Below are 57,132 nucleotides of genomic sequence, written 5' to 3'. Positions count from 1 at the left end.
CGTCACCTTCTCCTGGCAGAAGGCTCTGGGTGGCGAGGCTGCCCATGGCGTCTTGATCCTCTCGCCCCGCGCCGTCGAGCGGCTTGAAACTTACAAGCCCGACCGCCCGCTGCCGAAAATCTTCCGCATGACCAAGGGCGGCAAGCTGATCGAGGGCATCTTCAAGGCCGAAACCATCAACACCGTCTCCATGCTCTGCATCGAAGACGCGGTGGATGCCATGCAATGGGGTATCGAGATCGGTGGTCTCAAGGCCATGCAGGCCCGCGCCGACGCAAACGCCAAGGTGCTGGCCGACTGGGTTGCCAAGACCGATTGGGTCGATTTCCTCGCCAAGAAGGAAGATGAGCGCTCCAATACCTCGGTGTGCTTGGTGATCGCCGACCCCGAGGTCAATGCGCTGGACGCCGACGCTCAGGCCGCCTTTGCCAAGGCCATCGTCTCGCGTCTCGAAAAGGAAGGCGTGGCCTATGACATCGGCGGCTATCGCGACGCGCCGACGGGCCTGCGCATCTGGACCGGTTCGACTGTCGAATCCGCCGATCTCGAAAAGCTGACCCCGTGGCTCGACTGGGCCTACGCTCAGGAAAAAGCTGCTCTCAAGGCTGCTGCGTGAGGCGGAGCGAATAGGGAGGTAGCGAGTAGCGAATAGTCGCACCGCTGCTTCCCCGCCCCTCTTGCCTACCCGCCGTTCCCCATTCGCTATTCGCTTATCCCGAAGGGATGCCCTAATGCCCAAAGTTCTCGTTTCCGACAAGCTGAGCCCCACCGCCGTCCAGATCTTCAAGGACAATGGCGTCGAGGTCGACTACCTGCCCGATCTGGGCAAGGACAAGGACAAGCTGTTCGAAGTCATCGGCCAATATGATGGCCTGGCCATCCGCTCGGCCACCAAGGTCACCGAAAAGATCCTTTCGGCCGCCACCAATCTCAAGGTCATCGGTCGCGCCGGTATCGGTGTCGACAATGTCGATATCCCTGCCGCCACCAAGAAGGGCATCATTGTGATGAACACGCCCTTCGGCAATTCCATCACCACCGCCGAACATGCCATTGCCATGATGATGGCCCTGGCCCGCCAGCTGCCGGAGGCTGACGCCTCGACCCGCGCCAGCAAGTGGGAAAAGAACCGCTTCATGGGTGTCGAAGTCACCCACAAGACGCTGGGTCTGATCGGGGCGGGCAATATCGGCTCGATCGTTGCCGACCGCGCCCAGGGTCTCAAGATGAAGGTCATCGCCTATGACCCGTTCCTCACCCCGGAACGCGCCGTGGAACTGGGCGTGGAAAAGGTCGAGCTGAACGATCTGCTGGCCCGGGCCGACTTCATCACCCTGCACACCCCGCTGATCGACGCCACCCGCAATATCCTCAATGCGGAAACCCTGGCCAAGACCAAGAAGGGTGTTCGCATCATCAATTGCGCCCGCGGCGGCCTGATCGATGAAGCCGCGCTCTACGAAGCGCTCAAGTCCGGTCAGGTTGCCGGTGCGGCACTCGACGTGTTCCTTGAGGAACCGGCCCAGAACAACCCGCTGTTCGAGCTGCCCAACGTGATCTGCACCCCCCACCTGGGCGCTTCGACCACAGAAGCGCAGGAGAATGTGGCACTGCAGGTGGCAGAGCAGATTTCGGCCTATCTCATGACCGGCGAGATTACCAATGCGCTCAACTTCCCGTCCATCTCGGCCGAGGAAGCCCCGATCATCACCCCCTGGGTCAAGCTTGCCGAGGCCCTGGGTTCCTTTGCCGGCCAGCTGACGGAGACCGCCATTTCGGGCATCAAGCTCGAATTCGAAGGCACTCCGGCCGGCCTCAACACCCGCCCCATGGTGGCCGCCGCCATCAATGGTGTCTTGAAGCCCTCGCTGGGCGACATCAACATGGTTTCGGCGCCCCAGATCGCCAAGGATCGCGGCATCGTCGTCGAGACCACCAATCGCGACCAGCAGGGCGCCTATGAGGGCTATATCCGTCTGACGGTGACGACGGAGCGCCAGACCCGCGGCGTGGCCGGCACACTGTTCGCCAATGGCAAGCCGCGCATCATCCAGGTCAAGGACATCAACATGGAAGCGGAGATCACCCCGCACATGCTCTATGTCACCAATGAAGACAAGCCAGGCCATATCGGCCGCCTCGGCACCATTCTGGGCACGCTGGGCATCAACATCGCCAACTTCAACCTCGGCCGCGCCGAAGTGGGCGGCGATGCCATTGCCCTGGTTTCCATCGACGGCACCCTGACCGGCGACCAGCTTGGGCAGATCGCCGGCCTCGAAGGCGTCAAGCAGGCCAAAGCGCTCAGCTTCTAGGGCCGCGGTGGTCTCTCAAATGCACACCTATTGGGCGTCCCGCCATTCATATCGCGGGGCGCCCAACTTATCCTTGTAGCTATCACGAAGGCGCCGCGCCTCTTCGAGGACCTCTGCTGGCTGCTGCACCTTGGCCTCCTCACCGTCAAAGACGATGCCCCCGGTTATCCGAGCATAGCTGCCTGCTGCCGCAAGGACCGAAATGAGCTCTCGAGAATCTCCGCCGAAATAGAACGACATGGCATACTGCCAGGGTCCGCCAACGTCCCAACCTTCCTCGCCGAGTTCGCTGACAAGGGCGGCACAATCTTCGTGGAAGACTTCAAATCCGGTCCCCGCCCCATCCAGTCGAACGGGCAGGAAACCGCTCAACTCCTCGAAAACTGCCGATTGGTAGAGCAGCAGGTCAAAGCCGTCCGCATCAAGGCCGGCCTGCCACTCGCGCATGCTCGCAGTCCGATTGGAAAACACAATTATCATCATCGACATAAGCAATCTCCCTTCGAACAAAGAAGGAACACAGCGACATGCCAATGGCAATTACGGAGAACTGCGTAGAGCGCTGCGACGCGCCGCCCACTCCGCCAGCAGGATGCCGCTGAAGATGATAGCGGCGGCGATGAAATGATAGGCTTCGAGCGTTTCGCCAAGGATGATCACCGAGCCCAGCGTCCCGAAGACCGGGATGAGGTTGTGGCTGGGCGCAGCGCGGTTGGCGCCGACCAGCTCGACGCCGCGCGCATAGGCGACCTGGCTGAACATCGACGGAAAGATCGCCACATAGGCGATGACGGCCCAGACCACCGGCGGCGCCGAACCCAGCGTTGCCACCTGCCCCAGCCCACCCGGCGAGAAGGCCAGCATGATCACCGCGGTAATCGCCGCACCGGAAAAGCTCACCGCCATGAAGCTCAAGATATGCATCTTGGGGCGGAAGCGCAGCGCCAGGGTGTAGCTGGTGTATGCCAGGCAGGCGAGCATGACAAAACCGTCGCCGATATTGATGTCGAGCGTCACGATCCGCCCCAGATCACCATGGGTTGCCGTAAGAGCCACCCCGGTTATGGCCAGCAATACGCCGAGGATCTGGATCAGCTTGGCCCGTACCCGGAAGATGATGAAATTGGCGCCCAAAATGAGCATGGGCAGCGAGCCCTGCTCGATCGCCGAGTTGACCGCCGTGGTGGTTTGCAGCCCCAGATAGAGAAAACCGTTGAACAGCGCGTAGCCGACCGCGCCATAGGCCATCAGCACCAGCCAATGCCGGCGCACCACATCCCAATCCCCTTTCAGATGGGGCCAGGCGAAGGGCAGGATGAAGCTGGTCGCCAGAACGCAACGGCTGGCCAGCAGCAAAAATGGGTCGATTTGCCCAACGGTGAGCTTGGCGGCCACCACATTGCCGCCCCAGAACAACGGCGCCAGCACCAGTAGCAGATAAGGCTGTTCCAGAACGCGGGCGAAAAAGCCGCTACTTTGCTCATGTTGCGGCTTTGTCATCGTCGCCCGGGTGATGTAAGGACAATCGGACTTATCAGTTATTCGGCCGCAATCAAACCCGACAAAGCCGGCCGGGGGGACCTAACGTCCGATCATCGTGGACCTGCTTTGCGCCGGTCCTTTTCGTGTGCCTTGTTTGGGGAAGACTGAAATATGGCGAATGTGGTTGTCGTCGGCTCGCAATGGGGCGACGAGGGCAAGGGCAAGATCGTGGACTGGCTTTCGGAGCGCGCCGACGTGGTGGTGCGGTTCCATGGTGGCCACAATGCCGGCCACACGCTGGTCATCGACGGCGTCAGCTACAAGCTGGCCCTGCTGCCGTCAGGCCTGGTCCAGGGCAAGCTCTCGGTGATCGGCAATGGCGTGGTCGTCGACCCGCACCACTTTGTCCAGGAGATGGAAAAGCTGCGCGGCCAGGGCGTCAATATCACGCCCGAAGTGCTGCGCATCGCCGACAACGCGCCGCTGATTCTGTCGCTGCACCGCGAACTGGATGGCATTCGGGAAGACGCCAATTCCGGCCTCAAGATCGGCACCACCCGCCGCGGCATCGGCCCGGCCTATGAGGACAAGGTCGGTCGTCGCGCCATCCGCCTGGTCGACCTTTCCGAACCCGATACGCTGATGCCCAAGATCGAGCGGCTGTTGACCCACCACAATGCGCTCCGCCGCGGCATGGGCCTGACCGAAATTTCGGCCGACACCATTCACACCGAGCTGAGCACCATTGCCGCCGAAATTCTGCCCTTCATGGATCAGGTCTGGCGCGTGCTCGACCAGAAGCGCCGCGAGGGCGCCCGCATTCTGTTCGAAGGGGCCCAGGGGGCCCTGCTCGACAATGACCACGGCACCTATCCCTTCGTGACCTCCTCCAATACCGTCGCCGGTCAGGCCGCGGCCGGGTCGGGACTTGGCCCCACGGCCATTGATTATGTGCTGGGTATCACCAAAGCTTACACGACCCGCGTAGGCGAAGGCCCCTTCCCCTGCGAACTGGATGACGAGATCGGCAAGCACCTCGCAGTTGTCGGCCGTGAAGTCGGCGTCAACACCGGCCGTCCGCGCCGTTGCGGGTGGTTCGACGCCGTGCTGGTGCGCCAGACCGTCCGGACATCGGGCATTACCGGCATCGCCCTGACCAAGCTCGACGTTCTCGATGGCCTCAAGGAGATCAAGGTCTGCGTCGGCTATGAGCTGGATGGATCACGCATTGATTATTTGCCTGCCTCAATGGGGGCACAGGCACGGGTTAAGCCCATCTACGAGACGCTCGAAGGTTGGTCGGAAACCACCGCGGGCGCCCGTTCCTGGGCCGAACTGCCGGCTCAGGCGGTCAAATATGTCCGCTATATCGAGGAGCTGATCGGGGCGCCGGTGGCTCTGCTGTCGACCAGCCCGGAGCGCGCGGATACCATCCTTGTGGTAGACCCATTCCAAGATTAGGAAATTTTGATACAAGACTGCGCTGCAAGAGTGAGTACCAAGTAGCCGATGGCGGATTACAAGGAGCTGTTGCGTCGGGCGATCTCGGCGCTTCCGGAGAATAACGGGGCCGCGCGGCGCGCGGTCTATGAAAAGGCGCGTTCGGCCCTGGTCGGCCAGTTGCGCGCCATTCAGCCTCCTCTGCCCGCACGCGACATCACCCAGCATCGCCTGCAGCTCGAAGACTGCATTCGCCAGGTCGAACAGGAAGCCAGTGAAGCGGTGATCAGCCTGGGACGGGAAGGTCCGCTGAGCGCGCGTGCTGCGCCGGCGGCCGTTCCACCGCGCTCCGAACCGACACCGCCCCCCTCGCCCGCTCCGGCCGCTCCGCCCCCCGCAGAGGACGAAAGCGACGCAGCGCCCGACACCGCAATCGGGCCCGAGCCGGCAATATCCGACGAACCCGAGGCGGACTCCGAAGCGGTCAAATCCGATGCCGTGCAACCCTTGCCGCCGGTGTCCGATACCGCCGCATCAGAGGAGCGAGCGCCCGACACGCAGGATGCTGAGGCAAAGACTGCCTCCAGCGCGCCAACCTCTATCGAAGACATCATTGCCCAGGCCGCAGAGACCAGCGGCGCCAAAGTCACCGCCAATGAGGATGTGAGCGAAGCCGGGGCGCCCGGGCACGCCGCAACCAAGGCGGCTGAAGCACCGGTGGAACCGCCCCGTCCGGCACGGGGCTTCCCTTTCATGTCCCGCGGCCCGGCAGCAGAACAGACGGTCAAGCCGGCAGCTTCGGTCACCCCGGTCTCCCTGGCACCGCGCGTCGAGCCTGTCATGGGCAGCACGGCGCTGGCCAGCCAGGCCATCAGCACCGAGCCGGTGCTGATCGATCCGCCCATTCCGGTGGACCCGGCCCTTTCCGCGGTGCGCGAAGTCGAGGTGGAGCAGGATGATGCGCGGGCGGCCGAAGGGGCTATCGAACGCGCCATAGAAACGCTGGATCGCGAGGCCCGGGGCGAACCGACCGAGCCCCTGCCGGATCATGCCGAACCTGACGCCACCGCCACGCCCGACCCCGAGGCCGACGCCAGTTTCGATCCCGCGGGCGCCGAACGGCGTTCGGGCGCCGGCTTGACCATTTTCCTGATCGTTTTTGCGCTGCTGCTGGCGGGTGTCGGTGGCGCCGGGTTCTGGGCCTGGCGTGAAGGTTATGTCGATCTCGACCAGATGTTCGGCCGCAGCCAGACCGCCGTGGTGCAACCGCAAACGGTGGAACAGCCGGCCGTTCCCACCATGGATAGTACGCCGACCGCGCCGCAAACGGGCGAAGAAGCCGCTTCCGGTCCCGGCAATACGGCGACCACCACCGCCACCGAACCGACGAGCGCGCTCGAAGCGACCAGCGAAGATCGCCTTGAGCCGACACCTGAGCCGGTGACCCCCACGGGCACCGAGACCGTGCTGCCTTCGATTGGCACCGGCGAGGTCAAAACTGAAGAGCGCCTGTCGGGCGAGGACACCTCGATTGCTGCAACCAGCGATCCGGCAGCCAGCGTCGATCCGGTCGATCTGGCCGGCAATCAATCCCTGTTGCTGGAGGCCTCGACCGGCGGCCAGGCGAGCACAGTTCCCTTCTCGGGCACAGTGGAATGGACCGAGGGCACCGACGAGATCGGACAACCCACCCTGCAGGCCAATGCGAGCATCCCGGCGCGCAATATGAGCGTCTCCATCCTCATCCGGAAGAATATCGACCCCAGCCTGCCGGCCAGCCATCTGATGGAAATCAGCTTCAATGTGTCTGACACCTTCATCGGCGGATCGATTTCGAGCTTGGCCGGTGTGCTGCTCAAGGACGAAGAACTGGTTCCCGGCACGGCTCTGGCCGGTGCATCGGCGCGGATCGTGGGCAATACTTTCCTGTTCGCCCTTAGCGCCTCGCCGGACGATTTGGCCGCCAATACCGAGCTGCTCGACACGCGCCGCTGGATGGACCTGGCAATTGTCTATGGCACCGGACGCAACGCCATTCTCACCCTGGAAAAGGATGAGGATGCACAGGCCCTGTTTGATCGCGTCCTGACCGCCTGGGCCCAGTAGGACCAGTAGCGAGGGAGGATTGAGGGGCTAGACGCGCTCCAGCTTCCCCTCGACGATCCGATAGTGACGGCTGGCCAGAGCGGCAATGTCGTCGGCGTGGTGGCTCACCAGCACCGTGTGCCAACCGTGACGACGCGTCAGCTCGCCGACCAGGTCACGAGTGGTCCGGCGGGTTTCGTCGTCCAGCGCCGAGAACGGCTCATCGAGCAGCAGCACCGGCCGGTCGCGCAGCAAGGTCCGGGCCAGCGCCACACGCTGCTTCTGCCCGCCCGAGAGATTGGCCGCCAATTGCGTCTCAAAGCCGGACAGGCCGACCTCGGCAAGGGCCGCAGCAATCCGCTCCCGCGCCGATGCCTTGTCAATGTCGCGGGGCAGACCAAGCGCCACATTTTCCGACGCGCTCAAATGCTCAAAGAGATTATCCGCCTGCAGCAGCAGCGAGACGGGGCGACGTTCCGGCGGCAGCGGCAACAATGCCAGTCCGTCCAGGTCAAGCGATCCGCTGGCGGGTTGCAGGAAACCGGCCAGCAGATCGAGCAGGGTCGACTTGCCCGAGCCGCTGGCGCCGGACACTGCCGTCACCTCACCGGGCCGGGCCTCAAGAGTGAATCGGTAGGGCGTTCTCTGCCCTGGATGGGCAAAGACGAGATTATCGGCGCGGAGCATGGGCGATTCTTTCGACAAGGCGCGGCAGCCCGACAAAGGCAGCGATGGTGAAGATCAGCAGCAGGGCCGCGATCGCGGCGGCATCATTGGTCTTGTAAGAGCCCAGCGCACGATACATCAGCAGCGGCAGGGTCTGGAAATCCTGCGTACCGAAGAGGGCAATGACCCCCAGGTCTCCGAGCGAAAAGCAGAAGGCCAGAGCCAGCATCAGCCCGATGTCGCGCCCGAGCAGCGGATACTCGATCCGGCTGAATTGGTGCCAGCCAGACAGCCCCAGCGACCGGATCAGCTTGCCGCGCGTGCGCATGATGGCATCGAGCGGCGGGCCGAGCGTGGCGATAGCAAAAGGCAGCGACAAAAGGCTGTTGGCAATCACCACCACAATCGGCGCGGCCAGGCTTACACTGACACCCGAGGCGCGGACCAAAAGGAAGAAGCCAAGCGACAACACCACCGCCGGGACGGCAAGATAGGCATAGGCCGGGATATTCAACACCGTTCTGGCCACCCGATGCTCAACGGCGCTGCGCCCCAAAGCCAGGACCAGCGCGAGCACCAGCGTCAGAAGCGCGGAACTGGCGCCGATGCTGATGCTGGTCAGGGTCGACCACCAGAAGCTTGCCTGGCCGAGCACCCGCACCAGCCCGGCACCCAAGCCATCGTAGAGCACCGAAACAAGCGGCAGCGCGAAGCCAATCGCCCCCAAGGCCAAAGTGAACCACTGCAAGGCCCTGACCGGTGCCGCATCCCGCCACCGCGGTTGGACCGACCGGCCGAGTGCCGAAGGAATCGGAGAAAAGGCCGAGGCCACGACAATGACGAGGGAGCATACGGCAATCTGGGTCAGGGCCAGCCGCACCGCTCCGACGAGATCGAAATCGAGCCGCACGGCGGTATAGATGGCCACTTCCAATGTCTGGTTAGCCGGCCCACCGCCGAGCAGCAGGACGATCGGGAAGCTGGTGAAGGCCAAAAGGAAAATGATGGCCCCCAGCCCCGGCAGGCTGCCGCGCAAAGCCGGCCAATCAATGAGCGCAAAACGCTTCCAGGCCGACAAACCAAGCGACTGTCCCATTTTAAGCCGGCTTTGAGGAATGGCATCGAGCCGAGCCAGCAGGATGCGGGCGGCAAATGCCCCGTCCAGAACGACATGCGCCAGCAGGATACCCGATAGGCCATAGGCCGGACTGTCAAAGGTGATGCCGAATAAGGTGTCGGCGATCTGGTTGATCCAGCCATTGCGGCCCCAGATCGAGAGCAGGCCAAAGGCCACCACCATGCCCGGCGTGACGATGGCCGCGGCAAACAGGCCCACCACGAGATCGCGCCCGAAAAAGCGCAATCGGTTAAGCGCCCAGGCCAGAGCCGTGCCGACCAGCAGCGACAGCACCATGGTCAGCCCCGCCTGCAGCGCTGTCATGCGCAACAGGTGAGCGATGTCGATGCGCGATCCGCCGGATGCATCAGTGGCCGCCGCCAGGATCGCCCACAACACCGCCGCGATCAGCGCTGCGATGGCGAGCGTGAGGATCGCGGCCGACGCGACGCGGATGGGGCGGCGTGGGAGGGTCAGCATTGTCAGAATACCAGCCACCTGGCGAGGCCACCCCCACCCTTGATCCCTCCCCACGAGGGGGAGGGAGACGATGAGCGCAGGCGGCACGACCCTTCGCCTCCCTCCCCTTGATGGGCTTCGAGCCGTCCCGCAGGGCAAATCTCTCCGGTGGAGAGATTTGAGGGAAGAAGGAAAGAGGGTGGGGTGACACCAGGCATGCGATGCATGCTACTGCACCGCCGCGAGCATCTCGTCGATCCAGGCCGCCGAATTGGCCGTGATCTCGGCCTCGTCCAGCGTCAGTGTCTTGTCCGGCTGCGGCAGGCTTTCAAAGGCCGGATCGAGGTCAGCACCCAGATCCACCACCGGGAACATCCAATTGGTGGTCGGGATGACGCTCTGGCCTTCAACCGAAGTCAGATAGGCCAGGAAATCGCGCGCCAGATCCTGCTGGTCGGACGACTTGAGGATGCCGGCCACCTCGATCTGCGGGAAATGTCCCTCTTCGAACATCGCCGCCTTGATGGTGTGATCATCCGCATCGAAGATATGATAGGCTGGCGAGGTGGTGTAGGACAGCACCATGTCGGCTTCGCCATCCAGGAACAGCGAATAGCTCTCGCTCCACTCCCGCGTGATGGTGAGGATGTGCGGCTTGAGACCAGCCCAGATTTCGGGCGCACGGTCGCCATAGGCGGCCTTGACCCAGAGCAGGAGCCCGAGCCCAGGCGTTGCCGAACGCGGGTCCTGGATGGCGATCTTGATGTCGTCATCGAGCGCAATCAGCTCTTCGAACGAAGCCGGCGGCGCCTCCATGGTGTCGGTGTCCCACATGAAGGCGAAATGCGAATAGTCGAAGGGCACGAATTGCGCGTCAGTCCACTCACCCGGCAGGTCGAGATGGCTGAGCTCCAGGCCATGCTCGGCGAACAGCCCAGTTTCACGCGCTTCCCCGGCAATAGCTGTATCGAGACCCAGAATGATATCGGCCTCGGTGCTCTCGCCCTCAAGCTGCACCTTGCGCAGGGTGCCAATGGAGCTGTCGGCAGCGACCCAGTTGACCGTGCAGTTGCAAGTGGCTTCAAAGCCCTCCTTGAGGGGCACGCCTGGGCCCCATTCGGAGGCAAAGCCATCATAGGTGTAGATGGTGAGGGTCGGCTTGTCCTGAGCGAGTGCGGTGCCGGAAAGTCCGGCAAAAAGGACCGCAAACGCCAGCGAGGAGGATTTGACCATGATGGTCTCCCTTCGTTCGGTGTGCGGCCATGGGTGAAGGGATGTGTCAATGGTATAGGACGCGCGAGGGCACCCTTGCCATCTCGAACTTCCTCCGCCAGCATGACCTGGTTCAGGTTCTATGGGTAACTCTCAGCTCCGGCGGCAACCGGAACACCCCAGCGAGACGGTGCGGACCATATTGAGAGATAACCCCGAGTGCAATCCCCCATTCAGTCAACAGAACAGACCCTGCTGAGCTTTGATCGCCCGCTCGCCATCGTCGGCGGAGGCACTGCTGATTTCACGCTGCTACGCGACCTTGCGGCCCGCAATGTGGCGCTTGTCGCTGCCGATGGCGGCGCCAACGCCATTGGTGCGGCAGGTCTCGTGCCCGAGGCCATCCTGGGCGATCTTGATTCGATCGAGGACCGTGCAGCTTGGGAAGAGCGCACCCGGGTCATTCACATTCCCGAACAGATCACCACCGATTTCCAGAAGGCACTCTACTCCACCAGCGCCCCGGTGACGCTGGCCCTGGGCATGACCGGCAAACGCCTGGACCACACCCTGGCTGCGCTCAGCGCCCTGCATGAAGTGGCTCACAGGCGGCGCGTCATTCTGGTCGATGAGACGGACGTGGCGCTGGCGGTATCGGGATCGTTTGCCTTTGAGGCCACTCCCAGGGAACGCATTTCTGTGCACCCCCTGGTGCCGATTGTGTTTGAGCGAACCGAGGGCCTTTTCTACCCGATGAACGATCTGCTCCTCGACCCCGCCGGTCGGCTCGGCACCTCCAATGAGGGGACAGGCGGCCGCGTCGAGATCGTGCCGAAAGACGACACGCCCTGGCTGCTGATCCTGGGGCGGGAGCGGTTGTGGGATCTGATGGAGATTTGCACCGCGCGGGAGTGACGCGGCGGGCGCTGGTCCTAAACCGCCTCGCCCAGCCGGAACTGCAATTTGGCCAGCTCGGCATAGCGTCCGCCCTTGGCGACAAGTTCGTCATGCGTGCCCTGGTCGATGATCTTGCCGCCGTCGAGCACCAGGATAGTGTCGGCATCGCGAATGGTGGCCAGCCTATGCGCGATGACCAGCGTGGTGCGCCCGGCCATCAGATGCTCCAGCGCCAATTGCACCAATTGCTCGGATCGCGCGTCGAGCGCCGACGTCGCCTCGTCGAGCAACAGAATGGGCGCGTTCTTGAGAATGGCGCGGGCAATGGCCAGTCGCTGCTTCTGTCCACCGGAGAGCATGACGCCCCGCTCGCCCACCACCGTGTCGTAGCCCTTGGGCAGATCAGCGACGAAATCGTCCACGAGCGCCGCTTTGGCGGCCGCGACCACCTCGTCCATTCCCGCATCGGGCTTACCGAAGCGGATGTTCTCGGCAATGGTACCGGCAAAGATGATCGGCTCCTGCTCGACATAGGCAAAGCGCTGCCGCAGATCGCTGAGTTTCAGCTTGCGAATATCCACGCCATCGACCGAAACACTTCCCGCATGAACATCGTAGAAGCGCTGCAGGAGCGACAGGGTCGTCGACTTGCCCGAACCTGAGGGTCCGACCAGCGCGACTGTCTCGCCCTTGCCGACCGAGAAACTGACATTGTCGAGAACATTCTCGCCGCCTGGCCCGCTATAGGAAAAGCTGACCTGGTCGAAAGCCACGGTGCCCAGCGGCGGCTCGGGCAAAGCGACGGGAGTAACCGGATCGACAATCTCGGCATCGGTATCGAGGATTTCGGTGAGGCGTTCAGTGGCGCCGGCCACGCTTTGCAGATTGCCCAGCACTTCGGACACATTGGTGAGGGCACCCGAGGCCATGAGCGCATAAACGAGGAACTGGGCCAATTGTCCCGCCGTAACCGAGCCCTCGAAAACCGAGCGGGCGCCCCACCAGACGAGGCCCACCAGCGAAGCCGTGCCCAGGAAAATCACCAGACCCACCAGAAAGGCGCGAGCCCCCAGGCGCTTGACCTCGGCCCGATAGCTGGTTTCGCTGCTTGCATTGTAATGGACCGCCTGCACCTCTTCCTGGGTGAAGGCCTTGACCGTCCGGTTGGCCCCCAGCATTTCGGTTGCCATGGCCGACAGGTCCGCCAGCGCATCCTGCGTCCGACGCGACATGCCACGCAGGCGCCGGGCATAGACCATGACCGGAATGAGAATGGCGGGCAGCGCCACAACCACCCCCAGGGTGAGGACCGGGCTGGTCAGGATCATCATGATCAGCGCGCCGATAATGGTGACCATGGAGCGCAGGGCCAGCGAGAAGCTGGACCCGACCGCGTTGCGGATCGAGACGGTGTCGCCATTGAGGCGGCTGGTCAGTTCGCCCACCCTGTGGGTGTCGAAATAGCGGGTCTCGAGGCGCAGCAGATGGGAGAACACGGCCTGCCGGAGATCGGCCACGACCCGCTCGCCAATGACCGAGATGAAATAGAAGCGTGCGCCGCTGGCGACGGCCATGATTGCGGCGATACCGATGATCAGCCAGCCATATTGGCCCACCATGTCAATATTCTGCGCGACAAAGCCTTCGTCGATCGCACCGCCCAGAATGGCGGGAATGGCCAGCGAGGAAATGGCCGAGATCAGCAGGAAGACGACAGTCAGAGATAGCCGCACAGGATAGCGCAGCAGAAACGGCACCAAACGGCGCAGGGGCTGAAGCTGGCGCGGGGCAGCGCGGACTTCGGAGACGATCTTTTCAGGATTGGCTTGTGCCGGAACGGCCTGATCTGTCATGGCTGGAACACGCCGTTCTCACTGAGGGATCGGCCGCAGCCGCTGACCGCCCCCATATAGGGGCTGGCCCCGGAGCCCGCAACCGCGCCGAGGGGGGCAATATTGCCGCGTGGCCCATCTGAATGCACAACGCATTCTGCGCCCTTGCAGAAGCCGCGCTTCTGCTGTAACAAGCCGCCCAACACCAGATTGATGCTCTCCGGGCGCCGCGGCGCCCGTTTGATTTGAGGCAAGGCCATGAAGACCGATATCCACCCCGACTACCACACCATCAACGTGGTCATGACCGACGGCACCACCTACCAGACCCGCTCGACCTGGGGCAAGGAAGGCGACACGCTGCAGCTCGACATCGACCCCAAGACCCACCCCGCCTGGACCGGCGGCACGGGCCAGCTGATGGACCGCGGTGGCCGCGTGTCGCGCTTCAAGGAGCGCTTCAAGGGCCTCGGCATCTAAGCCGACCCGATTTCGTTTTTGTGCAGAGCCCGGCCATCGCGCCGGGCTTTGTCTTGCCTGGAGCTGGCCATGTTCATCCTGTCGCTGGCCTACACCGCGCCCTTGAGCGAAGTGGACAAGCATGTTGCCCCGCATATGGACTGGGTGGCCGGCGGCTATGACAGCGGCGTTTTTCTGGCCTCGGGCCGCAAGGAGCCTCGAGCCGGCGGCGTTATCCTGGCGCGTGGCGAGCGCTTGGCGCTCGAGGCGCTGGTGGCCTCCGATCCATTCGTGACGGCCGGGGTGGCGGTGTATGAGGTGACCGAAATCGTGCTCAGCCGCACCACTTCAGGTCTGGAAATGCTCAAGGGTTAGAAGGCTCAATCAGCCCGACCGAAGGCGGCCTTGAGGCGGGAAAGTTGATCCGCCACGCCATTGGCCTGGCCCGGTGCCATTGCCGGCAGGTCGCCCTTTTCCAGCGTATCGAGCTGCATCACCCGGTCGAACAGCCGGTCACCCTTGTCGATGAAGTCGCGCAAGGTCTGCGGGAGCTCGTCATAGCCCGGCCCGCCGCGCTGTGACGGCGTGGCGGAGAACTTGACCTTCTCCTTCTCCGAGCGGGCGTTCTCGCGGCTGATCTCGCCTTCATTGACCGCTCGCTGCAGCAGCAGCCAGGATGCCAGTTGCATCAGCCGTGTGGTCAGGCGCATGGATTCGGTGGCGTAGAGAAAACCGGCCTCGCGCGGCAGTACCCGGCTTTCGATCCGGCCTTCCGCATCGAGATAGGCGGCGACCGCCTCGATCAGGGCCATGCCTTCGCGGTAGAGCGCATCAAAGCTCCCCGACGCGACAATGCGCGGGCCCAACGATACCGCATCCCTGGTTTCACCGGTTTCGGCCACGCCGTTTCCTCCAACCGGAACATGCTAACCCCGGGCGTTCCGGTGGTCATCCATGCGGTGCCAGTATTGTTAATTTTGTGGTTGAAGCGTGGCGCCGCAACACACGGCCCAAAAAAGAAAAAGAGCCGCAGGGTTGCAGCTCTCGAAGTTAACAGGGAGGCGTCAAACAGAGGGAGAAACCACTCTGAAAAATCCAGAACAAGTCTGAATAATGAGACGTTACCGCCCAAACATTAATTTGAGCTTAACAGGACTCGATTTCTTAACCGTGCCCGTTGAACTCAGCGTAACGCTGTTGGCGGGTGATCCAGAAGGGTCCGCCCGGTCAGGGTGATGATCGGCTGGTCGCCGGCCAGTTCCACCCAGCCCTTGGCATAAAGCGGCGCGACATCGCTGCGCCGGCTCAGCGCCTCACCGCGGGCCAAGGCATTGAGACAGGCAAGTTCGGCCGCCCTGACACCTTCCAGAATTACATCATCCTGCCGCACCATCTTGGCAACTCCTCCAAAGCTTACCTCGAAATGCAGGCCGGGCCCGGGCTTTGTCTATTCGCCAAAGGTCGGATGGAAGGCTCTCGGGACCGAGCCGTCCTGCATGTCTTCCTCCACGCACCCGGCCATCCTGCCCGAGCTGCGAAGCTCTTCAAATGATAACGCCTTGTTAAACTTAACAAGCGCGGAGCCGTAACGGCACAATGGTGCCTTTGGTGCCATCACGAAATGGGTGTCTCAAAACTTGAACGCGGCTTCCGCGGCCCTGCGGGAATCGCCTTTGGCCGCCATGGCAGCCCTGAGCCGGGCGATTTCGGCTTCCAGCAGGCCAATGCGGTCCTGCAATTCTTCCACGGACAGCGCATCAAGGTTCATTCCGACCTCGTGGCTGACGGGGCGTTTGCGGTCTTCCTCTTCCATGGCGCAATCCTCACAAAACAACGGCGAACAAGTTTAGCCGAGCGATCTTGCCCGGCAAGCCGGCTTGCGCCAGCATTGGGCATGAACTTGCCAAAGACCATGACCGCCATCTGCATCGCCGGCCCAGGCGGCCCCGAGGTGCTGACCCCTTGCATCGAGCCGCTGCCGGAGATCGGCCCGCGCGACGTGCTGATCCAGGTAGCCTCCGCCGGTATCAACGGGCCGGACCTGGCGCAAAGGCGCGGGCATTACGCGCCGCCTCCTGGCGCGTCGCCCTTGCCTGGCCTGGAAGTGGCGGGGATCGTCGCGGCGCTTGGCGAGCAGGCCACGGGATTGGCCGTGGGGGACCCCGTCATGGCGCTGACCAATGGCGGCGGCTATGCCGAATATGTCTCGGTGCCCTTCGGTCAGGTGCTGCCCGTGCCGCAGGGCTGGAGCCTCGCCGAAGCGGCCGCTCTGCCCGAAACCTGGTTCACCGTCACCCAGACCCTGGTCATGCGGGCCGGCCTTGAGCCGGGCATGACCGTGCTTGTGCATGGCGGCGCCGGCGGCATCGGCGGCGCAGCCATCCAGATCTGTACCATTCTGGGTGCACGGGCCATTGCCGTCGTATCTGACGCCGACAAGGCCGATTATTGCGGGCGGCTCGGCGCCATCGCCGTGATCGATCGCACCCGGGAAAATATCGCCAACCGGGTCATGGAATTGACCGATGGGCGCGGTGCCGACCGTATTGTCGATCTGGTCGGCGGGGCGCTGGCGGCCGTCAATATCGCGGCCTCGGCCCGTGGCGGCCACATCGTCCAGGTCTCGACCCTTGAGGGCGCCAATGCCACGGTGCCCCTGCGCATGATGATGGCCAAGGACCTGACCCTGTCCGGCTCCACCTTGCGCCCGCAAAGCCCTGAGACCAAGGCGGAGATCGCCGCCCATATCCGCGCAACCTTTCTGCCCGCGCTGGCTGCTCCGGACTGGATCAAGCCCGAGATCAGAACCTTTCCGCTGGCGTCGGCGGCGCAGGCGCATGCCGAGATGGAGACACGCCGCCATCGCGGCAAGCTGGTGCTCGTCACCGATTTCGGCGCTGAACAAATGACCAGTTAGCCGTTGCGGCAAGGCGGTATTTTCCTTATATTACCGGTCAGTTCCCCTCAGCATTTGGCCAAGAGGCGGAGCGGCCCGGAGGAAGACCGGCCGCGCCAGCAGGAGAAATTTAACCATGTCCCAGTCCCTTCTGATGCCCAAGGCAACCGCCGTGTGGCTCGTGGACAACACCGCCCTGTCCTTCGACCAGATCGCTGCTTTCTGCACACTGCATCCGCTCGAAGTGCAGGGCATCGCCGACGGCGACGTGGCCAGCGGCATCATGGGCGTGAACCCCATTCAGAACGGCCAGCTGACCCGCGAAGAGATTGAAAAGGCCGAGGCCGATCCCGCCTATCGCATGAAGCTGAGCGAGCCCAAGGTTCGCGTCGCCGCCGTCAAGCGCAAGGGCCCGCGCTACACCCCGATTTCCCGCCGCAATGAGCGTCCCAACGCCATCAAGTGGCTGGTGCGCAACCACCCCGAACTCAAGGACGCACAGATCATGCGTCTGGTTGGCACCACCAAGTCGACCATTGAATCGGTGCGCGAGAACACACACTGGAACGCGGCCAATCTGACGGCCATGGACCCAGTAACCTTGGGCCTGTGCAGCCAGATCGACCTTGACCTCGAGGTCAAGCGCGCATCCAAGGACGCCCCGGCTCAGGCCGAACTTAACGAGGGCACCACCCTGCTGACCGCCGAGGAGGCCCTGGCCCGCGCCAATGCCCGCCTCTCCGAGCAGCAAGGCGGCTTCGACGCCGACGGCACCGGACATGCCGGCCAGACCTCCGACGAGGAATTGGATGCCGATTCGGTCTTTGCCAAGCTCAAGTCGATCAAGTCCGACAACGACGAATAGACGAGAGGGGCCAGCAGGGTGGAAGACAATATTCTGCTGGCCATCTTTGCCCTGCTTGCCGCCAGTGCCGCGCTCGTGCCGCTGGCCAAGGCGGCCGGCCTGGGAACGGTGCTGGGCTACCTGACCGCCGGCATCCTGATCGGTCCTTATGGCCTGGGCCTGCTGACTGACACCGAAACCATCCGTCACATCTCCGAATTCGGCATCGTGCTGATGCTCTTTCTCATCGGGCTCGATCTACAGCCTCGTGAGGTCTGGCGCATGCGCAACAAGGTGCTCGGCCTTGGCCTGCCCCAAATGCTGCTGACGGCTTTGGTCATCGCCCTGATCCTTCAGGCATTCGGCTTCGCCCTCAATACCGCGATCATCGTGGGCATGGCCTTTGCCATGAGTTCGACCGCTATTGCCATGCAGACCGCCGAGCAGCGCGACATCACCCGCACCGATGCGGGGCGGGCGAGCCTTGCCGTGCTGCTGGTGCAGGATGTGGCGGTCATCCCGATTCTCGCCATCGTGCCGTTTCTGGCCTTTGCCGGTTCCGGCACCAGTCTGGAAGCCGAGATCACCGAGGCCGTCTCGGAGGTGGAAAGCCCGGTCTTCTGGCAGACATCGGCGCTGCTACTGGCCACTTTCGCCGCCGCCATTGCCGGTGGCCGCTATGTGGTGCGCCCCCTGCTTGCCTTTGTGGCCCGCACCGCTGTGCGCGAAGCCTTCACCGTCCTGGCATTGGCGCTGGTGGTGGGCGCCGCCTTCGCCACCCAGGCCCTTGGGCTGTCGCCTGCATTGGGCGCCTTTATCGGCGGTGTACTGCTGGCCGACAGCGAATACCGCCATGAGCTCGAGAGCAACCTTCAACCCTTCAAGGGTCTGCTCCTGGGGCTGTTTTTCGTTTCGGTTGGCATGTCGATCGCCTTTGGCGAATTCCTCGAAACGCCCTGGCTGATCCTGGCGCTGGTCCTCATCGTGATCGTCGCCAAATTCGCCATCCTCTATGGCCTGTGCACCCTGTTCCGCATGAACCGGGCCGACCGGCTGCTGGTAGCGACGCTGCTCAGCCAGGCCGGCGAATTCGCCTTCGTGGTCCTGCAATTCGCCTTCAACAGGGGTGCGTTGGCGGACGATGCCTATGCGCTGTTCACCGTTGTGGTGGCTCTCTCGATGGCCACCACGCCCCTATTGCTCTTCGCTTTCGACAAGCTGATCGCGCCACGGCTGGATGCGCGCAAGGGGCGGGAGGGCCGCGACCCGGACACTGTCGAGAAACACCGCCGCATCGTCGTTCTCGGCTATGGCCGCTTCGGGCAGATCGTCACCCGCATGCTGCGCAGCCATGGCTACGACATGACCCTGATCGACGACGATGCCGCGCAGATCGAGCTGGTCCGCCGCTTCGGGGTAAAGGTCTATTATGGCGACGCCTCGCGGACCGACCTGCTGCACGCCGCCGGCGTCGGACACGCCGAACTGGTCATTATTGCCGTGGGTGGCGCCAATCGCATTCTCGATATCGCCCGCAATGTGCGCCGGCATTTTCCAGATGTCGCCATTGCCGCCCGGGCGGTCGACCGCGAACACGCCCATGCCCTGATGGAGCTGGGCGTTACCCTGTTCGAGCGCGAGACCTTCCACTCTGCCCTGCATCTGGGCCGCCGCGTCCTCGTTCATTTCGGCCATGACGAGGACGAGGCCGAGGAGCTGGCGCGCCAGTTCCACGCCCGGGACGAAGAATTGCTGCTTCGCGCCTTCCGCCTGCGCGGGGATCGCGAGGCCTATTGGGGCGCCGTTCGACAGTCCATGACCCTGCTCGACGAAGCCATGCAGGCGGACGCACCCGATACCCCAGAGGCGCCTGACAAATCCAAGGCCGGCAAACCACGGGGCAAGCTTGACAAATCACGCCTGCCAAGGTCGGGTTGAGCCCACTTCTCGCCGGACCTGCCTTTCCCATGATCGATCCAGTTTTCGTCACGGTCGCCGTGATCGCGGTGCTTGTTGTTGGCCTCTCGAAGGCCGGGCTGCTTGGTGGCCTGGGCGTCGTCGGTGTGCCGCTACTCGCTCTGGTCATGGCGCCGCGCGATGCGGCCGGCATGATGCTGCCGGTGCTGCTCTGCATGGATGCGGTGGCCATCTGGATGTACCGCAAGGAATGCGACTGGGGCCTGCTCCGCATCATGCTGCCTGGCGCCGCGATCGGCACCTTGATCGGCTGGGCCCTCTGGGCCGTGGTCAGCGACGCCGTGGTGCTCCTGATGGTCGGCATCGTGACGCTGCTCTTCGTGCTCGACGCCATCCTGCCGCTGCGCAAGAAACTCGAGGGCCTGCCACCGTCAAAACCCTGGGGCGTGTTCTGGGGTGGTGTGGCCGGCTTCACCAGCTTCATCTCGCACACCGGCGGTCCGCCGTTCCAAATCTATGTGCTGCCCCGCCGCTTGCCCCCGGCCATCTATGCGGGCACGACCGCCTTCTTCTTTGCCATCGTCAACACGGCCAAGCTGGTGCCCTATTACTTCCTCGGCCAGCTCAACGTGCAAAACCTGACACTCTCCGCCGCCCTGGCCCCGGTGGGCATTGCCGGCGTTTTCCTCGGCATCTATCTGGTGCGCCGCATTGACGCCAAGCTCTTCTACCGCATCGCCTATTGGCTGGTTTTTCTCCTGGCGCTGCAATTGATTTGGGAAGGCACGAACCGGCTGCTGACGGGCAGCTAGCGCGACGAACTACCAGGAAGCCCCCCTCACCCACCGCAAGCCGGGCCAGAGAGCTTTCACTGATCCCCGCGCCACTATCCCGCCCTTCACAGCGCGACTCCCGCTCGCTAAGGTCCCGCCCGAAACAGTTTTCGGGAGTCGCGTTGCATGTCCGCTGTCGCTCAAAAGGGCCATAACCAGTTCGGTAATCTGCCTGTCTGGGACCTCAATGACCTCTATCCCGGCAAGGACAGCCCCGAATTCAAGGCGGCGATGGACCAAGCCAAGTCCTTGGCCACCGAATTCGAAAGCAAATACAAGGGCAAGTTGGCCGAGCTGACCAAATCCGGGCAGTTGATCAAAGCCATCAAGGACAGCGAGATCCTGGGTGATCTGACCGGCCGCATCGGCTCATTCGCCTTCCTGCAATATGCGCAGAAATCCACCGATCCGGACCGCGCCAAGTTCATGGGCGACACCAATGAGGCGCTGACCAATCTCTCGACCAAAACCCTGTTCTTTGAACTGGAACTGAACCGAATTGAGGATGCGGCGCTCGACGCCGCCCTGGACAGCGACCCGGAGCTCAAGCGCTACAAGACCTGGTTCGCCGACCTCAGGAAAGCCAAACCCTACCAGCTCGACGACAAGCTTGAAGAACTGTTCCACGACAAGTCGGTCACCGCCTATTCGGCCTGGAACCGGCTGTTCGACGAGACGCTCTCCAGCCTCGAATTCGAGGTCGATGGCGAAACCCTCAATCTCGAATCCACCCTGCACCTGCTCTCCGAAAAGGATGAGAAGAAGCGCGAAGCCGCCTTCAAGGCATTGGCCAAGGTGCTGGCGGCCAATGGGCGGCTCTTCACCCACATCACCAATGTGCTGGCCAAGGACAAGGAAATCTCGGATCGGTGGCGCGGCTACCAGGACATCGCCGACAGCCGCCACATGGCCAATTCTGTGGAGCGGGAAGTCGTCGATGCGCTCCAGACCGCGGTACAGGCGGCCTATCCGCGCCTCAGCCATCGCTACTACAAGATGAAGGCGAAATGGTTCGGCAAGGACAAGCTCAATGCCTGGGACCGCAATGCGCCCCTGCCTACCAGCGATGAGCGCATCTGGGACTGGGATACGGCGGTCTCGACCGTGCTCGACGCCTATGGCCGGTTTTCGCCAGACCTGGCGGAGGTGGCAAAGCCCTTCTTCAATTCGGGCTGGATCGATGCGCCGACGGGCAATGGCAAGCTTTCGGGCGCCTTTGCGCACCCCACCGTCCCCAGCGCCCATCCCTACCTGATGCTCAACTATCTCGGGCGCACCCGCGATATCATGACGCTCGCCCATGAGCTGGGCCATGGCGTGCACCAGCGCCTCGCCGCCGCGCAAGGCCCAATCCTGGCCAACACGCCGCTGACCCTGGCAGAAACCGCCTCGGTTTTTGGCGAAATGCTGACGTTCCGAGCCCTGCTCGACAAGACCACCGACCCCAAGCAGCGCTTTGCGCTGCTGTCTTCCAAGGTGGAAGACATGCTCAATACGGTGGTCCGGCAGATCGCCTTCTACACTTTCGAGCGCAAGGTCCACACGGCCCGCCGCCAGGGCGAATTGCGGACCGAAGAGATCAACGCGCTCTGGCTCGAAGTGCAGGCAGAATCCCTGGGCGAGGGCATCATCGCCAATGAGGGCTATGAGACCTTCTGGGCCTATATCCCGCACTTCATCCACTCGCCCTTCTATGTCTATGCCTATGCCTTTGGCGACTGCCTTGTGAACTCGCTCTACGCACAGTATGAAAAGGCCAGCGAAGGCTTTGCGGAGCGCTATTTTGAACTCCTCAAGGCAGGGGGCAGCAAGCATCATTCCGAACTTCTCGCGCCGTTCGGGCTCGATGCCAAAGACCCCCAATTCTGGTCGCTCGGCCTCTCGATGATCGAGCGGCTGATCGACGAGCTGGAAGCCACGTCTCCCTGAGACGATAGACTTTCGGCTTAGCACCAATAGACGAGTATACTTTCGAGGACCTGATGGCCAAAACCCGCCCAGAACATCACGCAGCACCGGTACTGGAATCCGCGATGGATTATGCCGAACACGAAAAGACCTATAACGGCTTCATTACCGGGGTGAAGTGGTCGCTCTATGCGCTGGCAGCGCTGGTGGTGATCCTCTATTTTGTGATCAACCCCTGATCACAGGCTAACCCGCAGGCACACGAAACGCGCCTGCCCCGGGGCAGGTGGGCAGGAGAGTTTCCATGAAAATTGCCGTGTTGCGCGAACGGTTCGAGGGTGAGAGCCGCGTGGCTGCCACCCCCGAGACCGTCGCCAAATATGTCGCCCTGGGCGGCCAGGTTGTCATCGAAGCAGGCGCCGGTTCCGGCTCCCGCATCTCGGACGAACAGTATACTGAGGCCGGCGCGACGATTGGCGCGACGACAGCTGCAACGCTCAAGGGTGCGGATATCGTGCTCTGCGTGCGGCGCCCTGCGGCCAGCACGCTCAACGGCGTCAACACCGGTGCCCTGCTGATCGGCGCCCTTGACCCCTATGGTAATGACAAGGACATAGACGCCCTCGCCAAGGCGGGCGTGGCCGCGGTCTCCATGGAGTTCATGCCGCGCATCACCCGCGCCCAGGTCATGGACATTCTCTCTTCACAGGCGAACCTAGCCGGCTATCAGGCCGTCATCGAGGCCGTGGGCGTCTTCGATCGCGCCCTGCCCATGATGATGACAGCCGCTGGCACGGTGCGTCCGGCCAAGGCCTTCGTGATGGGTGCGGGCGTGGCCGGCCTTCAGGCCATCGCCACCGCCAAGCGCCTTGGCGCTGTGGTCTCGGCCACCGATGTGCGCGCCGCAGCCGGCGAACAGGTGGAATCTTTGGGCGCCAAGTTTATCATGACCGACGCCCTCAAGGACGCCTCGGGCACCGGCGGCTACGCGCGCGAACTGACCAAGGACGAACAGGCCGCCCAGGCCGAACTGGTCGCCGGGCACATTTCCAAGCAGGATATCGTCATCACCACGGCGCTCATTCCGGGCCGGCCCGCGCCCAAGCTGGTGACCAAGGCCATGGTTGAATCCATGGCGCCCGGATCGGTGATCGTCGACCTCGCGGCCGAGCGCGGCGGCAATGTCGAACTGACCCAGCCGGGCAAGGTCGTGACCCACAAGGGCGTGACCATCATCGGCTACACCAATCTGGCCGGTCATATCCCGACCACTGCCAGCCAGCTTTATGCCCGCAACCTGCTCGCCTTCATCGACACGCTGGTCGACAAGAAGGAAAAGAAGCTCGCCATCAACTGGGATGACGAACTGGTCAAGGCAACCGTGCTGACGCGCGACGGCGCTGTGGTGCATCCGAATTTTGCACCTGCCGCGGCAGCACTCGCAGACGTTGCGCATGACCCCGAGGCCAAGCCCGCTCCGGCGAAAAAGCCTGCGGCCCGGAAGGCCTCCACCAAGGCCGACTTGGCCCCCGATCCGGAAGCCAAGCCCGCTGCAGCAAAGAAGCCGGCAGCCCGCAAATCTGCCACGGCCAAACCCGCGACGGCCAAGTCTGCTGCACCAAAGAGCGCTGCCGCGCCCAAGGGCGATGTCGCGCATGACCCGGAAGCCAAGCCTGCGCGCAAGGCCCCCGCGAAAAAGCCTGCCGCCAAGGCGGCAGCCGAAGCCCATCCGCAAGCAGATGCTCCGGCCAAGGCGCCTGCAACCAAAAGACCTGCTGCCAGAAAGCCGGCAGCGAAGAAGCCTGCCGCCCCCGAGGGAGGAGACAAGTAAATGGAAACGACGGCCGAACACATCGCCGATGCCGGTGCAGCCGTGGCCCATGGGGCCATTGGCGGCGCCATCGACCCCTTCACCTTCCGCCTTGCCATTTTCGTGCTGGCGATCTTCGTTGGCTATTTCGTGGTCTGGAGCGTTACCCCGGCCCTGCACACGCCGCTGATGAGCGTCACCAACGCCATCTCCTCGGTGATCGTAGTCGGCGCCCTGCTGGCCGTGGGCGTGCATCTCGCCAATGACGCCAGCTGGGTATCGAAACTCTTCGGCTTCATCGCTCTGGTGTTCGCAAGCGTGAACATCTTCGGCGGGTTCCTGGTGACCCAGCGAATGCTGGCCATGTACAAGAAGAAGGGCTGATCGAAAAATGATCGACGCAAATATCGCCGCCCTTCTCTACCTGGTCTCGGGCGTTCTCTTCATCCTGGCCCTGCGTGGGCTGTCGCATCCCTCATCCTCGCGCCAGGGCAATCTCTTTGGCATGATCGGTATGGGGATCGCCGTGGTCACCACGCTGATGGTGGCCGCACCCAGCGACTTCATGAGCTGGCTGCTGATCATTGGCGGCCTCGCCCTCGGTGGCGGCATCGGCGCCTATATCGCCCGCTCGGTGAAGATGACCGACATGCCGCAACTGGTCGCCGCCTTCCACTCACTGGTGGGTCTGGCCGCCGTCTTTGTGGCCGCCGCCGCGCTCTATGCGCCGGAAGCGTTCGGCATCGGCACGCTGGATCACATCCACGCCCAGGCCCTGGTGGAAATGAGTATCGGTACCGCTATTGGCGCCTTCACCTTCACCGGTTCGGTCATCGCCTTTGCCAAGCTCAACGGCAATATGAGCGGCAAGCCGATCATCCTGCCCATGCGCCACTTGATCCATATCGCCATGGGCGTCGCCATTGTCGCGCTGGTCTGGATGTTCACCGTCACCGGCAATCCGTGGCTCTTCTGGCTCATCACAATCCTCGCCCTGGTGCTGGGCGGGCTGATGATCATCCCCATCGGCGGCGCCGACATGCCCGTCGTGGTCTCCATGCTCAATTCCTATTCGGGCTGGGCGGCAGCGGGTATCGGCTTTACCCTGGGCAATACGGCGCTGATCATCACCGGTGCCCTGGTCGGCTCCTCGGGCGCGATCCTCTCCTACATCATGTGCCGGGCGATGAACCGCAGCTTCATCTCGGTTATCCTGGGTGGCTTCGGGGGCGACACGTCCAGTGCCGCCTCGGGTGCCGAAGACGACCGCCCGGTCAAGCAGGGCGCCGCCGACGACGCGGCCTTCCTGATGAAGAATGCCGGCAAGGTCATTATCGTCCCCGGCTACGGCATGGCCGTGGCCCAGGCCCAGCACGCCTTGCGCGAGATGGCGGACCTGCTCAAGGCCGAAGGCGTTGAAGTCAAATATGCCATCCACCCGGTGGCCGGCCGCATGCCGGGACACATGAACGTGCTGCTGGCCGAAGCCAACGTGCCCTATGACGAAGTGTTCGAACTCGAAGACATCAACTCCGAATTCGCCCAGTCGGACGTGGCCTTCGTCATCGGCGCCAATGACGTCACCAACCCTTCGGCCAAGACCGACAAGACCTCGCCCATCTATGGCATGCCCGTCCTCAACGTCGAGGACGCCGGCACCGTGCTCTTCATCAAGCGCGGCATGGCGGCTGGCTATGCGGGTGTGCAGAACGAGTTGTTCTTCCGCGACAACACCATGATGCTGTTCGGCGACGCCAAGAAGGTGACCGAGGACATTGTGAAGGCCTTCGGCCACTAGGGTTCGTGTTGGAGCCAAGCAAAATCGGAAAAGCGCGGCCATGAGTGCCGCGCTTTTTTCATTCGCTGTAGCCAGCCTGCTGATCGAACTGACGCCAGGCCCGAATATGACCTATCTCGCCATCCTCGCGGCCGCGCGGGGACGGGCGCCGGGTCTGGCAGCCGTGGGCGGAGTTGCCTTGGGCCTGGCACTGCTTGGCCTGCTGGCAGTTTTCGGGCTAGGCGCCCTGGTGCTCGAGCAGCCCTGGCTCTACCAGAGCCTGCGCTGGTCCGGCGTTGCCTATCTGCTCTATCTGGCCTGGGAGGCCTGGAGCGACTCGCGCCGGCCAATTGCCCCTCTCGATCCTGATGGAAACAATTGGCGCTATTTCCGACGCGGGCTGATCACCAATTTGCTCAACCCCAAGGCCGCGCTCTTCTACATCACCGTCATGCCCGGCTTTCTCACCACCACCACGGTTCGGGAGACAGTGCTCTTCGCCACCGCCTATGTGGTCGTCGCCACGGGGGTTCATGCCAGTGTGGTCCTGCTCGCAGGCAGTGTACAACCCCTGCTGACCCGTCCGGAGCGCCGCCGCGTCATGGGAGGGGTCTTTGCCGTGCTGCTGATCGGCATAGCCACCTGGGTCGCGATAGGCACGGCCCGCTAGAGACCGTTTCCTTGCAGGCGCGCTTGCCCTAGTCTTTGCCCCATTGGGAGGGGGACCATGGCAAGAGCACCGAGAAAGCGCGCTGCAGCGCCGGCGCCGATCAAGCGCCAGGCCATCGTCATCGTCCACGGCCAAGGCGAACAGCGCCCCATGGGCACGATCCGCGATTTTGTCGGCGCGCTCTGGCAGGACAATCCACAGCTCGACACGCCCGGCGAAACCTATCCCCGACCGCGTCCCATCTGGATCGTCCCTGACGACAAGAGCGGCCTCTATGAATTGCAGCGGATCACCACGCCCGAGCACAATGGACGGCGCACCGACTTCTTCGAGCTCTATTATGCCGACCTGCTCAACGCCACGCCGATCCGCAATCTCTGGCGCTGGATCAGGAGATTGCTCTGGATCGACCCGGCCTATGTGCCCAGGCACATGCGCTGGCCCTGGGCCGTATTCTGGATGCTGACGGTTCTGGCCACCATCAGCGCCTTTGGCGCCCTGCTCGCCCTGCCACAAGTGCTCAATACCAATTGGTATGATCACTTCGTGTCCGCTGAGGCCGTCCGTGGCCACATGATAAGTCTCATCGCCCTGGCGCTCATCCTGCTGCCGAAATTCTTCCGACCGCTCGGCTTCATCAAGCGACTGCCCCGCCAGGTCTTGGTCTTTGCCGTGGCGATCGGCATTCTCGACAGCTTCGGCTGGAACGGGCATGTCGCCAATCTGATGGTGCTGGGAACGCTGGCCTATCTCGCCGGCACGCTGCTGCTGCCCTATTTCGGCGACGCGGCCAGCTATCTATCCGCCCAGACCGAGACGGTGCAAAGCCGCCAAGGCGTGCGCAATCGTGGCCTGGCCCTGCTCAAGGCGCTGCATGAAGATCCCGAATATGACCGGGTGGTGGTGGTCGCCCACTCCCTCGGTTCGGTCTTGGCCTACGATCTGTTGCATATTCTCTGGCGCGAGGTGGGCCCGACCAAGGACAACCCGCCCCCTCCCGAGGCCCTGGCCGCCTTCGCGACCCTGGACGCTTTCGTAGCCGAGAATGGCGGGGAGACATGGGACCCATCCGTCGTCGAACGTTACCAGCAATTGCAGTGGCAGCTCTTCGACTCGTTGCGCCGACAGAAGGGCCAGCCGGGGACTGCGAAGCTCTCCGGCTGGAAGATTTCAGATCTGGTGACGCTGGGCTCCCCCCTCTCGAGCGCCGAGTTTCTCATCACCGATGGCAGCACCGACTTCTCGCGCATGAAGACCGAGCGCGTGCTGCCCACAGCGCCACCGCAGCCCTATGATGAGAACCGAGGCGCCATCTACCCCGACCCGCAAAAAGGCGACGCTGCCCACCATGCCGCCGTGTTCTCCGTGGTGCGCTGGACCAATATTTATGATCGCAGCAACTCCCCCCTCTTTCTGCTGGGCGATGCAATCTCGGGACCATTGTCAGGCGCCGACCGATTCGGGCCGGGCATCAGCGACCACCGCGTGGAGATTACCTGGGGCCGGCTGGGCTGGCGGCTCTTCACCCATAATTTCTACTGGACAGACACTGCACCTGAGGGCAAGCCGCCCGCCGACCATATCACTGCCTTCCGCGGCGCTGTGGGGCTGGAGCGGTCTTGATCGCCGGCGGACGGCTGATCGAACAGGTTCGAACGCCGCTCAATAATGCGGCGGTGGCTTTTCGGTAGCCGGATCTGCAATGAAACTGCCCGAGCGCACCTGCTCCTCAAGCGTGGCGAGCTTCTTGGTGAGCAGGTCGATCGTCTTCCATTGCGCGGTCAGGGCTGCGTTGAGCTCTTCAATGGTCTGGTCCTGATAGGCGATGCGCGTTTCCAGCGCGTCGATCCGTTCACTTTCCGCGGCGCCGCTCATTGGTCTCTCCATGCTCCGAAGCCCCGCAATAGGGGGCGCTTGGCCCATCCGCAAGGGGTGGGACGGCTTCAGCGCAATTGACGTAGGCGGAACCCATATCCCCATTCGGCCATTGATTGCGCACGATCTGCCAATGGGGAGCCGCCAAAATGGCCACCACAGCATTGCCCGCCCAATCCGTATCGAACCCGACCCAAGCCGGCGTCAAGCAGGCCCGCGAGGCGCTCCGCCTGGTTATGTGCGCCGGTCTCCCACTGGGGCTGTTCGGCCTTCTCAATCTGGGCGCTGAGGCAATCGGCATCATTCCCCTGTTCTTCTCGCCATTCGGCCTGCCCGGACCGGCCGGTGCAGCTCTGCACCTGATTCAACTGGCCTGTCTGGGCGCCGCCTGGTGGGCCCTCACCTTGCAGCCAAAGGCGGCCGGATCGAGCATATGGCTGGGCGCCCTGACCGTGGCCTATGTGGTGTTGCCCTTTGCCACCCCGCCGCTCGACTCGCTGCAATTGAGCATCGTCTGCACGAGCCTGTTTCTGCTATCCGTGGCAACCATGGCACGGGTGGCTCGCATATCCAGGCTGGCAAGTTGGCTGATGGCACCGAGCAGCATTGTGCTGGGCCTCAGCGCCACGCTGGGACTGATCATGACGGCCGCCTACACCCCGCCCTTTGCCCTGATGACTGATCAGCCCCAGGCGCCGGCCTGACAGTTACCTCAAGGTACCCTCTTGCCAGACGGCGCTTGGGCCGCCATCTGGGCGGGGCATTGTACGCTTCGAGGAATACCCGATGGCCAAGCTGCTCAAGATCGATGTCTTTACCGACGTGGTGTGTCCCTGGTGCCTTGTCGGCTCGGCGCGGCTGGACCAGGCGATCGCCAGCCTGCCGGACGACGTCGAGGTGGAGATCGAAAACCACCCCTTCTACCTCGATCCCTCCGTGCCACCCGAGGGCGTAGATGTGGGCGAAATGCTGCGCCAGAAATATGGTCGCGACCCGGCCGAGATGTGGGCGCGCGTGGAAAGCGAGGCGCAGAAGGCGGGGATCACGCTCGATCTCAGCCGCCAGCCGCGCATGTTCAACACCGCCAAGGCGCATACCCTGACCCGCCTCAGCAAGCCCAATGGCAATCAGCACGAGCTGGCCAACGCCATTGCCGAGGCCTATTTCCTCGATCACCGCCAGATCAATGACGATAACGTGCTGATCGACATCGCCGCCGAATATGGGTGGGATCGCGGGGACGCCATGGACGCGATCAATGACGAGAACGAACTCGCCATTACCGCAGAGCTGGCGACCAGCGCTGCCCAACAGGGCATCCGCGGCGTGCCGTTTTTCGTCTTCGCCGAGAAATATGCCCTCTCCGGGGCCCAGCCGGATGAGGTCTTTGCGCAGGCAATCGACAAGACTCTTTCCGAGCTCTGACGCGAACGCCGCAGGCTGCTATAGTCCGGCAAATTGCATTGCCGGGAAATGATCGTGAAGACTCTCCGCCGCCTGCTCCTCGCCATCCTGATTGTGTTCGCCATCGGCTATGCCGGCGTGGTGGCCTATATGTATGTCAACCAGCGCACCCTTCAGTACAACGCCATCGGCGAAGTTTACGCGCTGGAGAGCACGGACCTGGAAGAGGCTCGCGCGATCGCCATTGCCTCGGGTGGGTCGGAAATCAATGGCTGGTATCAGGCACCGCGCCCCGGCATGCCCGTCATTCTCTACTACAAGGGCAACTCCAAGAGTTTTACCGAAGAGAACGAGCGCTACGAGCGCTTCGTCGCGGACGGCTATGGGTTCCTGGCCTTCGACTATCGCGGCTTTCCGGCGTCGCCCGGCGATATCTCGGAAGCCAATATCCTGACCGACGCCCTGGCAGCCCATGACTGGCTTGCCGCCCAAACCGACGCACCGATCCTGATCTGGGGGCGCTCGCTCGGCTCGGGACCTGCGACCTATGTGGCCAGCCAGCGTGATGCCACCGCACTGCTGCTCGAAACACCCTTCCTGTCGGCGGTCAATGTTGCGGCAGAGCGCTATCCGGTGCTCCCGGTGGGCCTTGTCATGCAGGACCAGTTCCGCAACGATCTCTGGATCGAGAATGTCGCTGAGCCGGTGCTGATCGCTCACGGCACCGCCGACCGCACAATCGACGTGACCAATGGCGAACGGCTCTATGCGCTGGCGCCAAACCCCAATGCGCTCTGGATTGTCGAGGGCGCCGACCACTCGGATCTCTGGGATGCCGGCATCTGGCAACAGGCTGTGCCGTTCTTCGACACGGCGCTGGGGCGCTGATCGCACCCTCACCCAAGCTCCGGCCAACAAAAAACACCGCCCCGGAACCCGGAGCGGTGTTTGATTGAGAGCGCCGAAAAACGCTTATGCGCGGCCAGCTGCCACGATACCGCCCTCGCGCTGTGCGCGCTTACGGGCCAGCTTGCGGGCGCGGCGAACAGCCTCGGCCTTCTGGCGAGCCTTCTTTTCAGAGGGCTTCTCGTAGTAGTTGCGCAGCTTCATCTCGCGGAAGACACCTTCGCGCTGCAGCTTCTTCTTCAGTGCGCGCAGCGCCTGGTCAACATTGTTATCGCGAACGACTACTTGCAAAGGTCAACCGCCCTTTCAAAGCTCATGCAAACTGTTTGGATGGAAGCGGTGCGGCCAAAGCAGCCACCCCGCCGACCAGCGAAGCCGGTCACCGTGGCGGGCTCTATAGCCGATCCAGGCACCGCTGTCCACACTTGGCACAAGGAAAATTGAAGCCATCTTGTGGGTTTCCTCCGCGCCCGCTACCCGTTCTGGCGACACACAGGAGTTGCCGATGTACCAGCCGCTCGTCCTTGTTCCCGGGCTGAGATGCGATGCCCATCTCTATCAGCCGCTCATTGCACGGCTTGGCGATGGCATAGCGCCGGCGGTCGCTGATGTTTCGCGCGACGATTCCATTGCCGGCATGGCCTCGCGCATCCTGGCCGCCGCACCGGCCCGCTTTGCCCTGGCAGGCCTTTCCATGGGTGGCTATGTGGTACTCGAAATCATGCGCCAGGCGCCCGAGCGCGTGACCCATCTCGCCCTTCTCGATACCAATGCCCGCCCCGATAGCGACGAGCGCAAACAGGGGCGCCTGGCTGAAATGGAACTGGTGCGGCAAGGCAAGTCGGCACTGGTCTCGCGCATGGCCCTGCCGGGTCTGCTGGCGCCGGCCCACCTGGATGGCCCGATCGCCGAGGCCGTGCACGACATGGCTATGCGCGTCGGAGTCGAAACCTATCTGCGTCAGCAGACTGCAATCATGGGACGCGTGGATTCCAGGCCGTACCTGAAGGACATTGCTGTCCCCACGCTGGTGGGGGTCGGCGCCGAGGACAAGCTCATCCCGCTCCCTCTGTCGGAGGAAATGGCATCGATGATTCCAGGTGCCGAACTGGTCATTTTCCCTGATGCCGGACACATTCCGACGATGGAAAACCCGGAATCGGTAGCCGAAGCGATCAAGGTCTGGCTGGCGCGTTAACCGCGCACCACCCTGTTGATATGGCCCATCTTGCGGCCCGGCCGCGCTTCGGCCTTGCCATAGAGATGCGGCTGCGTGTCGCCATCGAGGCCGTCGGGCACCATCCCGACCTCGTCGCCGATGAGGTTCTGCATCACCACGTCAGCCATCCGGCGTGGATCACCCAGCGGCCAGCCGGCAATGGCGCGGATATGCTGCTCGAACTGGTCGGTCAGGCACACCGCCTCGGTCCAGTGCCCGGAATTGTGCACACGCGGCGCGATCTCATTGACCATCAGCGTCGGTCGCTCGCCCGGCACCACGAAAAATTCGACGCCCAGCACCCCGACATAGTCGAGGGCCACGACGATGACCTTGGCCAGCATCGCCGCCTGTTTGTCGAGACCCGGCGGAATGTCTGCTGGTACGGTCGAGGTATGGAGAATGTGGTGGCGATGCACATTCTCGGCGGCATCGAAACTGCGCACGCTACCATCCGCGCCACGCGCCACGACCACCGAGATTTCCTTTTCGAACGGCACGAAGCCTTCGAGCACCAGCGGGTGGGGAGCAAGCTCGGCAAAGGCCGCCTCGGCGTCGCCGGATTCACGGAGCACGCGCTGACCCTTGCCATCATAACCCAGTCGCGTGGTCTTGAGTACGGCCGGCAGACCAAGCTCGGCCACAGCCCGATGCAGTTCATCAAGGCTGTGCACAGCCCGATAGGGCGCAACAGGGATATTCTTGGAAGCCAGAAATCCCTTTTCGAGCAGCCGGTCCTGCGAGATCGCCAGAGCATTGGCGCCGGGCCGCAGCGGCTTGATGCCGGCGAGAACCTCGGCTGTGGCCGCCGGCACGTTCTCGAACTCATAGGTGACAACATCGACCTGGGCCGCGAAGGTCCTGAGCGCCTCGACATCGTCGTAACCTGCAACAGTCTTGAGCGGCGTCACGTCAAAGGCCGGACTTTGCGGATCCGGGCAATAGATATGGCTCTTCAGCCCCAACTTCGCTGCGGCCAGCGCCAGCATGCGCCCCAATTGTCCGCCCCCGAGAATACCGATTGTGGAGCCAGGGGCGAGAATGGTCGTCTTGTCGGTCAATGCACTACTCGATATCGGACGGAAACTGGGGCACGGCCTGGGTCTGGCGGGCGCGGTGCGCATCGAGCCGGTCGGCGAGGTCATCATCGCCCAGGGCCAGTACCGCCGCGGCCAGCAAGGCGGCATTGATGGCACCAGGCTCACCAATGGCCAATGTGCCCACGGGAATGCCGCCGGGCATCTGGACGATGGAATAAAGACTATCCATGCCGGAGAGGGCCTTGGAGCGCACCGGCACGCCAAACACCGGCAGCGTGGTCATGGCCGCAATCATGCCCGGCAGATGAGCCGCACCGCCGGCGCCGGCTATGATGACTTTGACACCCTCGGCGCGGGCATTGGTGGCAAAGTCCACCATGCGCTCGGGCGTGCGATGCGCCGAGACGATGCGCGCCTCATATTCCACTTCAAGGGTTTCGAGGGTTTCGGCGGCCAGCCGCATAGTGGGCCAGTCCGACTGGCTGCCCATGACGATGGCAACCGGTGGCTTGAGCATGGCGATTCCCCCGTGCCGCTCCGCAAAGCGCGCAATTAGCCCAATTCCTGCCACAACTCAAGGCGGCGAGGCGGTCAGGCGATGATGTCGGGCAATAGAATATTCTCGAGTTGAACGATGCGATCCTTGAGCGACAACTTCCGCTTCTTGAGGCGCTGGATCAGCATCCGATCGGCCAACTGCGACTGGGTCAATGTATGGATGGCCGCGTCGAGATCGGCATGTTCCTGGCGTTTTGTGGCCAGTTCGATGCTCAACTGGGTTTCCTGTTCCTTGGTCAGCGACAACATGTGTAGCGGAACTCTCAAGCGCCAAATCTCAGCCTTGGTTAACCGATCACGCAGAGTTTTGCATCTGAATTCCCCACCCCTGCCGAACGGCGTCGACAAAGGATGAAATATTTGTGACGATACCCGCGTCCAACACGCTGAAAGGAGTTGCTATGACGACTGAAGGCCACATCGCAGCGCTCGAACGCCGCCACCAGGAACTGGATCGGATGATCCAGACAGAGTCGCAAAACCGGCTCGCCGACGACTTGATGGTTGCAGCACTCAAGCGCAAGAAACTCGAAGTGAAGGACGAACTCTACAAGCTCCAGAGCGCCACACGGCAATAAGGCAGCGGCAACCATCATCTAGAGCTCTGGAGGGTCACGGCTTAGCGCCGCGGCCCTTTTTCTTTTCTCACAGCAGGCAAATTCACTAGGCTTAACATCCCCTTAAGAAGCGGGGGGCATCGTCTTTCCCAAAACGGCACAACGCGATTCGTGCCGAACGAACAGGTTTTGGGGTACATATGACGCGTGTTCTGGTGGTGGATGACGATCCGGTGCAATTGCGGCTGACCTCCGAGGTCGCCAATCGTGCCGGGTTCAAGCCCATAACCGCTACTGGCGGTGAGCAGGCCCTTGCTATTCTGCGCGAGGACCCACAGCTCGGTGCCATGATCCTTGACCTCGTCATGCCCGACCTTGACGGCATGGGCGTCCTGGAGGCCATGCGCAAGGAAGGGATCACGACACCGGTGATCATCCAGACCGCGAACGCCTCACTGGAGACCGTGATTTCGGCCATGCGTCAGGGCGCGGCCGACTTCTTCGTCAAGCCCGTGGCTCCCGAACGGCTGGTCATATCCTTGCGTAACGCCATGAAGCTGGACGCTCTGGAAGCTGCGATCCGTGCCGAGCGTGCGCGGCGCTCCGGCACCTTCAGCCAAAAGGACATGATCGCATCCGCCCCGGCCATGGCACGCGTTCTGACCCTGTGCGCCAAAGCTGCCAAAAGCACTATCCCGGTATTGATCGAAGGCGAGTCCGGGGTCGGCAAGGAACTGATCGCCCGCATCATCCAGGGCACGGGCGATCGCGCCGGCAAGCCTTTCGTCACCGTCAACTGCGGTGCCATTCCCCCCAATCTGGTCGAGTCGGTACTGTTCGGGCACAAAAAGGGCGCCTTCACCGGTGCGCATGCCGACCAGCCCGGCAAGTTTACTGAGGCGCATGGCGGTACGCTGTTTCTGGACGAGGTTGGCGAACTGCCACTGGAAACCCAGGTCAAGCTGCTCCGCGCCCTGCAGGAAGGGGAAATCGAGCCGGTGGGCGCCAGCAAACCCGAAAAGGTCAATGTGCGGCTGATCTCGGCGACCAATCGGCGCTTGCTCAATCTGGCCAAATCCGGGGAATTTCGCGAGGATCTTTACTACCGGCTCAACGTCTTCCCCATTTACGTGCCGCCGCTGCGCGAGCGGCTGGAGGATCTGCCGGCGCTGATCGACCATTTCATCGCCCGATTCTCGGCCGAGGCCGGCAAGCGCATTCTGGGGGTCTCGCCCGCCGTCACCCAGTTGCTCTCCAGCTATGACTGGCCCGGCAATGTGCGGCAGCTCGAAAACGCCATCTACCGGGCAATCGTGCTCAGCGACGGCGCCTTCCTTGAAACCCAGGATTTCCCGCAAGTTCTGGCCCAGGCCGCCGGTCGCGAGGAGGCAGTGCGTGTGGTCCAGAATATCCCGGCACCCAGCGCTCCGGTCCATATCGACGCCGCTACGGCCCGTGCACCAGCCCTGCCCCCGGAACTCCCCGCCACCCGCGACCGATTCCTGTCGGAAAGCGGCGAGTTGCAGGCCCTTGCCGAGATCGAGCGCGAGGCGATTGCCTTCGCCATCGAGCATCACGATGGTCGCATGTCCCGTGTGGCCAGGGCCCTGGGCATCGGGCGGTCGACGCTCTATCGCAAACTGCATGAATATGGCTTGGCCGAGGGGCTGATCAACGACGCTGCCTGAACAAAGGCGGATGTGAACACAAACCAGCCCCGTTAACCCTGTTGCTTACCGGGCCGTTAAGAAATTGGCGCGAAATGTCGCCATGGTCTTAACGTGCGAGGCTTCCATGCGTCATTCAGCCATTGCCCTTTTCGCCCTGGCGGCGGCGTCCACTGCCGCGCCGGCAGCCGATCTCAGCTGGAACAGCAACAGCACCTCCCCCATTTATGGCGCGACCAGTGCCGCACAATGGAGCGGGTTTTATGCCGGCGTCAGCGGCGGTTATGCCTGGGGCACCACGGTTATCAATCCGGCGCTGCCGGCCGGACAGGTCAACAATAACAGCGCCGGCTGGGCCCTGGGTGCCCAGGCGGGCTATAATATGGACATGGGCGGCTTCGTGATCGGCGGCGAAGCCGATCTGCAATGGGCCAGCATCGGCCATAGCGAACCGATTGCCGGCGGCACCTTCGAAGCCAAGACCGACTTTTTCGGCACGGCGCGCGGCCGCGCCGGTGTCACCATCGGCCAGGTCATGCCCTATGCCACCGGCGGTCTCGCCTTCGGCCGCGGCGTCGCCCAGGAAAGCACAGGCGTCGTCACCTCGCAGACCGCCAATCATATCGGCTGGACAGCAGGTCTTGGCCTCGAGGCGCAAGCGACCAGCGATATCTCGATCAAGGCCGAATATCTCTATGTTGACCTGGGTTCGCAGGCTTATGCCGGCCTGCCCACGGGCAATCGCGACATTGCGCATCGGTTCTCCCTGGTCCGCGCCGGCATCAACTACAAGTTCTAGGGCACGAGGCTCGAGACCTCCGAACGAAGGTGCGACAGGGCTAGAATTCGCCCTCTTCGTTCAACTGTCGGTCTTCAGCTTGTATTGAGGCCTGCTGCCGTTCTGCTGCGCTGTCGCTCATCAGGTCGACGATCTGGTCGCGCACCCACATCAGGGCCCTGTCGGTGTTGGTGTACTGATGCCATTGGACAGCTTCGACCAATGGCGGGATGGAGAACTCGGTTTCGACAATGCGCAGCGGCAGCATCTTAGTGTAGGCAACGGCCAGCCGGCGATGTGCTAGCGCAATCCGCTTCGTGCCTGGCAGCAGGAAGGGCATGGTCGTGAAAGAGCCGGCGACAATGTCGATATGCCTGAGGTCTTCGCCAAACTCCCGGTTGAACCAGGCCTCATAGGATGGGGTCGCTCCGGGCCCGAACCCGACGGTTGCGTGGCGCATCTGCAGGAAGTCGGCAGTGCTCACTTTTGTCCCGACATCGGCATTGTCGCGGCTCACGAGGCCACACACGGTTTCGGTAAACAGCGGCAAGCGCGGATGCGCTTCTGACATGAAATTCTGCGGCATGACCAGAAGTTCGATCTCGCCCTTTTCCAGCAGGGCCGCGGGGGATTCCGTGCCACGCTGAAACTGGCTTGGCTGCATGATGGTCAGTTTGAGCCTGGGCGCCTTTTGCTGAATGATCCGCAAGGCGTCTGCCAGGCCGGCGATCATCACATAGTCGGAGGCAAAAATCCGGACGGCACGCTCGCTCGCAACCGGATCGAATTCCGAAGCTGTCAGGATCGTGGCGTCTATGCGCAGAAGCAGATCGCGCACCTTGGTAGCCAGTTCCACCCCACGCGCCGTGGGGACCATTTCCCGCCCGACCTGGACCAGAAGGTCGTCGTCAAAGTGCTCCCGCAGCCGCGCGAGAATGGCGCTCACAGTCGATTGATTGCGATAGAGCCGCTCGGCAGCGCGCGTGACCGACTGCTCAGTCAACAGATAATCGAGCGCCACCAGCAGGTTGAGATCGAAGCCCTTGAATCGCATGGACGCCTCTGATTTTTCCAATGGAAGATATCTGATCTTTCGATTTTATCAATGATTGCTCGTGAGCTACCCAAGATCGGAGCGCGGCGCAGACCGGGCCAAAACTCTTGGAGGAGATCATGATCAATCGATTGACCGCGCTGCTGGTCGGCGCGTCCCTGCTGGCCATGCCGTCTCAGGCTGCCGAAACCCTGACCTTTGCGACCGCCAGCCCGCCGCAGGGACCGATTTCGACGGTCATCTTTGATGGCTGGGCGCAGCGGATCAGCGCCGATGGTGAAGGCATCGTCGAAATCGACGTGCAGCACGGGTTCACCGTGGCCAATCCGGTCAATTTCTACGACCGCGTCAAGGACGGCGTCGTGCCGATTTCCTGGGGCATCATGACTATGGTGGGCGGACGATTTCCACTGACATCGGTAGTTGAGTTGCCCAATATGCCCGGCAGCGGCGAAGCTGCCTCGGTGGCCTTCTGGCGGCTCTATACAGAGGGCTATCTCGACGCCGAGTACCACGACATCGTGCCGCTCTACCTCACGGTCTTTCCGCAGTCGGGCATTCACCTCAGCAAGCCACTGGCGTCACTTGAAGACCTGGGCGGAGCCCGGATCATCGCCGGTTCGCAGACCAATTCGGGTGTGGTGCAAGCCCTGGGTGGCGTTCCGCAGTCCATTAATCCGGCCGATGCCTATGAGGCGATCCAGCGTGGGACCGCCGATGGGCGTCTCGTGCCGTGGACGGCCTTCCCGCCCTTCCGCATGGACGAAATCACCAGCTACCACATCGAGGCTCCCGTGGGCACGGTGGTCGGCATGGTCTTCATCAGCCGCAGCGTGTGGGAAGGCCTTTCCGAAGAGGCCCGCGAGATCATCATGCGTCATTCCGGTGAAGAACAGACTCGTCTTCTGGGCCAGTTCTTCGACGAGCAGGAGGCCGGTATCCGCGGCGGCCTGATTGCCAAGGGCGGGCACGAGGTGGTCAGCCCGGACATGGAGCAATCCGCCCAATGGATCGCCCGAATGGAACCGGTCATTGCCGACTGGCTGGGTCGAACCGAGGGTGGCGCGGTCATCCTTGATCGCTACTCGGCCCTGCTGGCCGAGGCCCGGGCCAACTGACGCCCCGGCGTGGCGGGGCGAGCATTGCTTGCCCCGCACCCGACCGTAGGCGGAAGGCACCTGCCCGTCTTGGCACGTGAGGAGGAGATGATCATGGAAACGTCCCCCACCAATAGCCATGCAGGATCACCACTGATCCGTCCTGAAGCCGTTGAAGCCGTGCTCCGCAAGATTACTCAGCCCGTGGCCTTCGCCGGGGTCATCGGCATGCTCATTGTGGCCGGGGTGACCGTAGTCGCCGTGTTGCTGCGCTGGGCCGGGCTTGGTGGCATCGTCGCCATGAATGAAGTCGTGGCGATGCTCTTCTCCGTGGCCGTCGCCGCCACATTGCCGGCTGCTACAGCCCAAAGTGTGCATTTGCGCATCGACCTGATTGGCGTCTTCATCGGACCGCGCCTCCGGCGCTGGCTGGATGCAGCTGGGTCAGTCCTGCTGCTGCTGTTTCTCCTGCTGCTTGCCCAGCAGGTGCAGGGGCACGCCATGCGCCTATTCACCGAGGGTCGCACGACGCCGATCCTGGGTTGGCCCGTCGGCCCCTTCCTGCTGACGATCGCCGTCCTCGTGTGGGCAACGGCGGTCGTGCAAGCGACACTGGCCGCGCTCGATCTCTACCGAGCCATTCAGTCCACGGAGGACGAGACCGGCAGGACGCACCCGATTGTGTGGGCGCTCCTCGCGGTCACCGTCGTGACCATCCTCGGACTGGTAGGTACCGGCCTCGCCAACTTCGACCAGCTTTCCGACATTGTCACCACCGCCCCCGCCGTGTCGGTTGGGATCGGGATGATCCTGCTGTGGCTGCTTCTGCTTCTGCTGGTCCCCGTTTCCGCCGTGATGGGCCTGATGGGCCTGGTCGGCACCGCCTTGTTCCTAGGTTGGAAGCCCGCTTTCAGCGTGCTTTCCTCGGAAACTGTCGGTTTCCTCACCAATCCCCAGGTCGCCGCTCTACCGCTCTTCCTGCTCATGGGCGCCTTCGCCATGGTCGCCGGCCTTTCGGACGACGTCTATCGCCTGGCCAGGTCCGTCCTGGGCAATCTGCGCGGTGGCCTCGCCTTGGCAACGGTCGGCGGGTGCGCCGGATTTGGCGCCGTCACCGGCTCATCACTGGCCACGGTGGCAGCGTTTGGACGCATATCGCTGCCACAGATGCGCGCGGCCGGTTACTCGAGCACGCTTTCTGTCGGCACCGTGGCGGCAGGCGGTACGCTCGGCGCCCTGATCCCGCCCTCGGCCCCAATCGTCCTCTTTGCGTTGCTGACCGAGGCATCAATCGGCCAGCTCTTTGTCGCCGCTGTCGTGCCGGGCCTGCTCGCGATGTCGCTCTATCTCGTCACGATCACCTTGGTCGTGCGGCTCAACCCTGACGCGGCGCCCGCGCCACAGCCGCGCGTGCCGGGAGAACGCCGCGCGGCACTGGCCAAGGCCGGTCCGGTGACGGTGTTGTTCGGGGCAGTGATCGGCGGCCTTTACGCGGGCATCTTCACAGCCACCGAATCTGCGGCCGTCGGCGCGATTGGCGCCTTCCTCATGGCGCTCCTGCGCGGCAAGCTCAATCGCCGCGAAATCCTGTCGGTCATGGGTGAAACCACCGCCATCACCGCGATGATCTACATGCTGATCTTTGGCGCGCTCACCTTCTCATTCTTTGTCGGCATCAGCCAACTGCCCGACACGCTGATCGCCTTCGTCGGCGGGCTGGATCTGCCCCCCCTGATCATCATCGCTCTGCTGCTGGTGGTCTATCTGCTGCTCGGCTCGGTCATGGACAGCTTTGCGGTGATGATCATCACGGTCCCCCTGGTCACCCCGCTCATCCTCGGCATGGGCTACGACCTGGTCTGGTGGGGCATCATCATGCTGGTCGTCGTTGAGACAGGCATGATCACGCCGCCCTTCGGAATGAACCTGTTCGTCATCCGGTCGCTGCAACCCGACGTGTCGCTGATGACTGTCTTCCGTGGCGCGCTTCCCTTCGTCCTGTCCGATTTCCTGCGGCTGGCCCTGCTGGTGCTCTTCCCGGCACTGGTGCTCTGGCTGCCCACCACCATGTGAGGCCGGAAATGCCAACCATCATCGACCTGTCCGTGCCCCTTGAAGCCGGCATTGCCTCCGACCCGCCCGGCCTTCGCCCTGAAATAGACTATATGGGCCACGCCGATGGCGCTGCCGAAATCGAGCAGATGACCGGAATCAGCCCCCAGCACCTGCCCGATGGCGCGGGATGGGCGAGCGAGAAGTGCCGGATCAACACGCATAACGGCACGCATCTCGACGCGCCCTGGCACTACCACCCCACCATGGATGGGGGCCAACGCGCCATCACCATCGACGAAGTGCCGCTAGACTGGTGCTTTCGCCCCGGCGTCAAGCTCGATTTCCGGCATCTGCCGGATGGGCATGTGGTAACCGCCGCCGAAGTCGAGGCCGAACTCGCACGCATCGATCATCAATTGCAGCCGCTGGACATCGTGCTGATCAACACGGCCGCTGGCGCGGCCTATGGGCAACCCGACTTCGTGTCGCGCGGTTGCGGAATGGGCCGAGAGGCCACGCTCTACCTCACCAGCCGGGGCGTGCGCATCGCGGGCACGGACGGGTGGTCCTGGGACGCGCCCTTCGGACCAACCCTGCAGCGCATCCGGGAAACCGGCAACCCGCGCCTGTTCTGGGAGGGCCACAAGGCCGGAGCCGAGATCGGCTACTGCCATATCGAGAAACTGACCAATCTCGAAGGCCTTCCCGCCACCGGATTCACCGTCGCCTGCTTCCCCGTCAAGGTTGCCCGCGCCTCCGCCGGATGGTGCCGCGCGGTTGCGATACTCAACGACTAAGGTTCTGACCATGTTCAAATATTTTCCCACCAACTACCCCTGGAACCTCGCAGTCAACCTGGCCATCGAGATGGGTGCGCGCATCGGCGAGATCGAGGAAATGTGCGCGCCGCTGATCGAAGCATCCAAAGCCGGGGATGCGGAAGGAAGCAGGTCCTTTCAGGTGGCGTGGGAAGCCGCGGCCGACCGCCTGCTCCTGCTGGCCGAAGAGGACATGGCCTCCGGACGCCTGCTTTCGGCCGGACAGAAGATGGGGCGGGCCGCGACTTACCTGACGACTGCCGAGCGCCTTCTCGCCCATGACTCGCCCGGTCGCCTGATGCTCTACAATCGCAGCCTGGACGTCTTTGCCCGGAGCATCGCCCTGGCAAAGGACAATTGCGAGCGGGTGGAAATTCCCTATGACGGAACACACCTGTCCGGCCTCTATGTCCGCGCCTATGGCGTGGAGGGCCGCCAGCCTGTCCTCGTTCAGGTCAATGGCCTCGATAGTACCAAGGAAATGAAATACCGCGTCGGCTTGCCCGAATGGCTGGCCAGGCGTGGCGTCGCCTCCCTGATCATGGATCAGCCGGGCACCGGCGAAGCCCTGCGCATCCATGGACTGACGGCCCGTTTCGACAGCGAACACTGGGCCAGCCGCGTGGTCGACTGGCTTGAGGCGCGCAACGACATTGATCCCAAGCGCATCGGCATGGAGGGCGTGTCCCTCGGTGGCTACTACTGCCCCCGCGCCGTCGCCTTCGAACCGCGCTTCGCCTGTGGCGTCGTCTGGGGCGCCAACCACGACTGGCGCGACGTGCAGAAGCGTCGGCTCGAACGCGAAGGCAGCTTCCCCGTGCCGCATTACTGGAACCACGTCCGCTGGGTCTGGGGTGCCAAGGACATGGATGAGTTCATGCGCATTGCCGAGAATGTCCACCTGGACGGCATTCTGGACCGCATTCGCGTGCCCTTCCTCGTCACCCACGGGGCCAAGGACAGCCAGATCCCCCTCAAATGGGCACACCGGACCTTCGAACAGCTGGTCAACAGCCCCAAGCGCGAGCTCAAGATTTTCGACGAGCGCACCGGCGGCGTCCAGCATTCCAGCTTCGACAATTCATCCAATGCCGGCGCCTACATCGCCGACTGGGTTGCCGAAACCCTTGGCGGCCACACCGCCTGAAAGAGGAGATATTTAGATGCAGATCATCGGTCCCGACCTTCTGGTCTTCGGCGTTGACGACGTACCGGCCTGCCACGAATTCCTGACCGCATACGGCCTGGAAGCAATCGACTATTCCCCCGAAAAGGGCGGCTTTTTCCGCTCCCTGGATGGGACCGGCCTCGAAATCCGCCGTCGCGACGACCCGTCCCTGCCGCCCGCACTCAAGACCGGCAACATGCTGCGCATGCAGGTCCTGGGCGTCGTCGACGAGGCGGCACTGGAAGCGGTTTATGCCGAGCTCTCCAAGGATCGCCAGGTCCTGCGGCTGGCCGACGGCTCGCTCCGCACCCAGGACGACCAGGGTTTCGAACTGAGCTTCCGCGTCACCACGCGCACGCCGCTCGATCTTCCCGCCGAATTGGTCAATGCGCCCTATGACACGCGCAGGCCGGTCAACCAGATCGGCGTCTCCGAAGACATGCCGGCCAAGCCCCGCACGCTCTCGCATGTCGTGCTCTTCGTGCCCGACCTCGATGTCGCCGTGGGCTTTTACCGCGACCGGCTGGGCTTCCGCATTACCGATACGCTGACCGGCGCCGGGCCCTTCCTGCGCCCGCAGGCCAACCCTGACCATCACAGCCACTTCTTCATCCGCACCCCGCCCTACATGCAGGGCTGCGAACATCTGGCATTCCACATGGGCGGACCGACCGAGCTGCTCATGGCCGGCAGCCGCATGATGCGTGGTGGCTTCGAGAGCTTCTGGGGCCCGGGCCGGCACAAGTTTGGTTCCAACTGGTTCTGGTATTTCAAGAGCCCGCTCGGCTGCAATGTCGAGTTTGACGCCGACATGGACACCCATGACGACGACTGGGCGCCGCGCGAAGCACCGATGGGCCCGGAAGCCGCGCAGGCCTTCGTATTCCAGTACCGCGAGAAATGGGCGCCTGGTCCAGGACCGAAGCCGGGCGCATGATCCCGCTCTGCCATCTCGATGACCTGCCCGATGGCGGAGCGCGGGGGCTCGAGGTGGCGAGCGAGCCCTACAAGGTCATCCTCGTGCGGCAGGGGGACCGCGTGCACGGCTGGCGCGACCTCTGCCCGCACTATGCCGGCGGCATCGGCCTCGCCTGGAAGCGCGACGCCTATCTCAACGGCGATCGTACACATATCGCCTGCCACGCCCACGGCGCGTGGTTCGAAATCGACACCGGGGTCTGCGTTCAGGGCCCCTGCATCGGCAAGCATCTGAGCCGCGTGTCGCTGGCCATAGACGAAAAGGGCGTCGTGCATCTCGCGCGAACGCCTAGGGAGGAACGGAAATGACAGATCAACTCAAGCGCGTCCTGATTGTCGGCGGCGGCTTTTCTGGCATGGCTGCGGCCATTGAGCTGGACCGGCTGGGAATAGACGTGGACCTGGCCGAAATCGATGCCGGCTGGCGCAGCTACGGTGCGGGTATCAGCCTCAATGGCGGCACCTTCCGCGCCATGGCGCGGCTCGGCATCCTGGATGCTTTCCGTCCGGTCGGCGCCATGACCGACGGGGTGGAAATGCGTGGCCCGCAGGATCAGGTCGTGGCCCGCTTGCCCACTCCGGCCCTCCTCGAAGGGACCACCGGCACCGGCGGCGTCATGCGCCCGGTCCTGGCCAAGCTGCTTGCCGATCGCGTGCGCGCCGGAAACACCAATGTCCGTCTTGGCGTGACCTTCACAGCCATTGAAGACCGGGCCGATGGCTGTCACGTCAGCTTCAGCGACGGAACCACCGGCCGGTACGACCTCGTCATCGGCGCCGATGGTCTCTACTCCGCCGTGCGCAATGCGGTTTGGCCCGAAGCGCCCAAGCCCCGCTATATCGGCCAGGCCGTCTGGCGCGCCGTCGTCCCGCGTCCTGAGCACTTGTCGACCGTGACCATGTGGATCGGCCCCAAGCTCAAGGTGGGGATCAACCACGTCTCGAATACCCATAGCTATGTGTTCCTGACCGAGGATCGACCGGTCAACGAACATGTGCCCGAAGAAACGCATGTGGAAGCCCTGCGCGAACTGCTTGGTCGCTTCCCTTCGCCGACCATGCAGGCCCTCGCCGCTGATTTGAGCGCCAGCCACCAGGTGGTGTTCCGGCCGCTTGAACAGCTGCTGCTGCAGCGTCCCTGGTCGAAGGGCCGCGTCGTGCTGATTGGTGATGCCGTGCATGCCACCACGCCACACATGGCTGCCGGCGCCATGATCGGGCTGGAGGACGCTATCGTCCTGGCCGAGGAACTGCACAAGGCAGCCGACATCGCGACGGCACTGGCAGCCTTCGAGAACCGCCGTTGGGACCGCTGCCGGATGGTGGTCGAGAACTCGGGTCGGCTGGCCGAGATCGAACAGGGCCATGGCACGCCCGAGGAGCACAGCCGGATCATGGCTCAGACGCTGGGTGCCCTTGCGCAACCGATCTGAGGGACGAACATGACGAACCTTCCCGCCATCACCCGCATCGTCACCGGCCACGACGCCGACGGCCAGGCCATTGTTATAGAGGCCGGTCCCTTGCCCACCGCCGTGGCGCTTTCGGCCATCCCCGGCACGGTCTTTCACGAAATCTGGTCGACAGAGGGCTCGCCTGCGCCAGTCGACAACGGTCCCGATCCCACGCTTGGACCGCTTGTCCTGTCCCCGCCCCGCAACGGCACGCGCATCCGCATCGTCGACATTCCGCCTGATACCGAGGAATTCCTGCGCGAGGGTCGGGACAAGATGGGGGCCGCCTTCAGCGAAATCGGCGAAGCCGGCGCATCCACCGTCAAGACCGGGTCGCCCCACCCCCTGATGCACCGCACCGAAAGCGTGGACTATGGCGTGGTGCTCGAAGGCGAACTGACATTGGTGCTCGACAAGGGCGAGGTCGACCTCAAGCCGGGATATGTCGTGGTCCAGCGCGGCACCAATCACGCCTGGGCCAACCGCTCCGGCAAGGTCTGCCGCATGCTCTTCGTGCTGATCGACGGCGCTTTCGCGTCCGAGATTGCCGGGCAGAAACATCCCGACGAACCCGTGCGCAGGAGCGATCCATGAAACTCGCCACCCTACCCAACGGCACAGAGGATGGAGAGCTTATCCTCGTGTCACGCGAACTTTCCCGCGCAATTTCGGCCAATGACATCGCGCCCAGTCTGCTGGCGGCCCTGCGCGACTGGTCCCGGGTCGAGCCACTGCTGCGGACGCGCAGCGAGGCGCTTGCAGCAGGGGACACCGTTGGGTTCAACTTCGATCCCGCCCAGGTCCTGGCGCCCCTGCCGCGGGCACCGCAATGGCTGGACGGCTCGGCCTTTCTCAACCACGGACGGCTGATGGACGAAGCCTTCGGCAACGAACCCCTTCCAGAGGTCGATACCATCCCCCTTGTCTATCAGGGCGCCAGCGACGACTTCCTCGGCGCCCAGGCGCCCCTGCTCACGCCGTCCGAAGACCTCTTCATCGATTGCGAAGGCGAATTCGGCGTGGTGGTCGGCGAGGTGCCTATGGGCTGCAGCCCCGAGGCCGCGCTCGGCCACATCCGCCTCATCGTCCAGATAAATGACTGGTCGCTGCGCCAGCCGGGTCCGTTCGAAATGAAGCGCGGCTTCGGCTTCCTGCAGGCCAAGCCGTCAACCGGCTTTGCGCCGGTTGCCGTCACCCCCGATGAGCTGGGCCCGGCCTGGCGCGACGGCCGCGTCCACCTGCCGCTGCGCGTCGAGATCAATGGCGAACGCCTGGGCGAGCCCCATGGAGGCGAAATGTCCTTCCATTTCGGCCAGATCATCGCCCATACCGCGCGGACCCGGCGGCTGACGGCTGGCACGATCATCGGATCGGGCACCGTCTCCAATGCCAGCCGCGCGGCCGGTTCGGCCTGCATCGCCGAGCGCCGCGTCATCGAGATCATCGACAAGGGCGGCCCCGAGACCCCGTATCTGCATTTTGGCGACCATGTCCGCATGGAGGCTCGCCTTCCCGATGGGCCGCTGTTCGGGGCCATCTCGCAAGTCGTGGTGGCGGGCTGATGCGGCTCGCCATCACAGGTGCGGGCGGCTTTGTCGGCCGCAAGGTGGTGGAACTCGCGCTGGCGCGGTCCGATTGCAGGTCCATCACCATCACCGACTGCTCCCTGCCCAGCACCAGCCCCGATCCTCGCCTGAGGGTCATTGAGGGGGACATCGCCGATCCTCTCATGCAGGACGCGGTCCTTGCCGACGCAGATGCCGTCATCCACCTGGCCGCCGTGCTCGGCGGCGCTGCGGAGGCCGATCCCGAAGCATCGCGGCGGATGAATCTGGATGCGGCGCTGGACCTGATCCACCGCGCCCGGGGACGCCGCTTCGTGCTGGCCTCGAGCATCGCCGTCTATGGCAAGCCGCCCGCCATCATCGACGACGACACACCCTGCGCCCCGACCTTGATCTATGCCATGCACAAGCGCATGGCCGAAATCGCGCTTGAAACTGCGGTTCGGCGTGGCGAGATCGACGGCGTTGCCCTGCGCATTCCCGGCGTGGTTGCCCGGCCGGACCTGGCGCAAGGTCTGAAATCGGCCTTTCTCTCCAATCTGTTCCACGCCATGCGGCAAGGTCGGGGTTTCACCATGCCGGTAGCGCCCGAAGGGCGTAGTCCGATCGCCTCAGTGCATGCCGTAGCCGCTGCTTTGCTCCATGCGGCCGTATCAAGCATCACGCCGGGAGACGGCAGATCACTGCTACTTCCAGCCTTGTCCGTGCAGTTTTCTGACCTGGAGGCGGCCCTGAGACAGCGTTTTCCATCAGCCCCTCCCATCACCTACCGCCCCGACCCGGACGTCATGCAGGGCTTCGGCATGTTCGGCGATGTGCAGGCCGCGGACGCCACGCACCTTGGTTATCCTGCGGACCGCACTCTGGCCGAACTGATCGCGCGGGCGCTCTGAGCGCGGCATCACCTCAAACAACACCGCCGCGGCCCACAGTGCCGTTGGAGGCCGCTTAGCGTTTATACGCTCCCAAAAAGACGCGCGAGCTAACTCACTGATCTAAAACGATCTGATCCATTCGTCACGTGAGCAAATTTTCAAATTGCGGCGCAATTCACGTCCGTTTTTTCAAATTACCGCGAAAAATACAAACCAAAGAGCGAAGTCACAATGCAGGCTGGGGGAGAGAGTATTCCAGAATTATTCAGGCTTATATTTTCGCAAAATTGATTTTTATCACTACAATTTCAAATTAGTTTACGAGTAAACGTCCAAACCATGGAATAGCGCGAAGATTGCGGCCATGAATAACCTCTACGGAGGTGCCAGATGTCGTACAAAACACAGAGTCATGCCAAAGGCAGTACGAAACCTGGTTTCAGCAGCTTCAAAACCGCCACACCTATTACCTACCCCGGACGTTGGCCAAGAGATGCTTTGATCCAGTCGACCCTGGATCCGTCTATAGCCAGCATCGAACCATGGCTCAGGCCCTTGCCGGGTTCTGGCTGCACCTTCGCTTATGTTTGCATCATCGCTGCGGAGAGGACCCTGATTGGCCTCGCTGACGGGCCGTGTCGAGAGCTTTTGACGATCGCCGGCATCGATCATGTCCGTTTTGTCACCCGCGCCGAAATTTCAGCCGAACCTGAGCGATCCCTCTATCGCGCCATATGGGCTGCAAAAAGCGACACAGTCCCACCCGCCTTCCTGACCAAGGTTTTGACCGGGCTCGCCGAAGGACACGAGTGGACAGTCGGTGAACTGGCTGACGCTACCAACGTGCAGCTGGAGGCCTGCCTTAGACACATTTTCGCGCTTTCGAGCCAGGGAATCACCAACCTGCATTGGTCGTTGAAACCAACGGCAGCGTCTTTGGTGACCGCGAGAGCCTCACATCCCCCGATTTTTCCCGAGGTACAAGCCGAAAATTCGCACGCCCGGAGGCCGCCCATTCGTGCAGAACTTCCAATTCGCTAGCTGATTTGGGGAGGTGTTTTTCGCAAAACCGCTTCGATGGCAATCGGTGGAAATCTGCCCGAATGCCTTGGAAAACCTAGGAATTTACGAAAATTCGCATAATGCTCTGGGTCGAATCGGAGTGGCCACACGAAGGAGGAAGATGGAATTCAAAAAATGAAAAGGCGCCCCGCAAGCGGAGCGCCTTGATCCATCGGACTTGCATTGCTTTGGCCGGCACCTCGCAAGTCCACATCGCTATTGGCAACAAAGATTGCCGCAACGCTGCTTGGTGCAGATTGCTTCGTCTTGCCTGTGAGGTCAAGCGGCTCGCAATCTGAACCAAGCGCACAGGTGAACTTATGCGCAGAAAACTGCACCGCATTTATATGATACCCCACGCAGATTGGCTGGAGCCGGAACGGCGGTTTCTGCATCTCGCTAACAAACTAAGTGACAACTTCCAGCGCAATTTTAGGCTGGGCCCGTTCACAGCAACGTGGTCGACAAACCATCGTCTCCTTCCCAGCAATGCGAGCCAGGGCCCCTCTGGAATGTTTGTCTCCAAGAAATGTGGAGGTTCTCGCTACTGGGAGGCGCGAGCTGAGCATTACGGCATTCGCCTCCTGGAGGCTGATCCGGATGTCATCAGTTACATCCATCAGCCTCACCGCCTGGAGATTGCGACGAACAACGGCGTCCTGACCTACCTGCCCGACCTCATGTTCGCTCATCAAGATGGACGAATTGGTGTGGTCGAGACGAAATACGACTACGCGGATACAAGCCAGGACCCCGATTATATTGAAAAGCTGCTCTATGCCAAAGCGGCCTACAAACTAATCGGCTGTGAATTCTACCTTTGGACTGAAGTGGAGGACTTCAATTATTCCTACGCAGCCGAAAACTCGCGTCAGATCGTCGAGCATCGCCACACGAGTACAACCGTTGAAGACGAGCTACTGCTCGCCTGGCACTTCGACGAATACGATGGCAGCTCTACGATTGGCGCCACCTGCACAGCTCTTAGAGGAAAGCGGGCGGAACCCCACTATGTGGCGTTGAGCAAGCTCCGGGCGCTGATTGTCAAAAGAAAGCTTGGCGTCGATATCTACTCCTCACCGATTACCGCGGACACAGCGGTCGTACAGCCAGCGACACTTGGTCAGGCCGTTAAATTGCCATCGCCTTCCGACTTTCCAGTGGTGAGTTTTGACGGCGACAGCCGCCGGATTGGCAAGTTGCTCCGGAGTGATGGCTGGCCCTTTGCGACGCGCGACACCACGACCGCTGTCGGGTATGGGAGGAACGTGTAATGGCCCTGAGTGTCCAAGCCACGCTCTTTAGTCGGGTACAGTTTCCAGATGGGCCAAAGACATATAGCCACGAGCTTCCCGACGACCGCATGCAGTTTACGGGGGAGTCCGGTTCGTTTGAAATCAGAGCCGAAGACTATGCCAGGGGCCTTTCACAGGGTGTGCTTCAGGTTCTAAGCGCTCCCGGAGAGGAACCGGAAGGGCCGCCTCAAGCGATAGGCACAGTCGTCCCCCCGAACACGTCAGAGGAGAAGCTACTAGAGGCTAAAACGCGCCTCTTCTACGTCAACAAGTGTGACCTGGAAGGCATCAGTGACAATAGAGGCAAAAGGCTTGAGCGTCTCCTTCGCGGCGCCAAGGATGAGGCGCATGCACTGGGGCTGACTGCCAAGGTAACCCCTAGAATGCTGAGCGCAGACCTCAAAAAGGGGGCTCCCGGCAGTCGCTTCCTGAGCCTCTATGTATCGCTCCGAGGCAAGTGTGGCGGACGAAGCCCCCACCCCTTAGTAAAAAAATTCACGCTGTACGCAGCAAGCTGCTACTGGAGCGAGAAGAAGCCAACAGTCAATCAATGCTTCGACAAACTACAGGAGCTATTGAAAGACGAAAAAGACAGACGCAATAAAGACAATATCAGAGAAAGGCTTGAGGTTTACAGCGACAGCACTCTTCGTCGGTATATTCACGCCATGCGTAACTACGAAAATGTGCGAATTAGGGATGGGAAAACTGCGGCCGATCTGACATTTCACGGCAGTGAAACAACAAGGCGGGGAGAGTCGCCGCTGGACGTGGTCCAGATCGATCACACAGTTCTTGATGTTCACATTGTGGATGAGAGAAGCGGGCATGTGCTTGGCCGACCCATCCTGTCCATCGCAATATGTTCTTACTCGCGTTGCATCGTCGGATACATCGTTTCGTTCGAGCCTCCTTCCTTAAGCAAGCTCGCGGCTCTGCTCAAAAATATCGTTTTCGACAAGTACCACTATCGGGACCTTGTCCCAGGCATTCCTCGAGACATTGAGGAGTATGGCCTACCTGGCACCATTGTACTGGACCGGTCTCTCGAAAACCTTTCGGGAGGCCTGAAGGAAATGTGCAAAGGCATTGGCATCAATATCGAATGGGCCCCGTCAAAAAACGGCGCATCCAAAGTCGACGTAGAACGAAGTTTTGGCATCGTGAACCAGAAAGTTGTCCATCAGCTCCCTGGAAGTGTCGCGCATACGGTCTCGGAAATGCGCAAACTGCAATTAAATCCCGTCAAGTTCGCCACCCTGAATATGTCAGCGCTGAATAAAGTACTGATAAGTACATTTGTCGATTATCAGCACACACCTCATCGCCCGCTGTACGAGGTACCGGCTGAAAAATTCAAGAAGGGCCTTTCTATTCGCCCTCGAAAACTTCCTCACAACAATGGAATTCTCGATGACCTATTTCTCCTGAGAGGAAAAGCCAAACTTTGGACAAAAGGGATTGAATTCAAGGGCTTGTTATATCGCAACTCGTCGGCCACGACAGGGCTCTTGGATGCACAGTTCGGAGAACAAGTGCGCCGAGGAAAGACATCTTTAAGTACAAAGAACAAGAGCATTACCGTCGATATCTTGTATAACCCAGAAAACTGCTCAGATATTTACGTAGTTGGAGAAATAGATGGGAAAACTATGCATTTTCGATTTCCGTGCACGTTTTCCGAATACACAATTGGGCTAAGCTTTCTTGAGCACAAAGCAGTAAATGCGCTAGTTAAGAAAAGAGCGGCCGACAAGAAAAACGAAGCAGACCTTCTAAGTGCAAGGCGAGATCTCGCCGAACTCGTACACGCGTACCACCTACTCAACACCAAGGATCGGAGCGCGGAGGGTCGTCAAATTATAGAACGGCTTGAGCGTCGGGATGCAGAACTTCGGAGGGAAAACCTACGAAAATGGGACGAGCTTGCTGATCGCCGCAGGAGGCAAGCACGCACAGACGCTGTGATTGTCGATTCACCCATAAACTCGGGGTCTCTCGGTGAAGCTGAGCCGCCGGCCGCCCCGAGAGGACGGGCAAAAGCCGCCAAAACCAAAAAGACCAACGATGCGGCTCGCGCAACGGTACAGACGATAACCAAGGGAACTGATCCACAACCGCTGCTATTCGATGACGATGAAATCATGCCCTCTTTTCTGAACAGAAAAGCACAGTCATGAGTGGCGCCATGTCCCCAGGACCGCTTCATTCTGAACCGGACATCGAACGGCTGGATCGCTTTGACGGAATATTTGTTCGTCACGACATGGTTGACTACACGGAACGAAGAATTCTCGATCTGATGTACCAGACGCAGGCTACGACAGCTCGCAATGATGAAAAGCGACGCGCTCTAGGTCACTGGGCGAACAAGCAGGACGAGCTATGGCTCCTGCCAATCGTGGGGCCTTCGGGCTCCACGAAATCAAAGACCATCCAGTGGACCACGGACCGGATCTATGAGAGCCGGAAGGATGAGAACAGTCTGCCGCTGCTTGTCGTTACGCTGCGATCAGCAATTCGCAGCACCCGCGCCTTGCAGGCTTCTATCCTTGAAGCGTTTCATGACCCATCGGCCGGCTCTGTCCTGCATATGAAAGACTATTCAGAGGCTGCTGTGAACGCGGCTATCATGAACATAGCCCGCAAGCGTGGGACCAGCCTGGTCGTTTTCGACGAGGCCCACAATGTCCTTAGCGACGCACGCTCAGACGTCATGGCTCGGGCGATGAAGAGCCTTATCAACGACGGCGTCTTCTCAATCGCCTTGGCTGGAACGGACGACTTACTGCCGCTCCTTCATCACCAGGAATTGGCGCAGCGCGCCAAAGAACCCATCTGGTTCAAGCCTGCGACAACGGATCAGATTGAAACGTGCAGCGCGTTCTTCGCCTTTGTTGAGGAATTGTGCGACCAGATGCTCAAAGAAGGTGCCATTGCACTTCCGTTCAGACCGACGTCCAGCAAGAACCAATGCGCCCTGCTTTTCGACATGTGCGAAGGAAGCATTGGACGTGCGGTTCGAGTTATCAGGCGGGGGTTGGAAAGATCCGTATCGGAAGGCCATCCATCGCTATCGTGGGACACAGTGATTGCGGCCCACACCAGTTGGCAAACCATCCGTGGGGGTCACAAGCAACGGTTTGCGGCTAATTCGGCCACGCGCGAGACCATGGCTATGCTCAACAAGCTCCAGAAAGCAAGCTGATGCGGGCCGATGGTTATAGCTTGGCATTTTGCGTCACCCAGGAGCCGCAAGCCGGCGAAAGCGTAATTGGTTTCTTTTCTCGAACGCTTGCTGAGACGCCTGTCCGCAACTTTCGAGCCGCTCTAAAGCTGGCGGGAATCTCCGCCGAAACAAGCAAGGTGGTGGACTTTAGCCTGTCACACTGCGACCGTGCGAAACTCTCGGCACTTCTGGATGTTGAGACCGATCAACTCCTTGCAATGGTTGGCCGGCGACTGCGCCCTTCGGCAACATCACTGCGCTTCAACGCCGTGAGGATGCGTCAATTCAGACGGTCATTGGCGATGCGCGGGCAAAGGCAGGTGGGTGTCCGCGCTCTCTGCGAAAATGCCTATCACAGGGAAAGCTGGGACAACCCGTTGATCACCTTCGATCCAGAAACCCTGGATATGCTCGAATCCATTTGTCCAGGGTGTCATCGACCTCTCGGTTGGCGCCGAGCCGTCAGACCATACTTCTGCGATCGCTGCCTGGACGAACGGGGCCTGCCGTTTGTCGATCTACGCGAGGTAAAACCCCGCCCCTATCCGTTTAGTGACCCAGCAATTGGCCGACTGATCGGAGATCTCCTGATGCCTTGGTCTAAGCAAGCAGTTGCCCGGATCAGTGATAGCCTACCAAAGGAGTTTCACAGATATCCCACGGCCTCCATATGCCAGGCCTTCACGACGCTGGCAGAAAGCATCGAATTTCACAGCCATGCCCCCTTCGAACATAAAAAAGGGCCCCTTTCCTCTAAATCGCTGGAAACCGCTGCGCGCGCATTTGGCGAAGGCATGACCAAAGTCGCCTGGACATTTCACCGATATCTTCCGTCGGAGCCGTATTTCGACAGAGCCGTGGCGCAGGTGCCAGGCTATGAGTCAGAAAAGATCTGGCGGAGTTTGAGAGCGCGCTTCATTCCCAAAAGCTCACAGAAGTCGGGGGCCTCCAAGATTGAAGTCGACGTACCGCGCGGCAGGAAGCGGTACGGCGGAAGCCTTTCTGTTGCCGCGGACGTCCACGGGCACAATGACACACAAATAGCGAGTGTGGTTCAGGACATTCTGGGAATTTGCGGAAGCGACATTGAGCGACTGATCGACAGCGGCGACATCAAAACCAGTAGAGACCTCAGCCTAAAATACGTACTTCATCGGCACTTCATTTCCGCCAGATCCCTCATGGCCTTCATGGACTTGGTGGAACGCGCGGACAGCCGCGTCTTTGATACTCGAGCGACACCAGGCTTGATGTCGATCCGACAGTTCTGTGCTGCACACAAGAGCATCGCTGTTTCGGACGTCATGCGAGGTCTTGCCCACTCGCGCATTCCGCGCTTCACCTGCCGCTCAATGTCTCCTTGCTGGCAGGATACGTTGCATATTGCCGACGAAGAGGACCTGCTTCACGCCATCCTGACCGTGAAGCAGGCCTCAAAGTGGCAGTTCATGCGCGTAGGACACTAGTGGAGGGTGTCAGCACGAACGTTGGTTGCTTCCAGAGAAAACATGGCCCGTCGAACGCCCTCCTCCAGTTCGAGTTTTTTTCCGACCAGGATGCGCGTGGCGATATCCTCGGCGAGCTCGAGATGTTCGCGCACAAAAGATGCGTGTGCCGACTTTGCTGAATGCGGTGCACTCGTCACCAGTCCACTCCGGCCGAGACCGAAGCGCATCTCGATGTCGGTCGCGAGCCTGTTGGCCGCGACAAGGTCTTTTGCGCCAAGATTGGACGCAGAACCAAGCAACAGCTCCTCTGCAACACGACCCGCGAGAAGGACCGCGATCTTGTCTCTCAGGGACTGGAGTGTTTCGAATGCTGAGTTCGATGGCAGCGCCTGTTTCACAAGCGTCTTCCCAGCGCAATACGCCCGCAGACGTCTGACATCCGGGGTAGTCATCGAGACGATGTCCGCCTCGAGTTCCTGCAGCACATGCTGGGCACTTAGGCACTCGTTGGCTCTCCGGGCAGCGGCGCTCGCCCTCCTTAGCAAACTCTGCAGATCAGCGCCTGTCAGACCTTCCGTGCGCTCAGCGACCTCATCGAGCCCTTTGCCAGGCAGCGACGTGTTGGCGTACTGGGCAATAATCATGCGGCGCTCCTCCATCGTCGGGAGATCAAAATGAAAGTGGCGCTCCAATCGTCCTGATCTGAGCAAGGCAGGATCAATTTGCTCGGGATAATTCGTCGCGGCGACAATAATGAGGCCTGGGGTGGTCATGGCCTCGCTGATGAGCTGGAGCAAATGATTGATGATCTGATCCCAATAGGCCTTGAACTCGCCGCTTGTCTGATCGCGGCGCCCAATGCCGTCCATTTCGTCAAGGAACAGAACACCTGGCTTTGCCTGCGCATCACGGAAGATCTCGGAAGCAGCAGACAAGGTGCCGCTGAGATAGCGCTGCGCGCTCCATTGCGCGACGCTCGAGACGTGCAATGGTGCATCGAGTGTCGCCGCAAGTAGCCGAGGAAATGTGCTCTTGCCGGTGCCCGGTGCACCGGACAGCAAAACACCGCGATCGGGGACGTCATCCCACGCCAACTTGCCATCACGCCACTGGTTGTAGTCCGCGGCCATGGATAGCCCCCATGCCTTGGCAGAGCCATACCCATGCGCGCTGTCCAGTTTGGGCAGTGCAAGGGGCAGCTCTTTCTTCGGGAGGCATCGCCGGAGCTTACGGACGCAGTCCTCGATCTGCTGTGCGGGCCGCACGATAGCCCCAACATCAGATAGCGTCAGCCGGTCAGTCCTCTCAAGCGTTTTGAGCGCCTCTGAGGTCTGACCCAGAACCGCCTGGAATATCAGGTTCAAGTGCTGCGGCCCCGTATCTGGAAAACGGGTGATAACATCCGCGCCGTTTCTCATGCTGGCTGGCATGGATTCCGTACCCGGTGCCGCTAGGCACAACACCAGACTGTTGCACCGCACGGCATCGGCCAGATCGGCCTGAACGCGAAGATCAGCCCATCTGGAATACTCGTGCAGAAACAGGGGGCGTTGGGCGTCGGCACGCTCAACCGGGATGTCATCGAAAATGGACTTGGAGTATGCCCGGTCCAGATTGCTGAGCATGCTGTGACCTAGCCGCGCCTCATCTTCCGTGAGCACCTCGATGATGACGAGCTTCCGCAATGTCAGCAACTCGCCGGCACTCCGCGCAACGCTTTCCAGGGCCCCGGAGAGCTTCAGGGCCAGCAACATGTCGCTGGCACCAACATCCAGATCACTGGATGACTTGTCTTCCGAACCCCCGGCGTTTGCACGGCGATAGGACGCCAATGCTTCGAGCAGGTCGAAAGCAAGGGGGTGTTGGGAAAGGATGGATTGCAGTCGGTCAGATGGGATCACCATGGCCTCCAATGTCTCGTCTCAGGTGATGGCTGGGAACGAGGGCGGCTACGGTGTCAGCGATCGGCGGGCTCTCTTGATGATGAGGAACATAACACGAACAAACGTCGAGTCAACACTGTGCCTTTCGACTCTGGTTCGGTCTTCGTCAGATGTCCTGGACTGAGACCGAAAGGGTGCACGTTGACCCTCAGGACTCCGTCACGCTTCGGCTGGATGCCCCAAGCGGATCCCTCAGGCGGAGATAAAAAATCCCAGGGAGCATCCATATAGACCCAGACCTGGTTTAGCTCCACGGACTGATCAACTACGCCAATTCCGCAGGGTGACCCCAGGGGCAATGTTCATAATCCATGCGGTGACGGTCACGTGGCGATCGGTTCAGGCCTTTTGCGTCACTCTTTCTGTAGAGGAAACCTATCTATAGTCGTCGGCAACGAAGCGGGCCCATCGGCGGGCGATTTCTCGGCCATCCATTGTGGTGACGACAACTTCGAACTCCATGGTGCC

General features: G+C 62.0%; 56 protein-coding genes and 1 riboswitch (1 of these 57 only partly in view). Of the genes, 40 read left to right on the top strand and 16 right to left on the bottom strand.

Going from position 1 to position 57,132, the window contains the following annotated elements; all coding sequences use genetic code 11:
- Together QZ564_RS08540 and serA are read left to right on the top strand one after the other, a co-directional pair.
- On the top strand, positions 1–616 hold the 3' portion of the coding sequence (locus QZ564_RS08540) for a phosphoserine transaminase (RefSeq protein WP_297107815.1). Its footprint begins 566 nt before the window's first position; the window shows 616 of its 1,182 coding nt (coding positions 567–1,182); its start codon lies beyond the left edge, outside the window; the stop codon is at positions 614–616.
- A 115-nt stretch (positions 617–731) separates the two neighbouring features.
- A complete protein-coding gene (gene serA, locus QZ564_RS08535; RefSeq protein ID WP_297107812.1) occupies positions 732–2,315 on the top strand; it encodes a phosphoglycerate dehydrogenase in 1,584 nt (527 codons plus the stop codon).
- A 27-nt stretch (positions 2,316–2,342) separates the two neighbouring features.
- Here serA and QZ564_RS08530 read toward each other — a convergent pair whose 3' ends face one another.
- Both QZ564_RS08530 and QZ564_RS08525 read right to left on the bottom strand, forming a co-directional pair.
- A complete protein-coding gene (locus tag QZ564_RS08530; protein WP_297107808.1) occupies positions 2,343–2,762 on the bottom strand; it encodes a hypothetical protein in 420 nt (139 codons plus the stop codon).
- 93 nt (positions 2,763–2,855) lie between these two features.
- Positions 2,856–3,815, bottom strand: coding sequence for a DMT family transporter (locus QZ564_RS08525; protein WP_297107806.1), 960 nt, complete (start codon positions 3,813–3,815; stop codon positions 2,856–2,858).
- 153 nt (positions 3,816–3,968) lie between these two features.
- Here QZ564_RS08525 and QZ564_RS08520 point away from each other — a divergent pair, with 153 nt between their 5' ends.
- Both QZ564_RS08520 and QZ564_RS08515 read left to right on the top strand, forming a co-directional pair.
- Entirely contained in the window at positions 3,969–5,258 is a 1,290-nt protein-coding gene (locus tag QZ564_RS08520) for an adenylosuccinate synthase (RefSeq protein WP_297107803.1), read from the top strand.
- A 48-nt stretch (positions 5,259–5,306) separates the two neighbouring features.
- Entirely contained in the window at positions 5,307–7,343 is a 2,037-nt protein-coding gene (locus QZ564_RS08515) for a hypothetical protein (RefSeq protein WP_297107800.1), read from the top strand.
- Positions 7,344–7,370: 27 nt separating this feature from the next.
- Here the strand turns inward: QZ564_RS08515 and QZ564_RS08510 are convergent, their stop codons facing one another.
- From QZ564_RS08510 to thiB, 3 genes are all read right to left on the bottom strand, one after another.
- On the bottom strand, positions 7,371–8,009 hold the full coding sequence (locus QZ564_RS08510) for an ATP-binding cassette domain-containing protein (protein WP_297107796.1): 639 nt from the start codon (positions 8,007–8,009) through the stop codon (positions 7,371–7,373).
- Complete coding sequence (locus tag QZ564_RS08505; protein WP_297107793.1) at positions 7,993–9,603, bottom strand: hypothetical protein; 1,611 nt, start codon at positions 9,601–9,603, stop codon at positions 7,993–7,995. The genes QZ564_RS08510 and QZ564_RS08505 overlap by 17 nt, the downstream gene beginning before the upstream one ends.
- A 189-nt stretch (positions 9,604–9,792) precedes the next feature.
- Positions 9,793–10,797: a thiamine ABC transporter substrate binding subunit gene (gene thiB, locus QZ564_RS08500; RefSeq protein ID WP_297107790.1), complete on the bottom strand. Its 1,005-nt coding sequence runs from the start codon at positions 10,795–10,797 to the stop codon at positions 9,793–9,795.
- Positions 10,798–10,869: 72 nt separating this feature from the next.
- Positions 10,870–10,968: riboswitch (TPP riboswitch) on the bottom strand.
- A gap of 27 nt (positions 10,969–10,995) precedes the next feature.
- On the opposite strand from thiB, the gene QZ564_RS08495 reads away from it, so the two are divergent.
- Positions 10,996–11,691 carry a thiamine diphosphokinase gene (locus QZ564_RS08495; RefSeq protein ID WP_297107787.1) on the top strand — a complete coding sequence of 232 codons (696 nt, stop codon included), beginning with the start codon at positions 10,996–10,998 and terminating at the stop codon, positions 11,689–11,691.
- Positions 11,692–11,708: 17 nt separating this feature from the next.
- Here the strand turns inward: QZ564_RS08495 and QZ564_RS08490 are convergent, their stop codons facing one another.
- Positions 11,709–13,526, bottom strand: a complete 1,818-nt coding sequence (locus QZ564_RS08490) for an ABC transporter transmembrane domain-containing protein (protein ID WP_297107784.1) — start codon at positions 13,524–13,526, stop codon at positions 11,709–11,711.
- Positions 13,527–13,763: 237 nt separating this feature from the next.
- Between QZ564_RS08490 and rpmE the strand changes: the two genes are divergently transcribed.
- Positions 13,764–13,985 carry a 50S ribosomal protein L31 gene (rpmE, locus tag QZ564_RS08485; protein ID WP_220304708.1) on the top strand — a complete coding sequence of 74 codons (222 nt, stop codon included), beginning with the start codon at positions 13,764–13,766 and terminating at the stop codon, positions 13,983–13,985.
- A gap of 69 nt (positions 13,986–14,054) precedes the next feature.
- Positions 14,055–14,339, top strand: a complete 285-nt coding sequence (locus tag QZ564_RS08480; protein ID WP_297107774.1) for a YciI family protein — start codon at positions 14,055–14,057, stop codon at positions 14,337–14,339.
- Between the two features lie 5 nt (positions 14,340–14,344).
- Here QZ564_RS08480 and QZ564_RS08475 read toward each other — a convergent pair whose 3' ends face one another.
- From QZ564_RS08475 to QZ564_RS08465, 3 genes are all read right to left on the bottom strand, one after another.
- Positions 14,345–14,866: a DUF1465 family protein gene (locus QZ564_RS08475; protein WP_297107771.1), complete on the bottom strand. Its 522-nt coding sequence runs from the start codon at positions 14,864–14,866 to the stop codon at positions 14,345–14,347.
- 281 nt (positions 14,867–15,147) lie between these two features.
- Positions 15,148–15,357 (bottom strand): hypothetical protein, encoded by a 210-nt coding sequence (locus QZ564_RS08470; protein ID WP_297107768.1) that lies wholly within the window; start codon positions 15,355–15,357, stop codon positions 15,148–15,150.
- Between the two features lie 237 nt (positions 15,358–15,594).
- Positions 15,595–15,777, bottom strand: a complete 183-nt coding sequence (locus QZ564_RS08465; RefSeq protein WP_297107766.1) for a DUF1192 domain-containing protein — start codon at positions 15,775–15,777, stop codon at positions 15,595–15,597.
- An 81-nt stretch (positions 15,778–15,858) separates the two neighbouring features.
- Here QZ564_RS08465 and QZ564_RS08460 point away from each other — a divergent pair, with 81 nt between their 5' ends.
- The 11 genes from QZ564_RS08460 (at position 15,859) to QZ564_RS08410 (ending at position 28,242) form a co-directional block, all read left to right on the top strand.
- Positions 15,859–16,881, top strand: a complete 1,023-nt coding sequence (locus QZ564_RS08460) for an NAD(P)H-quinone oxidoreductase (RefSeq protein ID WP_297107763.1) — start codon at positions 15,859–15,861, stop codon at positions 16,879–16,881.
- A 115-nt stretch (positions 16,882–16,996) separates the two neighbouring features.
- Positions 16,997–17,725: a cell cycle transcriptional regulator TrcR gene (locus tag QZ564_RS08455; protein ID WP_297107759.1), complete on the top strand. Its 729-nt coding sequence runs from the start codon at positions 16,997–16,999 to the stop codon at positions 17,723–17,725.
- Positions 17,726–17,743: 18 nt separating this feature from the next.
- Positions 17,744–19,642, top strand: coding sequence for a monovalent cation:proton antiporter-2 (CPA2) family protein (locus tag QZ564_RS08450; RefSeq protein ID WP_297107756.1), 1,899 nt, complete (start codon positions 17,744–17,746; stop codon positions 19,640–19,642).
- A 29-nt stretch (positions 19,643–19,671) separates the two neighbouring features.
- Complete coding sequence (locus QZ564_RS08445; RefSeq protein ID WP_297107751.1) at positions 19,672–20,433, top strand: sulfite exporter TauE/SafE family protein; 762 nt, start codon at positions 19,672–19,674, stop codon at positions 20,431–20,433.
- Positions 20,434–20,580: 147 nt separating this feature from the next.
- Positions 20,581–22,383 carry a M3 family oligoendopeptidase gene (locus QZ564_RS08440; protein ID WP_297107749.1) on the top strand — a complete coding sequence of 601 codons (1,803 nt, stop codon included), beginning with the start codon at positions 20,581–20,583 and terminating at the stop codon, positions 22,381–22,383.
- 53 nt (positions 22,384–22,436) lie between these two features.
- Positions 22,437–22,601, top strand: a complete 165-nt coding sequence (locus QZ564_RS08435) for an aa3-type cytochrome c oxidase subunit IV (protein ID WP_297107745.1) — start codon at positions 22,437–22,439, stop codon at positions 22,599–22,601.
- Positions 22,602–22,666: 65 nt separating this feature from the next.
- Entirely contained in the window at positions 22,667–24,193 is a 1,527-nt protein-coding gene (locus tag QZ564_RS08430; protein WP_297107742.1) for a Re/Si-specific NAD(P)(+) transhydrogenase subunit alpha, read from the top strand.
- On the top strand, positions 24,194–24,556 hold the full coding sequence (locus QZ564_RS08425) for a proton-translocating transhydrogenase family protein (protein ID WP_363311826.1): 363 nt from the start codon (positions 24,194–24,196) through the stop codon (positions 24,554–24,556).
- 10 nt (positions 24,557–24,566) lie between these two features.
- Positions 24,567–25,970, top strand: a complete 1,404-nt coding sequence (locus QZ564_RS08420; protein WP_297107836.1) for an NAD(P)(+) transhydrogenase (Re/Si-specific) subunit beta — start codon at positions 24,567–24,569, stop codon at positions 25,968–25,970.
- 40 nt (positions 25,971–26,010) lie between these two features.
- Positions 26,011–26,619, top strand: a complete 609-nt coding sequence (locus QZ564_RS08415) for a LysE family translocator (protein ID WP_297107739.1) — start codon at positions 26,011–26,013, stop codon at positions 26,617–26,619.
- Positions 26,620–26,676: 57 nt separating this feature from the next.
- Positions 26,677–28,242: a hypothetical protein gene (locus QZ564_RS08410; protein ID WP_297107735.1), complete on the top strand. Its 1,566-nt coding sequence runs from the start codon at positions 26,677–26,679 to the stop codon at positions 28,240–28,242.
- Positions 28,243–28,281: 39 nt separating this feature from the next.
- Here QZ564_RS08410 and QZ564_RS08405 read toward each other — a convergent pair whose 3' ends face one another.
- Entirely contained in the window at positions 28,282–28,494 is a 213-nt protein-coding gene (locus QZ564_RS08405) for a SlyX family protein (protein WP_297107732.1), read from the bottom strand.
- A 149-nt stretch (positions 28,495–28,643) separates the two neighbouring features.
- On the opposite strand from QZ564_RS08405, the gene QZ564_RS08400 reads away from it, so the two are divergent.
- The 3 genes from QZ564_RS08400 (at position 28,644) to QZ564_RS08390 (ending at position 30,786) form a co-directional block, all read left to right on the top strand.
- Positions 28,644–29,198: a hypothetical protein gene (locus tag QZ564_RS08400; protein WP_297107730.1), complete on the top strand. Its 555-nt coding sequence runs from the start codon at positions 28,644–28,646 to the stop codon at positions 29,196–29,198.
- Between the two features lie 82 nt (positions 29,199–29,280).
- The gene (locus QZ564_RS08395) at positions 29,281–29,919 is read left to right on the top strand and encodes a DsbA family oxidoreductase (protein WP_297107726.1); all 639 of its coding nucleotides are present in this window, start codon (positions 29,281–29,283) and stop codon (positions 29,917–29,919) included.
- 54 nt (positions 29,920–29,973) lie between these two features.
- Complete coding sequence (locus QZ564_RS08390; RefSeq protein WP_297107723.1) at positions 29,974–30,786, top strand: alpha/beta hydrolase; 813 nt, start codon at positions 29,974–29,976, stop codon at positions 30,784–30,786.
- 84 nt (positions 30,787–30,870) lie between these two features.
- Here the strand turns inward: QZ564_RS08390 and rpsU are convergent, their stop codons facing one another.
- Complete coding sequence (gene rpsU / locus QZ564_RS08385; protein ID WP_297107720.1) at positions 30,871–31,095, bottom strand: 30S ribosomal protein S21; 225 nt, start codon at positions 31,093–31,095, stop codon at positions 30,871–30,873.
- A gap of 214 nt (positions 31,096–31,309) precedes the next feature.
- Here rpsU and QZ564_RS08380 point away from each other — a divergent pair, with 214 nt between their 5' ends.
- Complete coding sequence (locus QZ564_RS08380; RefSeq protein ID WP_297107716.1) at positions 31,310–32,002, top strand: alpha/beta fold hydrolase; 693 nt, start codon at positions 31,310–31,312, stop codon at positions 32,000–32,002.
- Here QZ564_RS08380 and QZ564_RS08375 read toward each other — a convergent pair.
- From QZ564_RS08375 to QZ564_RS08365, 3 genes are all read right to left on the bottom strand, one after another.
- Positions 31,999–33,084, bottom strand: coding sequence for a 5-(carboxyamino)imidazole ribonucleotide synthase (locus tag QZ564_RS08375; protein ID WP_297107713.1), 1,086 nt, complete (start codon positions 33,082–33,084; stop codon positions 31,999–32,001). The two genes, QZ564_RS08380 and QZ564_RS08375, sit on opposite strands and share 4 nt — an antisense overlap.
- A gap of 4 nt (positions 33,085–33,088) precedes the next feature.
- Positions 33,089–33,580, bottom strand: a complete 492-nt coding sequence (gene purE, locus QZ564_RS08370; protein ID WP_297107710.1) for a 5-(carboxyamino)imidazole ribonucleotide mutase — start codon at positions 33,578–33,580, stop codon at positions 33,089–33,091.
- A 74-nt stretch (positions 33,581–33,654) separates the two neighbouring features.
- Complete coding sequence (locus QZ564_RS08365) at positions 33,655–33,861, bottom strand: DUF465 domain-containing protein (protein ID WP_297107833.1); 207 nt, start codon at positions 33,859–33,861, stop codon at positions 33,655–33,657.
- Positions 33,862–34,022: 161 nt separating this feature from the next.
- Here QZ564_RS08365 and QZ564_RS08360 point away from each other — a divergent pair, with 161 nt between their 5' ends.
- The 3 genes from QZ564_RS08360 to QZ564_RS08350 all read left to right on the top strand — a co-directional run bounded on the left by QZ564_RS08360 (position 34,023) and on the right by QZ564_RS08350 (position 36,644).
- Positions 34,023–34,199, top strand: a complete 177-nt coding sequence (locus tag QZ564_RS08360; protein WP_297107707.1) for a YdcH family protein — start codon at positions 34,023–34,025, stop codon at positions 34,197–34,199.
- A gap of 179 nt (positions 34,200–34,378) precedes the next feature.
- A complete protein-coding gene (locus tag QZ564_RS08355; RefSeq protein WP_297107704.1) occupies positions 34,379–35,866 on the top strand; it encodes a sigma-54 dependent transcriptional regulator in 1,488 nt (495 codons plus the stop codon).
- Between the two features lie 106 nt (positions 35,867–35,972).
- A complete protein-coding gene (locus QZ564_RS08350; protein ID WP_297107701.1) occupies positions 35,973–36,644 on the top strand; it encodes an outer membrane protein in 672 nt (223 codons plus the stop codon).
- 40 nt (positions 36,645–36,684) lie between these two features.
- On the opposite strand, the gene QZ564_RS08345 is transcribed toward QZ564_RS08350, so the two are convergent.
- On the bottom strand, positions 36,685–37,677 hold the full coding sequence (locus QZ564_RS08345; protein WP_297107698.1) for a LysR family transcriptional regulator: 993 nt from the start codon (positions 37,675–37,677) through the stop codon (positions 36,685–36,687).
- Positions 37,678–37,796: 119 nt separating this feature from the next.
- On the opposite strand from QZ564_RS08345, the gene QZ564_RS08340 reads away from it, so the two are divergent.
- From QZ564_RS08340 to QZ564_RS08270, 15 genes are all read left to right on the top strand, one after another.
- Positions 37,797–38,795 (top strand): TRAP transporter substrate-binding protein, encoded by a 999-nt coding sequence (locus QZ564_RS08340; RefSeq protein WP_297107695.1) that lies wholly within the window; start codon positions 37,797–37,799, stop codon positions 38,793–38,795.
- 93 nt (positions 38,796–38,888) lie between these two features.
- Entirely contained in the window at positions 38,889–40,847 is a 1,959-nt protein-coding gene (locus QZ564_RS08335; protein WP_297107687.1) for a TRAP transporter large permease subunit, read from the top strand.
- An 8-nt stretch (positions 40,848–40,855) separates the two neighbouring features.
- The gene (locus tag QZ564_RS08330) at positions 40,856–41,626 is read left to right on the top strand and encodes a cyclase family protein (protein WP_297107684.1); all 771 of its coding nucleotides are present in this window, start codon (positions 40,856–40,858) and stop codon (positions 41,624–41,626) included.
- 10 nt (positions 41,627–41,636) lie between these two features.
- Positions 41,637–42,794 (top strand): prolyl oligopeptidase family serine peptidase, encoded by a 1,158-nt coding sequence (locus QZ564_RS08325; protein WP_297107681.1) that lies wholly within the window; start codon positions 41,637–41,639, stop codon positions 42,792–42,794.
- A 16-nt stretch (positions 42,795–42,810) separates the two neighbouring features.
- Positions 42,811–43,752 (top strand): VOC family protein, encoded by a 942-nt coding sequence (locus tag QZ564_RS08320; protein ID WP_297107677.1) that lies wholly within the window; start codon positions 42,811–42,813, stop codon positions 43,750–43,752.
- Entirely contained in the window at positions 43,749–44,102 is a 354-nt protein-coding gene (locus QZ564_RS08315) for a Rieske (2Fe-2S) protein (protein ID WP_297107674.1), read from the top strand. Before QZ564_RS08320 ends, QZ564_RS08315 begins: the two co-directional genes overlap by 4 nt.
- Positions 44,099–45,226 carry an FAD-dependent oxidoreductase gene (locus QZ564_RS08310; RefSeq protein WP_297107671.1) on the top strand — a complete coding sequence of 376 codons (1,128 nt, stop codon included), beginning with the start codon at positions 44,099–44,101 and terminating at the stop codon, positions 45,224–45,226. Before QZ564_RS08315 ends, QZ564_RS08310 begins: the two co-directional genes overlap by 4 nt.
- Positions 45,227–45,235: 9 nt before the next feature.
- Complete coding sequence (locus tag QZ564_RS08305) at positions 45,236–45,841, top strand: cupin domain-containing protein (protein WP_297107668.1); 606 nt, start codon at positions 45,236–45,238, stop codon at positions 45,839–45,841.
- Entirely contained in the window at positions 45,838–46,809 is a 972-nt protein-coding gene (locus QZ564_RS08300; protein WP_297107664.1) for a fumarylacetoacetate hydrolase family protein, read from the top strand. The genes QZ564_RS08305 and QZ564_RS08300 overlap by 4 nt, the downstream gene beginning before the upstream one ends.
- Positions 46,809–47,705: an NAD-dependent epimerase/dehydratase family protein gene (locus QZ564_RS08295; protein WP_297107661.1), complete on the top strand. Its 897-nt coding sequence runs from the start codon at positions 46,809–46,811 to the stop codon at positions 47,703–47,705. Before QZ564_RS08300 ends, QZ564_RS08295 begins: the two co-directional genes overlap by 1 nt.
- A 372-nt stretch (positions 47,706–48,077) precedes the next feature.
- The gene (locus QZ564_RS08290) at positions 48,078–48,728 is read left to right on the top strand and encodes a hypothetical protein (protein ID WP_297107658.1); all 651 of its coding nucleotides are present in this window, start codon (positions 48,078–48,080) and stop codon (positions 48,726–48,728) included.
- A 533-nt stretch (positions 48,729–49,261) separates the two neighbouring features.
- Positions 49,262–50,023: a hypothetical protein gene (locus tag QZ564_RS08285; protein ID WP_297107656.1), complete on the top strand. Its 762-nt coding sequence runs from the start codon at positions 49,262–49,264 to the stop codon at positions 50,021–50,023.
- The gene (locus QZ564_RS08280) at positions 50,023–52,224 is read left to right on the top strand and encodes a hypothetical protein (protein WP_297107655.1); all 2,202 of its coding nucleotides are present in this window, start codon (positions 50,023–50,025) and stop codon (positions 52,222–52,224) included. Before QZ564_RS08285 ends, QZ564_RS08280 begins: the two co-directional genes overlap by 1 nt.
- Positions 52,221–53,252, top strand: a complete 1,032-nt coding sequence (locus QZ564_RS08275) for an ATP-binding protein (RefSeq protein WP_297107652.1) — start codon at positions 52,221–52,223, stop codon at positions 53,250–53,252. The genes QZ564_RS08280 and QZ564_RS08275 overlap by 4 nt, the downstream gene beginning before the upstream one ends.
- The gene (locus QZ564_RS08270; RefSeq protein ID WP_297107648.1) at positions 53,252–54,739 is read left to right on the top strand and encodes a hypothetical protein; all 1,488 of its coding nucleotides are present in this window, start codon (positions 53,252–53,254) and stop codon (positions 54,737–54,739) included. The genes QZ564_RS08275 and QZ564_RS08270 overlap by 1 nt, the downstream gene beginning before the upstream one ends.
- On the opposite strand, the gene QZ564_RS08265 is transcribed toward QZ564_RS08270, so the two are convergent.
- A complete protein-coding gene (locus tag QZ564_RS08265) occupies positions 54,736–56,622 on the bottom strand; it encodes an AAA family ATPase (protein WP_297107645.1) in 1,887 nt (628 codons plus the stop codon). The two genes, QZ564_RS08270 and QZ564_RS08265, sit on opposite strands and share 4 nt — an antisense overlap.
- Positions 56,623–57,132 lie beyond the last annotated feature (510 nt).

It is taken from the genome of uncultured Devosia sp., from assembly GCF_913055165.1.
Classification (GTDB): Bacteria; Pseudomonadota; Alphaproteobacteria; order Rhizobiales; family Devosiaceae; genus Devosia.
This window is presented reverse-complemented; position numbering and strand designations above follow the sequence as displayed.

Coding starts and splice junctions, on each gene's coding strand:
- QZ564_RS08295 (WP_297107661.1), top strand. CDS start 46,809: ATGCGGCTCGCCATCACAGGTGCGGGCGGCTTTGTCGGCCGCAAGGTG.
- QZ564_RS08280 (WP_297107655.1), top strand. CDS start 50,023: ATGGCCCTGAGTGTCCAAGCCACGCTCTTTAGTCGGGTACAGTTTCCA.
- QZ564_RS08525 (WP_297107806.1), bottom strand. CDS start 3,815: ATGACAAAGCCGCAACATGAGCAAAGTAGCGGCTTTTTCGCCCGCGTT.
- QZ564_RS08445 (WP_297107751.1), top strand. CDS start 19,672: ATGATCGATCCAGTTTTCGTCACGGTCGCCGTGATCGCGGTGCTTGTT.
- QZ564_RS08490 (WP_297107784.1), bottom strand. CDS start 13,526: ATGACAGATCAGGCCGTTCCGGCACAAGCCAATCCTGAAAAGATCGTC.
- thiB (WP_297107790.1), bottom strand. CDS start 10,797: ATGGTCAAATCCTCCTCGCTGGCGTTTGCGGTCCTTTTTGCCGGACTT.
- purE (WP_297107710.1), bottom strand. CDS start 33,580: ATGCTCAAGCCACCGGTTGCCATCGTCATGGGCAGCCAGTCGGACTGG.
- QZ564_RS08480 (WP_297107774.1), top strand. CDS start 14,055: ATGTTCATCCTGTCGCTGGCCTACACCGCGCCCTTGAGCGAAGTGGAC.
- QZ564_RS08345 (WP_297107698.1), bottom strand. CDS start 37,677: ATGCGATTCAAGGGCTTCGATCTCAACCTGCTGGTGGCGCTCGATTAT.
- QZ564_RS08530 (WP_297107808.1), bottom strand. CDS start 2,762: ATGCGCGAGTGGCAGGCCGGCCTTGATGCGGACGGCTTTGACCTGCTG.
- QZ564_RS08410 (WP_297107735.1), top strand. CDS start 26,677: ATGGCAAGAGCACCGAGAAAGCGCGCTGCAGCGCCGGCGCCGATCAAG.
- QZ564_RS08360 (WP_297107707.1), top strand. CDS start 34,023: ATGACGACTGAAGGCCACATCGCAGCGCTCGAACGCCGCCACCAGGAA.
- QZ564_RS08415 (WP_297107739.1), top strand. CDS start 26,011: ATGAGTGCCGCGCTTTTTTCATTCGCTGTAGCCAGCCTGCTGATCGAA.
- QZ564_RS08515 (WP_297107800.1), top strand. CDS start 5,307: ATGGCGGATTACAAGGAGCTGTTGCGTCGGGCGATCTCGGCGCTTCCG.
- QZ564_RS08465 (WP_297107766.1), bottom strand. CDS start 15,777: ATGGAAGAGGAAGACCGCAAACGCCCCGTCAGCCACGAGGTCGGAATG.
- QZ564_RS08470 (WP_297107768.1), bottom strand. CDS start 15,357: ATGGTGCGGCAGGATGATGTAATTCTGGAAGGTGTCAGGGCGGCCGAA.
- QZ564_RS08330 (WP_297107684.1), top strand. CDS start 40,856: ATGCCAACCATCATCGACCTGTCCGTGCCCCTTGAAGCCGGCATTGCC.
- QZ564_RS08510 (WP_297107796.1), bottom strand. CDS start 8,009: ATGCTCCGCGCCGATAATCTCGTCTTTGCCCATCCAGGGCAGAGAACG.
- QZ564_RS08310 (WP_297107671.1), top strand. CDS start 44,099: ATGACAGATCAACTCAAGCGCGTCCTGATTGTCGGCGGCGGCTTTTCT.
- QZ564_RS08335 (WP_297107687.1), top strand. CDS start 38,889: ATGGAAACGTCCCCCACCAATAGCCATGCAGGATCACCACTGATCCGT.
- QZ564_RS08435 (WP_297107745.1), top strand. CDS start 22,437: ATGGCCAAAACCCGCCCAGAACATCACGCAGCACCGGTACTGGAATCC.
- QZ564_RS08315 (WP_297107674.1), top strand. CDS start 43,749: ATGATCCCGCTCTGCCATCTCGATGACCTGCCCGATGGCGGAGCGCGG.
- QZ564_RS08290 (WP_297107658.1), top strand. CDS start 48,078: ATGTCGTACAAAACACAGAGTCATGCCAAAGGCAGTACGAAACCTGGT.
- QZ564_RS08460 (WP_297107763.1), top strand. CDS start 15,859: ATGAACTTGCCAAAGACCATGACCGCCATCTGCATCGCCGGCCCAGGC.
- QZ564_RS08355 (WP_297107704.1), top strand. CDS start 34,379: ATGACGCGTGTTCTGGTGGTGGATGACGATCCGGTGCAATTGCGGCTG.
- QZ564_RS08305 (WP_297107668.1), top strand. CDS start 45,236: ATGACGAACCTTCCCGCCATCACCCGCATCGTCACCGGCCACGACGCC.
- QZ564_RS08520 (WP_297107803.1), top strand. CDS start 3,969: ATGGCGAATGTGGTTGTCGTCGGCTCGCAATGGGGCGACGAGGGCAAG.
- QZ564_RS08270 (WP_297107648.1), top strand. CDS start 53,252: ATGCGGGCCGATGGTTATAGCTTGGCATTTTGCGTCACCCAGGAGCCG.
- QZ564_RS08425 (WP_363311826.1), top strand. CDS start 24,194: ATGGAAACGACGGCCGAACACATCGCCGATGCCGGTGCAGCCGTGGCC.
- QZ564_RS08380 (WP_297107716.1), top strand. CDS start 31,310: ATGTACCAGCCGCTCGTCCTTGTTCCCGGGCTGAGATGCGATGCCCAT.
- QZ564_RS08320 (WP_297107677.1), top strand. CDS start 42,811: ATGCAGATCATCGGTCCCGACCTTCTGGTCTTCGGCGTTGACGACGTA.
- QZ564_RS08300 (WP_297107664.1), top strand. CDS start 45,838: ATGAAACTCGCCACCCTACCCAACGGCACAGAGGATGGAGAGCTTATC.
- QZ564_RS08285 (WP_297107656.1), top strand. CDS start 49,262: ATGTTTGTCTCCAAGAAATGTGGAGGTTCTCGCTACTGGGAGGCGCGA.
- QZ564_RS08455 (WP_297107759.1), top strand. CDS start 16,997: ATGTCCCAGTCCCTTCTGATGCCCAAGGCAACCGCCGTGTGGCTCGTG.
- QZ564_RS08350 (WP_297107701.1), top strand. CDS start 35,973: ATGCGTCATTCAGCCATTGCCCTTTTCGCCCTGGCGGCGGCGTCCACT.
- QZ564_RS08395 (WP_297107726.1), top strand. CDS start 29,281: ATGGCCAAGCTGCTCAAGATCGATGTCTTTACCGACGTGGTGTGTCCC.
- QZ564_RS08430 (WP_297107742.1), top strand. CDS start 22,667: ATGAAAATTGCCGTGTTGCGCGAACGGTTCGAGGGTGAGAGCCGCGTG.
- QZ564_RS08340 (WP_297107695.1), top strand. CDS start 37,797: ATGATCAATCGATTGACCGCGCTGCTGGTCGGCGCGTCCCTGCTGGCC.
- QZ564_RS08400 (WP_297107730.1), top strand. CDS start 28,644: ATGGCCACCACAGCATTGCCCGCCCAATCCGTATCGAACCCGACCCAA.
- QZ564_RS08325 (WP_297107681.1), top strand. CDS start 41,637: ATGTTCAAATATTTTCCCACCAACTACCCCTGGAACCTCGCAGTCAAC.
- serA (WP_297107812.1), top strand. CDS start 732: ATGCCCAAAGTTCTCGTTTCCGACAAGCTGAGCCCCACCGCCGTCCAG.
- QZ564_RS08405 (WP_297107732.1), bottom strand. CDS start 28,494: ATGAGCGGCGCCGCGGAAAGTGAACGGATCGACGCGCTGGAAACGCGC.
- rpmE (WP_220304708.1), top strand. CDS start 13,764: ATGAAGACCGATATCCACCCCGACTACCACACCATCAACGTGGTCATG.
- QZ564_RS08440 (WP_297107749.1), top strand. CDS start 20,581: ATGTCCGCTGTCGCTCAAAAGGGCCATAACCAGTTCGGTAATCTGCCT.
- QZ564_RS08275 (WP_297107652.1), top strand. CDS start 52,221: ATGAGTGGCGCCATGTCCCCAGGACCGCTTCATTCTGAACCGGACATC.